Source organism: Stenotrophomonas sp. Ste86 (genome assembly GCF_024519465.1).
GTDB lineage: Bacteria > Pseudomonadota > Gammaproteobacteria > Xanthomonadales > Xanthomonadaceae > Stenotrophomonas.
This window is the reverse complement of sequence record NZ_JALJRW010000012.1, coordinates 56,603-114,273: the sequence shown is the minus strand read 5'-3', so window position 1 is coordinate 114,273 and position 57,671 is coordinate 56,603. Positions and strand designations below refer to the sequence as shown.

Annotated in this window: 49 protein-coding genes (1 of these 49 cut by a window edge); 23 read left to right on the top strand and 26 right to left on the bottom strand. The window is 64.1% G+C overall.

The window, feature by feature from the left end; genetic code table 11:
• On the top strand, positions 1 to 1,191 hold the 3' portion of the coding sequence (locus tag NR101_RS12445) for an EAL domain-containing protein (protein ID WP_256775115.1). The gene continues 411 nt to the left of window position 1, outside the view; the window shows 1,191 of its 1,602 coding nt (coding positions 412-1,602); its start codon lies beyond the left edge, outside the window; its stop codon occupies positions 1,189 to 1,191.
• Between the two features lie 21 nt (positions 1,192 to 1,212).
• On the opposite strand, the gene NR101_RS12440 is transcribed toward NR101_RS12445, so the two are convergent.
• The 3 genes from NR101_RS12440 to NR101_RS12430 form a co-directional block, all read right to left on the bottom strand.
• Positions 1,213 to 2,169 (bottom strand): polysaccharide deacetylase family protein, encoded by a 957-nt coding sequence (locus tag NR101_RS12440; protein WP_256775179.1) that lies wholly within the window; start codon positions 2,167 to 2,169, stop codon positions 1,213 to 1,215.
• Between the two features lie 122 nt (positions 2,170 to 2,291).
• Entirely contained in the window at positions 2,292 to 3,494 is a 1,203-nt protein-coding gene (locus NR101_RS12435) for an MFS transporter (protein WP_256775178.1), read from the bottom strand.
• Between the two features lie 11 nt (positions 3,495 to 3,505).
• Positions 3,506 to 4,699 (bottom strand): serine hydrolase domain-containing protein, encoded by a 1,194-nt coding sequence (locus NR101_RS12430; protein ID WP_256775114.1) that lies wholly within the window; start codon positions 4,697 to 4,699, stop codon positions 3,506 to 3,508.
• 229 nt (positions 4,700 to 4,928) lie between these two features.
• Between NR101_RS12430 and NR101_RS12425 the strand changes: the two genes are divergently transcribed.
• Positions 4,929 to 5,831 carry a LysR family transcriptional regulator gene (locus NR101_RS12425; protein WP_256775113.1) on the top strand — a complete coding sequence of 301 codons (903 nt, stop codon included), beginning with the start codon at positions 4,929 to 4,931 and terminating at the stop codon, positions 5,829 to 5,831.
• Between the two features lie 173 nt (positions 5,832 to 6,004).
• Positions 6,005 to 7,615 carry an ABC-F family ATP-binding cassette domain-containing protein gene (locus NR101_RS12420; RefSeq protein ID WP_256775112.1) on the top strand — a complete coding sequence of 537 codons (1,611 nt, stop codon included), beginning with the start codon at positions 6,005 to 6,007 and terminating at the stop codon, positions 7,613 to 7,615.
• A gap of 21 nt (positions 7,616 to 7,636) precedes the next feature.
• Here the strand turns inward: NR101_RS12420 and NR101_RS12415 are convergent, their stop codons facing one another.
• A complete protein-coding gene (locus NR101_RS12415) occupies positions 7,637 to 8,968 on the bottom strand; it encodes a GTP-binding protein (protein WP_256775111.1) in 1,332 nt (443 codons plus the stop codon).
• Between the two features lie 69 nt (positions 8,969 to 9,037).
• Between NR101_RS12415 and NR101_RS12410 the strand changes: the two genes are divergently transcribed.
• Positions 9,038 to 9,409, top strand: a complete 372-nt coding sequence (locus tag NR101_RS12410) for a MerC domain-containing protein (protein WP_256775110.1) — start codon at positions 9,038 to 9,040, stop codon at positions 9,407 to 9,409.
• A gap of 49 nt (positions 9,410 to 9,458) precedes the next feature.
• On the opposite strand, the gene NR101_RS12405 is transcribed toward NR101_RS12410, so the two are convergent.
• Positions 9,459 to 9,734: a metal/formaldehyde-sensitive transcriptional repressor gene (locus NR101_RS12405; RefSeq protein ID WP_256775109.1), complete on the bottom strand. Its 276-nt coding sequence runs from the start codon at positions 9,732 to 9,734 to the stop codon at positions 9,459 to 9,461.
• Between the two features lie 50 nt (positions 9,735 to 9,784).
• Here NR101_RS12405 and dmeF point away from each other — a divergent pair, with 50 nt between their 5' ends.
• A complete protein-coding gene (gene dmeF / locus NR101_RS12400) occupies positions 9,785 to 10,885 on the top strand; it encodes a CDF family Co(II)/Ni(II) efflux transporter DmeF (RefSeq protein WP_256775108.1) in 1,101 nt (366 codons plus the stop codon).
• On the opposite strand, the gene NR101_RS12395 is transcribed toward dmeF, so the two are convergent.
• Positions 10,857 to 11,204 carry a hypothetical protein gene (locus tag NR101_RS12395; protein WP_256775107.1) on the bottom strand — a complete coding sequence of 116 codons (348 nt, stop codon included), beginning with the start codon at positions 11,202 to 11,204 and terminating at the stop codon, positions 10,857 to 10,859. The genes dmeF and NR101_RS12395 overlap by 29 nt on opposite strands.
• A 106-nt stretch (positions 11,205 to 11,310) precedes the next feature.
• On the opposite strand from NR101_RS12395, the gene NR101_RS12390 reads away from it, so the two are divergent.
• Positions 11,311 to 11,733, top strand: a complete 423-nt coding sequence (locus NR101_RS12390; RefSeq protein ID WP_256775106.1) for a hypothetical protein — start codon at positions 11,311 to 11,313, stop codon at positions 11,731 to 11,733.
• A 269-nt stretch (positions 11,734 to 12,002) separates the two neighbouring features.
• On the opposite strand, the gene NR101_RS12385 is transcribed toward NR101_RS12390, so the two are convergent.
• Complete coding sequence (locus NR101_RS12385) at positions 12,003 to 12,485, bottom strand: transposase (RefSeq protein ID WP_256775105.1); 483 nt, start codon at positions 12,483 to 12,485, stop codon at positions 12,003 to 12,005.
• A 145-nt stretch (positions 12,486 to 12,630) separates the two neighbouring features.
• Positions 12,631 to 13,386, bottom strand: coding sequence for a hypothetical protein (locus tag NR101_RS12380; protein WP_256775104.1), 756 nt, complete (start codon positions 13,384 to 13,386; stop codon positions 12,631 to 12,633).
• Positions 13,387 to 13,665: 279 nt separating this feature from the next.
• Here NR101_RS12380 and NR101_RS12375 point away from each other — a divergent pair, with 279 nt between their 5' ends.
• Complete coding sequence (locus NR101_RS12375) at positions 13,666 to 14,568, top strand: MnmC family methyltransferase (protein ID WP_256775103.1); 903 nt, start codon at positions 13,666 to 13,668, stop codon at positions 14,566 to 14,568.
• A 19-nt stretch (positions 14,569 to 14,587) separates the two neighbouring features.
• Here the strand turns inward: NR101_RS12375 and NR101_RS12370 are convergent, their stop codons facing one another.
• The 3 genes from NR101_RS12370 to NR101_RS12360 form a co-directional block, all read right to left on the bottom strand.
• Positions 14,588 to 14,761: a hypothetical protein gene (locus tag NR101_RS12370; protein ID WP_256775102.1), complete on the bottom strand. Its 174-nt coding sequence runs from the start codon at positions 14,759 to 14,761 to the stop codon at positions 14,588 to 14,590.
• A gap of 20 nt (positions 14,762 to 14,781) precedes the next feature.
• On the bottom strand, positions 14,782 to 15,594 hold the full coding sequence (locus NR101_RS12365) for an alpha/beta hydrolase (protein ID WP_256775101.1): 813 nt from the start codon (positions 15,592 to 15,594) through the stop codon (positions 14,782 to 14,784).
• A 499-nt stretch (positions 15,595 to 16,093) separates the two neighbouring features.
• Positions 16,094 to 17,197, bottom strand: a complete 1,104-nt coding sequence (locus tag NR101_RS12360) for a hypothetical protein (protein WP_256775100.1) — start codon at positions 17,195 to 17,197, stop codon at positions 16,094 to 16,096.
• A gap of 316 nt (positions 17,198 to 17,513) precedes the next feature.
• Here NR101_RS12360 and NR101_RS12355 point away from each other — a divergent pair, with 316 nt between their 5' ends.
• Positions 17,514 to 18,443, top strand: a complete 930-nt coding sequence (locus tag NR101_RS12355; protein ID WP_256775099.1) for a hypothetical protein — start codon at positions 17,514 to 17,516, stop codon at positions 18,441 to 18,443.
• Positions 18,444 to 18,546: 103 nt separating this feature from the next.
• Here NR101_RS12355 and NR101_RS12350 read toward each other — a convergent pair whose 3' ends face one another.
• The 7 genes from NR101_RS12350 to NR101_RS12320 all read right to left on the bottom strand — a co-directional run bounded on the left by NR101_RS12350 (position 18,547) and on the right by NR101_RS12320 (position 27,444).
• Complete coding sequence (locus NR101_RS12350) at positions 18,547 to 19,692, bottom strand: YncE family protein (protein WP_256775098.1); 1,146 nt, start codon at positions 19,690 to 19,692, stop codon at positions 18,547 to 18,549.
• 178 nt (positions 19,693 to 19,870) lie between these two features.
• Positions 19,871 to 20,764 (bottom strand): XVIPCD domain-containing protein, encoded by an 894-nt coding sequence (locus tag NR101_RS12345; RefSeq protein WP_256775097.1) that lies wholly within the window; start codon positions 20,762 to 20,764, stop codon positions 19,871 to 19,873.
• A gap of 139 nt (positions 20,765 to 20,903) precedes the next feature.
• A complete protein-coding gene (locus NR101_RS12340; protein WP_256775096.1) occupies positions 20,904 to 21,092 on the bottom strand; it encodes a hypothetical protein in 189 nt (62 codons plus the stop codon).
• Between the two features lie 589 nt (positions 21,093 to 21,681).
• Complete coding sequence (locus NR101_RS12335; RefSeq protein ID WP_256775095.1) at positions 21,682 to 25,356, bottom strand: zeta toxin family protein; 3,675 nt, start codon at positions 25,354 to 25,356, stop codon at positions 21,682 to 21,684.
• A 12-nt stretch (positions 25,357 to 25,368) separates the two neighbouring features.
• Positions 25,369 to 25,701 carry a hypothetical protein gene (locus tag NR101_RS12330; protein WP_256775094.1) on the bottom strand — a complete coding sequence of 111 codons (333 nt, stop codon included), beginning with the start codon at positions 25,699 to 25,701 and terminating at the stop codon, positions 25,369 to 25,371.
• Positions 25,702 to 26,612: 911 nt separating this feature from the next.
• Positions 26,613 to 26,945, bottom strand: coding sequence for a hypothetical protein (locus tag NR101_RS12325; RefSeq protein WP_256775093.1), 333 nt, complete (start codon positions 26,943 to 26,945; stop codon positions 26,613 to 26,615).
• Positions 26,946 to 27,144: 199 nt separating this feature from the next.
• Positions 27,145 to 27,444, bottom strand: a complete 300-nt coding sequence (locus NR101_RS12320; protein WP_256775092.1) for a SymE family type I addiction module toxin — start codon at positions 27,442 to 27,444, stop codon at positions 27,145 to 27,147.
• Between the two features lie 670 nt (positions 27,445 to 28,114).
• Between NR101_RS12320 and NR101_RS12315 the strand changes: the two genes are divergently transcribed.
• The 6 genes from NR101_RS12315 to dcm all read left to right on the top strand — a co-directional run bounded on the left by NR101_RS12315 (position 28,115) and on the right by dcm (position 36,814).
• Positions 28,115 to 30,703, top strand: coding sequence for a Z1 domain-containing protein (locus NR101_RS12315; RefSeq protein WP_256775091.1), 2,589 nt, complete (start codon positions 28,115 to 28,117; stop codon positions 30,701 to 30,703).
• Positions 30,684 to 31,700, top strand: a complete 1,017-nt coding sequence (locus NR101_RS12310) for a PD-(D/E)XK motif protein (protein ID WP_256775090.1) — start codon at positions 30,684 to 30,686, stop codon at positions 31,698 to 31,700. Before NR101_RS12315 ends, NR101_RS12310 begins: the two co-directional genes overlap by 20 nt.
• Positions 31,697 to 33,544, top strand: coding sequence for a hypothetical protein (locus tag NR101_RS12305; protein WP_256775089.1), 1,848 nt, complete (start codon positions 31,697 to 31,699; stop codon positions 33,542 to 33,544). Before NR101_RS12310 ends, NR101_RS12305 begins: the two co-directional genes overlap by 4 nt.
• Positions 33,541 to 34,452, top strand: a complete 912-nt coding sequence (locus NR101_RS12300) for a hypothetical protein (protein ID WP_256775088.1) — start codon at positions 33,541 to 33,543, stop codon at positions 34,450 to 34,452. Before NR101_RS12305 ends, NR101_RS12300 begins: the two co-directional genes overlap by 4 nt.
• 74 nt (positions 34,453 to 34,526) lie before the next feature.
• The gene (locus tag NR101_RS12295) at positions 34,527 to 35,216 is read left to right on the top strand and encodes a hypothetical protein (RefSeq protein WP_256775087.1); all 690 of its coding nucleotides are present in this window, start codon (positions 34,527 to 34,529) and stop codon (positions 35,214 to 35,216) included.
• A 53-nt stretch (positions 35,217 to 35,269) separates the two neighbouring features.
• Entirely contained in the window at positions 35,270 to 36,814 is a 1,545-nt protein-coding gene (gene dcm / locus NR101_RS12290; RefSeq protein WP_256775086.1) for a DNA (cytosine-5-)-methyltransferase, read from the top strand.
• Here dcm and NR101_RS12285 read toward each other — a convergent pair.
• From NR101_RS12285 to aceE, 4 genes are all read right to left on the bottom strand, one after another.
• Positions 36,793 to 37,251 carry a very short patch repair endonuclease gene (locus NR101_RS12285; protein ID WP_256775085.1) on the bottom strand — a complete coding sequence of 153 codons (459 nt, stop codon included), beginning with the start codon at positions 37,249 to 37,251 and terminating at the stop codon, positions 36,793 to 36,795. The two genes, dcm and NR101_RS12285, sit on opposite strands and share 22 nt — an antisense overlap.
• 544 nt (positions 37,252 to 37,795) lie before the next feature.
• Positions 37,796 to 40,888 carry a DEAD/DEAH box helicase gene (locus NR101_RS12280; RefSeq protein WP_256775084.1) on the bottom strand — a complete coding sequence of 1,031 codons (3,093 nt, stop codon included), beginning with the start codon at positions 40,886 to 40,888 and terminating at the stop codon, positions 37,796 to 37,798.
• On the bottom strand, positions 40,878 to 41,675 hold the full coding sequence (locus NR101_RS12275) for a virulence associated protein (protein WP_256775083.1): 798 nt from the start codon (positions 41,673 to 41,675) through the stop codon (positions 40,878 to 40,880). The genes NR101_RS12280 and NR101_RS12275 overlap by 11 nt, the downstream gene beginning before the upstream one ends.
• 77 nt (positions 41,676 to 41,752) lie before the next feature.
• Complete coding sequence (aceE, locus tag NR101_RS12270; RefSeq protein WP_256775082.1) at positions 41,753 to 44,440, bottom strand: pyruvate dehydrogenase (acetyl-transferring), homodimeric type; 2,688 nt, start codon at positions 44,438 to 44,440, stop codon at positions 41,753 to 41,755.
• A 949-nt stretch (positions 44,441 to 45,389) separates the two neighbouring features.
• On the opposite strand from aceE, the gene NR101_RS12265 reads away from it, so the two are divergent.
• The 3 genes from NR101_RS12265 (at position 45,390) to NR101_RS12255 (ending at position 47,291) form a co-directional block, all read left to right on the top strand.
• Positions 45,390 to 45,893 (top strand): PadR family transcriptional regulator, encoded by a 504-nt coding sequence (locus tag NR101_RS12265; protein WP_256775081.1) that lies wholly within the window; start codon positions 45,390 to 45,392, stop codon positions 45,891 to 45,893.
• A 104-nt stretch (positions 45,894 to 45,997) separates the two neighbouring features.
• Positions 45,998 to 46,795 (top strand): siderophore-interacting protein, encoded by a 798-nt coding sequence (locus NR101_RS12260; protein ID WP_256775080.1) that lies wholly within the window; start codon positions 45,998 to 46,000, stop codon positions 46,793 to 46,795.
• A gap of 58 nt (positions 46,796 to 46,853) precedes the next feature.
• Positions 46,854 to 47,291 carry a hypothetical protein gene (locus tag NR101_RS12255; RefSeq protein WP_256775079.1) on the top strand — a complete coding sequence of 146 codons (438 nt, stop codon included), beginning with the start codon at positions 46,854 to 46,856 and terminating at the stop codon, positions 47,289 to 47,291.
• A 269-nt stretch (positions 47,292 to 47,560) separates the two neighbouring features.
• Here NR101_RS12255 and NR101_RS12250 read toward each other — a convergent pair whose 3' ends face one another.
• The 3 genes from NR101_RS12250 to NR101_RS12240 all read right to left on the bottom strand — a co-directional run bounded on the left by NR101_RS12250 (position 47,561) and on the right by NR101_RS12240 (position 50,291).
• Positions 47,561 to 48,382 (bottom strand): hypothetical protein, encoded by an 822-nt coding sequence (locus NR101_RS12250; protein WP_256775078.1) that lies wholly within the window; start codon positions 48,380 to 48,382, stop codon positions 47,561 to 47,563.
• Between the two features lie 516 nt (positions 48,383 to 48,898).
• The gene (locus tag NR101_RS12245; protein ID WP_256775077.1) at positions 48,899 to 49,612 is read right to left on the bottom strand and encodes a YceI family protein; all 714 of its coding nucleotides are present in this window, start codon (positions 49,610 to 49,612) and stop codon (positions 48,899 to 48,901) included.
• A gap of 88 nt (positions 49,613 to 49,700) precedes the next feature.
• Entirely contained in the window at positions 49,701 to 50,291 is a 591-nt protein-coding gene (locus NR101_RS12240) for a malonic semialdehyde reductase (protein ID WP_256775076.1), read from the bottom strand.
• Between the two features lie 128 nt (positions 50,292 to 50,419).
• On the opposite strand from NR101_RS12240, the gene NR101_RS12235 reads away from it, so the two are divergent.
• The 6 genes from NR101_RS12235 (at position 50,420) to NR101_RS12210 (ending at position 54,394) form a co-directional block, all read left to right on the top strand.
• The gene (locus NR101_RS12235; protein WP_256775075.1) at positions 50,420 to 51,391 is read left to right on the top strand and encodes a mitochondrial fission ELM1 family protein; all 972 of its coding nucleotides are present in this window, start codon (positions 50,420 to 50,422) and stop codon (positions 51,389 to 51,391) included.
• A gap of 76 nt (positions 51,392 to 51,467) precedes the next feature.
• Entirely contained in the window at positions 51,468 to 51,689 is a 222-nt protein-coding gene (locus tag NR101_RS12230; protein WP_256775074.1) for a hypothetical protein, read from the top strand.
• Positions 51,690 to 51,740: 51 nt separating this feature from the next.
• On the top strand, positions 51,741 to 52,604 hold the full coding sequence (locus NR101_RS12225; protein WP_256775073.1) for a DUF2145 domain-containing protein: 864 nt from the start codon (positions 51,741 to 51,743) through the stop codon (positions 52,602 to 52,604).
• Between the two features lie 64 nt (positions 52,605 to 52,668).
• Positions 52,669 to 53,196, top strand: coding sequence for a hypothetical protein (locus NR101_RS12220; RefSeq protein ID WP_256775072.1), 528 nt, complete (start codon positions 52,669 to 52,671; stop codon positions 53,194 to 53,196).
• A 43-nt stretch (positions 53,197 to 53,239) separates the two neighbouring features.
• A complete protein-coding gene (locus tag NR101_RS12215; protein WP_256775071.1) occupies positions 53,240 to 53,764 on the top strand; it encodes a hypothetical protein in 525 nt (174 codons plus the stop codon).
• 144 nt (positions 53,765 to 53,908) lie between these two features.
• Complete coding sequence (locus NR101_RS12210) at positions 53,909 to 54,394, top strand: queuosine precursor transporter (RefSeq protein WP_256775177.1); 486 nt, start codon at positions 53,909 to 53,911, stop codon at positions 54,392 to 54,394.
• Between the two features lie 174 nt (positions 54,395 to 54,568).
• On the opposite strand, the gene glnE is transcribed toward NR101_RS12210, so the two are convergent.
• Complete coding sequence (glnE, locus tag NR101_RS12205) at positions 54,569 to 57,391, bottom strand: bifunctional [glutamate--ammonia ligase]-adenylyl-L-tyrosine phosphorylase/[glutamate--ammonia-ligase] adenylyltransferase (RefSeq protein WP_256775070.1); 2,823 nt, start codon at positions 57,389 to 57,391, stop codon at positions 54,569 to 54,571.
• Positions 57,392 to 57,671: the final 280 nt, after the last annotated feature.

Here is a 57,671-nt window from a genome sequence, read left to right as displayed (position 1 = left end):
GCCGGCGACGGCACCGCCCTGCTTTCGGTGTATCTGGGCCGGTACGACCTCCTGGTGGACCCGGCGCGTTTCGTGGATGTCATCACCGATCCCAACGTGCGCCTGGCCGTGGCCAGTCCGGATGGGCGCCTGATGGCGCAGCAGGACATCCTCGACCAGCAACTGCTGCAGCGCCTGCTGCGCGACCCGCACAGCGGGATGGACAGCCACACCCTGTACGCCACCGCGCAGGACCAGGAATGGCTGGCCGTCGCCACCGCGCCGCGCACCGACCTGATGGCCAGCTTCCGCAGGCAGTTCCGGCAATTCATCCCACTGGGAGTGCTGGGCGCGCTGGCGGCGGTGGCGCTGGTGGTCTGGCTGTCGCGGCGGCGGCTGTCGATGAAGGCCGAGCTGGCCACGGCCGTGCGCAAGCGCGAGTTTTTCATGCACTACCAGCCGATCATCGAACTCGACACGGGCATCTGCGTCGGTGCCGAGGCGTTGGTGCGCTGGTCGCGCCCGGACGGCAGCCAGGTGCGCCCGGACCTGTTCATCCCGCTGGCCGAAGAGCACGGCCTGATCGAGGCGCTGACCGACCAGGTCATCGAACTGGTCATCGCCGACATGCGCGCGCTGCTGGTCCAGGACCGCAGCGTGCACATCGCCATCAACCTGTCCGCCGGCGATGTCAGCAGCGGGCGGGCGCTCAAGGTACTGTCGGCCCGTCTGGCCGGCACCGGCATCCACCCGCAGCAGATCTGGCTGGAAGCCACCGAGCGTGGCTTCATCGACGTGCAGCGCGCGCGCAATACCCTGGCGCTGGCCCGCCGCGCCGGGCATTGCGTGGCCATCGATGATTTCGGGGTGGGCTATTCCAGCCTGCAGTACCTGCAGCAATTGCCGCTGGATGCGTTGAAGATCGACAAGTCGTTCATCGACGCCATCGGTACCGACAGCGCTACCAGCCCGGTCACCTCGCACATCATCGACATGGCCAAGACGCTGGGCCTGTTCACCGTGGCCGAGGGCATCGAAACCCCCGCCCAGCTGGCCTACCTGCAGGCGCGCCAGGTGGAGTTCGGACAGGGCTGGCTGTTCTCACGGCCGTTGCCCCCGGAGGCGTTCGTCGCCTTCCATCACCAGCGCCTACAGCAGTACGGCAAGGCCCGCGAAGACATGCAGAACCCCAACGCGGTGGTGGAGGACTGAGCCCTGTCCGGTGCATCGGGCTCATTCGTCGGCAATGCCTGCCAGTTCCAGCACCCAACGCGGCACCTTCGGTTCGCCGGCATAGAAACTGCGCGGCTTGCCGTCGGCCATCGCCCAGCGGTGGATCCAGCTGATCCCCCCGGCGCCGTTGTAGCCATCGGCGTGCGCATAGGCCGGGTCGTCCAACGCCTGTTGCAGCGAGATGAAGGTGTAGCCACGCCGCTTGGTCGCTGCGATCAACTCGCCGATGCTGTCCGCATTCAACGCATTGGCGTGCATCAACCACACCTGTGCCGGCAGGCGACCCAGCAACCGCTGCGACTGATCCTCGTAATAGGCCAGCTTGTTGAGCATGTAGGGCACATAGCCACGCCGCAGCTGGCGCAGGCGCGTATCGCGCAGCACCGGATCGGTTTCGGTATCGCGTACGTGGTCGTAGGCGAACGCCCAGATCCACTCGCTGTTGTCGACCGTGACCGGCGCGATGCGATAGCCATGCTGGTCCAGGAACGCAGCCAGCGCCGCCCGCTGCTGCGGGGTCTGGCCCGCGCGCAGGTACGGATGACGGAACCACCGTGGCGCCTGGCCGCGCTCGGCCAGCAACGGGCGCAGGGTCTTTTCGCCGTCGAGGATGTCCTGCTCGTAGGCATCCAGCCCGATCGCATGCAGATCGACATGGCCACGGGTGTGGTTGCCCAGCTCGAACCCGGCATCGCGCCAGTCGCGCAGCATCTGCACGCGCGTCGGCTGCACCGTTCCGTCCTGCTCCAGCTTGATCTCGTTGACGAAGCCCACCACCGGCACCCGTGCTGCGCTCAGCGCGGCCAGCAGCTGCGCATACCGCTGCGCCAGTTCCGGGTCGTTACGTTCATCCAGCCGCTGCCAGGGCAGGTCGTCGATGGTCAGCGCGATGCGTTGCGCCGGCGATGCCTGCACCGCGCCGGCCACGGCCAGCACGCCCATTCCCATCCATCGCAATACGGTACGGCGCACGCCATGCTCCAGCCTATGATCCCGGCACCAGCATAACGCCCCCATCCCCGCCCCACTGTTCAACGCAAGGCCGGTAGAGCCGGGCCCTGCCCGGCTGCGCGTCCACCTCAGTGCTCGGCGGCGGCCCACGCACGCGGTCGCCGCAGCACCACCGCCAGGGTCATCGCCAGCAACGTCAACAGCACGGCCGGCAGCCAGCGTTCGCCCAGGGTTTCCAGCATCACTCCGCCCACCACGCCCCCGATGGCGATGGCCAGGTTCCAACCGGTCACCACGAACGACTGCGCGATATCACCGGCAACCCCGGCACGCCGCGCTACGGCGGTCTGGAACTGGGTCGCCACGCCACCGAAGGCGATGCCCCACACCACCGTGCCCAGCACCAGCACCGACGGCGAGGTCGGCCACAGCGCGAACGCCGTTGCGGCCAGCACGAAGGCCACCGTACTGGCGATCACCAGCACGCGCAGCCAGCGGTCCACCCATATCCCGGTGATCCAGATGCCCAGCAGCGCGGCCACGCCGAACACCAGCAGCAGGCGGTCCAGCCACGGCGCCGCACCGGCCAGCGCAGCGAACGGCTCGATGTAGGTGTACAGCACGTTGTGCGCCAGGATGAACAGGAACATCGTCAGCAGCGCCGCGCGCATTCCCGGCAGCCGCCACACATCGCCCAGGCGCTGCCGTGCGCCTGCGCCCGGTGCCGACAACGCCGGCAACGCCAGCCGTGCCCACAGCAGCAGGCCCACGCTGAGCAGCGACATCAACCCGAACGCCCAGCGCCAGCCGATGGTCTGCCCGAGCAGCGTGCCGGCGGGAATGCCCAGCGACAGCGCCAACGGCGTGCCCACCATCGCCACCGCGATGGCGCGGCCCTGCAGGCGCGGCACCACCATGCGGCTGGCATAGCCGGCCACCAACGACCACAGCAGGCCCGCGCTGATCCCGGCGATGAAGCGCGCCACCAGCATCACCGCGTAGTGATGGGTGAAAGCGGTGATCGTATTGACCACCACGAAGCCGGCGATCGCCGTCAGCAACAACGGCCGCCGTGGCAGGCGCTGGGTCAGCGCGGTCATCGGCAACGCCGCCACCAGCGAGCCGATCGCATAGATGGTCACCAACTGCCCGACCAGCGCGCGGCTCACGCCCAGGTCGGTGCTCATCGGCGACAACAGACCGGCCGGCAATGCCTCGGTCAGGATGGTCACAAAGCCCGCGCAGGCCAAGGCCAGCAATCCTGCCAGCGGCAGGCGCTCCGACGCGGCCGGCTCCACAGCCAGCGCCGCGGCGCCGGCGTCCCCGCTCATGCCCGCGCCGCTCATGCCGACGCCTCCACCGCGGCGTATACCGCATCGCGCAGTTGCTCGACGAACGCGCCGTGCATGCCTTCGTACAGGGTATTGGTCAGGGCGACCACGCTCAGCCCGCGCGCCGGATCCACGAACCAGCTGTGTCCGTATGCGCCACCCCAGCGCCAGCTGCCGGGTGCCTGTGGCGTGGCCGTCGGGCCGGCATCGTCCAGCACCGCAAAGCCGAGTCCAAAGCCCCAGCCCGGCGCATCCGGCGGGCCCTGTTCGCCCACCTGCGCGCGCGCCATCGCCGCCACGGCCGTGGCCGGCAACCAGTCGCGGCGCGATTCCCCACGCAGCGCTTCGAGCAGGCGCATGACATCGTCGGCCGTACCGACCATGCCGCCGCCCGCCGAGGCGAACGCCGCCGGATCGCTTGCACGGGCCAGGCTGTAACAGATGCCGACGGTGCCCTCGAACGGCGCCACCACCTCGCCCTCGGCCAGCCGGTGCGGCTGCGGCGTGTCGGTGACATAAGGCGTGGCCAACCGCGCCGGGCTGTCGGCATGGAAGCCGGTGTCCTGCATCCCCAACGGCAGGCTCACCTGCTCGCGCACCACCTGCGCCAGCGGCACGCCGGTGGCCGCCTCCAGCAGCGCGCCAGCCACGTCCACGCCCAACGAGTAACGCCACGCCGTACCCGGCGCGAACAGCAGCGGCACCTGTGCGATCCGCCGCAGGTTTTCGCGCAGGCTGATCGGGCTGTCATCCATGCCGTCGCTGACGCCCGCCCGTGCATGCGGGCCGTCGGCGTCGGCATCCAGGAAGCGATAACCCAACCCGGCGCTGTGGCTGAGCAGGTGGCGCAGGGTGATGTCCGGGCGGCGGCCGTCGGCCAGCGCCGGGCGGAAGTCGGGCAGCCACTCGGTGATCGGTGCGTCCAGCGACAGCAGGCCCTGCGCCACCAGCCGCATCGCCGCAGCGGTCACCATCGGCTTGCTGACCGAGGCCAGCCGGAACAGCGCATCACGCGACATCGGCCGTTGCTGCTCGCGATCGGCCCAGCCGCTGGCGCTGGCGTGGACGAGCTGGCCGTGCTGGCGCACCAGCACCATCGCGCCCACGATCTGTTGGCGGGCATGGGCGGCAGACAGCACGGCATCGACCGACGCCAGGCGCGGATCGGCAACGGCAACGGCAGGGAGGTCCAGGACGGAGGACATGGGGGACGGTCCAGCAGGAGGGGAGCGCCATCGTCGGCCTTCACTGCCCAGGCAAACACCCAGGCGGCGCTCCATACATTCCGGACGCAGCATTCCGCAATCATGGAAATCCCCGTACCACCAAGAGATCCGGCCGCAGCGCGCCCCGATGCACCACTGCGTCCCACCGGCACGGCCGCCAAGCCCCCCGGTGCCGCTAGAGTGGCGTCTTTCCCCCCTTGGTACGGCCATGTCCGCGCTGGAAAACCTGGGCAACCTGCAGACCTTCGTGCACGTGGCCGACACCCGCAGCTTTGTCGAGACCGGGCGCCTGCTCGGTGTGTCCGCCTCGGCCACGGGCAAGACCGTCACCCGGCTGGAGCAGGCGCTGGGCGTCCGCCTGTTCCACCGCAGCACGCGCAGCGTGACCCTCACCGCCGAAGGCGAGCGCTTCCTGCTGCGCTGCCGGCGCATCCTCGAAGAGCTCGACGCCGGCCGGACCGAACTGGCCCAGCAGGCGGCCGCTCCTTGCGGCACGCTGCGATTGAGCCTGCCGCTGGTCGGTGACCTGTCGCTGCCGATCCTGTCCGATTTCATGGCCGCCTATCCGGGCATCCGCCTGGAGCTGGATTTCGACGACCGCATGGTCGATGTGATCGAAGAGGGGTTCGACGCCGTGCTGCGGGTCGGCGAGCCTTCCGACTCGCGGCTCAGCGCGCGGCGGCTCGGCGTTTTCCCGCGTTATCTGGTCGCCTCGCCGGATTACCTGGCGCGTCGCGGCGTCCCGCAGACGCCGTCAGACCTGCTGCAGCACGACTGCCTGCACTACCGCTTTCCCACCAGCGGCAAACTGGAACCGTGGCCGCTGCCGCGTGAACCCGGTGCGCCCGCGCTGGAGCTGCCGGTAGCGATGGTCTCCAACACCATCGAGGCCAGGCTGGCCTTTGCCCTGGCCGGCCGCGGCATCGGCTACATCCCCGAGCATTCGGTGCGCGACGCGCTGGCCGACGGGCGACTGCTCCGAGTGCTGCCCGAACAGATCCACGCCTGCGGCACCTTCCACCTGCTGTGGCCATCGGGACGCCACGTGCTGCCGAAGCTACGGGTGTTCATCGATTTCGTCAGTGCCCGGCTCACCGGCGTGAGCTGCTGAACAGCGGATATTCATCGCCTGCGCGGCGCGCAACTCTATACTGGCCGCGCGACAGCCAGTCGCCTGTGTAATGAGGTATGCCCGCATGCGCCATTGATGCCCCGCCGTCTGCTGACGGCCACTGACCTTCCCGCCGCGCGCGTGAGGGATTCAACGGCATCCATGGAGGTCGCATGACCGCATTCGCTCTCACGCTCGACAGCGTGACGTACACCCTGCCCGACGGCCGGGTCCTGTTTTCCGATATCAGCACGCACCTCGACACCACCCCGACCGGCCTGGTCGGGCGCAACGGTGTCGGCAAAAGCGTGCTCGCCAGTCTGTTGGCCGGGCAGCGCGCGCCCACCAGCGGGCAGATCCAGCGCACCGGCAAGGTCCATCTGCTGACCCAGCACAGCGGCGCGCCTGCCGGCAGCATCGCCGAGCTGGCCGGCGTCGCGCCGTTGCTTGCGGCGCTGACCCGGATCGAAGCGGGCAGCATCGCGCCGGCCGACTTCGCCAGCGTCGGCGAACGCTGGAACATCCGCGAGCAACTGCAGGCGCAGTGGCGGCAACTCGGGCTGCCTGCACTGGATCCGGATCGGCCGGCGGCCACGCTCAGCGGCGGCCAGGCCATGCAGGTGGCGCTGGCCGGTGCGCTGCTGTCCGACGCGGACGGCCTGATCCTGGACGAGCCCAGCAACCACCTCGACAGCGCCCACCGCACGCGCCTGCTCGATGCCCTCGCCGGCTGGCGCGGTGGCCTGATCGTGATCAGCCACGACCGCACCGTGCTGCAGGCCATGCAGCGCATCGTCGAACTCACCCCAGGCGGGCTGCACAGCTACGGCGGCAACTACGCTCTGTATGCCGAACAGAAGCAGCATGCGCGCGCTGCTGCCGAAGACCTGCTGGCCCTGCGCAAGCGCGAACGCCGCCAGCAGCAGGGCGAGCTGCGCCAACAGCGCGAGCGCCTGGAGCATCGCCAGTCGCGCGCGCAACGCGAGGCACGCAGCGCCAACCAGGCGCCGATCCTGCTCGGCGGGATGAAGAGCCGCAGCGAGAACAGCGCCGGGCGCTGGCAGGCCCGGCAGTTGGAGCGCGGCGCCGACATGGACGCCCGCGTGCGCGAGGCTGCCGCACAGGTGGAGGACGTCGTGGAGATCGCGTTGCTGGCACCCACGCTTCCCGAGCCCGGTCCGCAGCGTGTCGCCGAACTGATCGATGTGCAGTTGCCGTGGGCGGCGTCCCCATGGCAACGCATTACCGCGTGCGTGCAGCGCGGCCAGCGCATCGGCGTGCGTGGGCCTAACGGGAGCGGCAAGTCGACGCTGCTGCGGCTGCTTGCCGGGCAAATCCGGGCGCTGGCGGGCGAGTGCAGGGTGGCTGCCCGCGTAGCGCTGCTCGACCAGTCGCTTTCCGGGTTGCCAATGCAGGCCACGGCCCTGTCATTGCTGCAGGACGCGCATCCCGACGCCAGCGAAGCCACCCTGCGCACCCAGCTGGCCCTGCTGGGCCTGGATGCCACGCGCAGCTTGCGCCCGCTGTGCACACTCAGCGGTGGCGAGCGCCTGAAAGCCGCACTCGCCGCCGTACTGTACGCGCGCACGCCGCCGCAGTTGCTGCTGCTGGATGAGCCGGGCAACCACCTCGACCTGCCCTCGCTGGCCGCATTGGAGCAGATGCTCAACCAGTACAAGGGCACGCTGATGATCGTGTCCCACGACGCGGCGCTCCTGCAGGCCGTCGGCGTGACCCATCACCTGGACGCAGCCGACGGAGGTTGGGAGATCACGGCGTGTTAGGCGACGCATGGCTGCATCGCCTCATCCCCGCGACCACGCCGGGAAGGCATCGGGCAGCAGCTGCCACAGCATCGGGCCGGCGTGCATCTCCGCGTCGGTCAGCAGGCAGGCATCGAATTGCGCACGCAGCGCGCGCTCATCCATTTCCACCCCGATCACCGCCAGCTCCTGGCGGCGATCGCCCCACCAGGGGTGCCACATCCGCCGCATCGCCTGGTACTCACCGGCATCACCTACTTCGTCCACGCCCGGCATCGGTGCGGTCCAGCAGGACGCCTGCTGACGCACCCAACCGACATCGGTGTATGGCACCTGCGGCGGCGGCAGCAACGGTGTGCTGTCTTCCATCCCGGCCGCCACCCGCTCGCGGGCGGCGTACCAGAAGCCGGCCGCCTCGGTCCGCGTGGCCGCGCCCACGCTGGACAGCTCGCCCACCCGGTCCATGCGGTTGGCCAGCCAGAAGAACCCCTTGCTGCGGATCACCCCACCCAGCCCCTGTTCCAACAGCCGCGCGAACCGCTGCGGGTGGAGCGGCCTCCGGGCCCGATAGACGAAGCTGCTGATGCCGTATTGCTCGGTCTCCGGCGTGTGCACACCACGCAGCGCCTGCATCCAGCCCGGGGCCAGCTGCGCCTTGACGAAATCGAAGCGGCGCGTGTCCAGCACCTCATGCAGCGGCACGTTGCCCTGCTCGGAAAGTACCAGCCGCGCCTCGCGATTCATCGCGCGCAGCACCGCCAGCGTCGACTGCAGCGCGTCATCGTCGACCACATCGCACTTGCTGACCACGATCACATCGGCGAACTCGGTCTGTTCGGCGAGCAGGTTCACCACCCCACGCGCATCGTCCTGTCCGGCCTGCTGCCCGCGATCGACCAGCCGATCGGTCGAACTGAAGTCATCCAGGAAATTCGCCCCGTCCACCACCGTCACCATCGTATCCAGGCGTGCGATGTCATTGAGGCAGAACCCGTCCGCGTCGCGTACCGAGAACGTCGCCGCCACCGGCATCGGCTCGGCGATCCCGGTGGACTCGATCAGCAGGTAGTCATAGCGCCCCTCGGCGGCCAGCCGCTTCACCTCCTGCAGAAGATCGTCGCGCAGCGTGCAGCAGATGCAGCCATTGCTGAACTCCACCAGCGTCTCCTCGGTGCGGCTCAGCGTGGCGCCGCCATCGCGCACCAGCTGTGCGTCGATGTTGATCTCGCTCATGTCATTGACGATCACCGCCACGCGGCGCCCCTCGCGGTTGTGCAGCAGTTGGTTGAGCAGGGTGGTCTTGCCGGCGCCAAGGAAGCCGGACAACACGGTCACCGGCAGGCGGGCGTCGAGAGGAGCAGCAATGGCGGTCATGGCGGGACAGGTTCGGGCGGGGATTGAAATGTTACTATATAACATTCACAGATCCGGTCCCCCACCCACATGAAACGTGCTTCCACCCTGCTCGATGCCGGTGCCATCGCCTTGTCCAGCCTGTGCCTGCTGCATTGCCTGGCCCTGCCGGTGCTGGCCGCTGCCCTGCCGCTGTTTGGCGTCTGGGCCCAGGCCGAATGGGTCCACGTGCTGTTCGTGGCCATCGCCGCGCCGCTGACCGGCTTCGCCCTGTGGCGCGCCGACCGCCAGCAGCGCCTGCCTGCTGCGGCCCTGGCCAGCGCTGCATTGGGGTTGCTGCTATTGCTGGCCGGCGCCGCCGAGTGGCCCAGCCACGACACCGAAACGCCAATGACCGTCGCCGGCAGCCTGCTGCTTGCCGCCACCCATGTGTGGAATGCCTGGCGTCGGCACAGGCACTGAGGGGCTCAGGCCACGGACCCTGCCGTAGCCACGCAGGCGACCGTTGCGCCTACTTCCCGTAGGCGCGCAATAGCTTCACCAGCACCTGCGCCTCGGCCGCGCGCTCGGCCGGATCACTGGGGCTGACCACGTGCGCCTGCAGATGTTCGTCCAACAGCGCCATCAGCAGGCCGTGCGCGGCACCCCGCACCGCCGAAGCCTGCATCAGCACATCGGTGCAGTCGGCCTCGGTCGATTGCAGGGAGGTTTCCAGTGCGGCCACCTGGCCGGCCATACGCCGGACCCGGGCCAGCAGCGCGTTTCGTTGGTGTTGGACGTGCGACATGGGACAGGAGAATATACCCTATGGGGGTATATTCCCATCGGGCCCGCCCCATGTCCCTCCTCGCCGCCGCCGCCGACGCCCGCCGCCACAGCCACCGTTTCGACGACGGCAACCCGCTGGCCGAGCGCAACACCCGGCGCGCCCTGTGGCTGACCGCAGCGATGATGGTGGTGGAGATCCTCGGCGGCTGGTGGTTCAACTCCATGGCGGTGCTGGCCGACGGCTGGCACATGAGCTCGCACGCACTTGCCTTGGGAATGGCCGTGTTCGCCTATGCCTGTGCCCGGCGCTACGCGCACGACGGCCGCTTTGCGTTCGGCACGTGGAAGATCGAAATCCTCGGTGGCTACACCAGCGCGATCGCGCTGCTGGGCGTCGCGTTGCTGATGGCGGTGCAATCGGCGCAGCGGCTGTTCTCGCCCAGTGCCATCCACTACGACCAGGCCATCGCCATCGCCGTGGTGGGATTGGGCGTCAACCTGCTGTGCGCGTGGTGGTTGCATGACAGCCACGGGCACGATCACGGGCACCACCATGGGCACCAGCACGGTCACGGACATTGGCACGGTCAAGGCGGTGCGCGGGACCACGACTCAACCCACGCCGATCAGCATCGTCAGCACCATGACGCTGACGATGCACACGCCCACGGCCTCGTCGCGCAGGATCTGAACCTTCGCTCGGCCTACCTCCACGTGATCGCCGACGCAGCCACCTCGGTGCTCGCCATCGCTGCGCTGGTGGGTGGCAAGTTCTGGGGCGCGGCCTGGCTGGACCCGGTGATGGGCCTGGTCGGCGCGGTACTGGTCACCGTGTGGGCGGCGGGCCTGCTGCGCGACACCGGCCGGGTGCTGCTGGATGCGCAGATGGACGCCCCGGTCGTGGCCGAAGTGCGTGAGGTGATCGAGCAAGGCCCGTGGGCAGCGCACCTTGCGGACCTGCACGTTTGGCAGGTCGGTCGCGGCAAGTACGCGGTCGTGGCCAGCGTGGTGAGCGACACCGAGGTGACGGCCGATACGCTTCGTGAAGCCTTGTCCCTCCACGAGGAGCTGGTGCACATCACGGTGGAGGTACATCGGGTGGAAACGGTAATGGGTGATCCTTTACCTACCGCTTACCCTCTCACCGATGGAACACCATCGCCACGATGAACAACGCCAGCGGCGCGGCACTGAGCACGGTGCCGACGACACCCAGCCAAGGCCAGCGTTCCTGCCGAACCCGCGAGCCGACGGTAGCGATCAGCCCGATGGCGGCAGCACCCAGCACGCCGATCGCCGTCGCCCCGCTCGTGCCCACGCCGACCGTGGGGCTATCGGTCGCCAGCCGCACGAGATAGCCGGCCAGGCCACCCAACGGGAGCCCAAGGAAGCTGCATACGCCCAGCCAAGGCCAGCGTTGCACCATCGTTGCCCGTGGCGACGACACAACGTGCGGCGGCGCGGTATCCAATGGTGTGTTGTCCTGCATGTCAGCCTCCCCGGTTCACCCAACCGTACACCATCGCCCGCCGTGCACGGTCCCTCCCGCTCGCTACGCCACAATGCGGCAATACCCGCTACCAGGAGGACCCGCCATGCGCGTCGTCACCCGCCTGCTACTGCTGTCACCCCTGTTGCTCAGCGCCTGCCGGAACGCCGACACCGGCGCCGGCACGTTCTCCTCCGATCCCATGCTGGGGTGCTATGCCACCCATCCACGCAAGCCGGCGGAGTTCCGCATCGAGCAGCAGCAGGGCCAGTACTACGTGGCGTTCAACCGCGACGAGCAGTGGCAACGCGACGATACCGTCCTGCAGGTGTCCTCGCGAGCGGACATCGCCCGCTTCTTCAAGGATGACGCCGATCAGATCGACAAGGCGCTGGTGCGCCCGAACGGCGGGTTCGGCATCTTCCACTTCAATCCAGTTGCCACCCTCAAGGGCAAGGACAAGGACAGCGACTACATGGCACTGGTGCTGATCGGCGCCGGGCCAGTGTTCAAAGTGCGCTGCGGCTGAGTCCAGCCGGCGAGCCGCGGATGTGCAATTGACGACGTCGCACTAGCCTCTCCTCCGGCAGTGCGGGGGGACGCTGTGCGTTCCTTCCGGTGCCCATGACCCACCGGAAAGTGACGCAGTAACGCCGGCGGGCAACTCCCCGTGCCTGCCGCCATCGCCCTTCTCCCGAACTGCCGGCCGTGCGACGCACGCGCGCGGCAACGCCAGTACCCATCCTCTGCAGTACCCCACCCGCAGACGCGCGCAGACGGGCAGCGCGGGACCGTACTTCAACACGGCCCGTCCCCACGGGCGATGCGATGGATGGAGCTGTACGGCCACTCGGCCGCTTCGCGCACATGGCCGTGCCTGACCGGATTCTGGTGCACGTAGGCCACGTGCCGGTCGAAGTCCTCCGTATCCAGAATGCGGTGCTCGCGGAAACCGCTGTGCCATAGCGGACGTGCCGTGCGGTCGCGGCGCAGCACCGCGCGCGGGGGCATGCCCGGGAGCTGCCGATCGAAGATCGCCTGGATCTGGGTCCAGCGCCGATGACCGTCGTCGTCACCCTCCGGCAGCGTCCACACCCCGTGCAGGTGGTCGGGCAGCACCACGATCGCGTTGATCCGGAACGGGCGGGCCAGCTGCGCCACCCGGAACGCGAGGCGCAGGCCCTGGGCCTGCTCGATCAGCAGGCGGCTCTGCCGATCACGCAGGTGCGCACTGAAGAAGTACGCGTTGCCGGGCTGCCAGGGGCGGTGATCGTAGGGCATGGGCGCAGTCTGCGATTGCCAGCCTCTGACCACGATCGGTCCGCGCCTGAAGCGCGTATCGGACTGCTACGCGCCCCTGCATCGGCGTTGGCTCACCACCGCGTCGGGAGAGCGGAACAGCGCGCGCAGGGTGCCTCCACACCGCTCAGCGGTACTGCGCCTCGCAGGTCCTTGTGACCTGGGACGAAATGTATCCCTTGAGGCCGATATCCTCGCGTGCATCCAACCGCGCGGCAGCCTTCGACGCCTCCGGCAGCAACCGTACAAGCGCCTGGCTTACCGGCACCGACCAGGTCTGCGGCGCGGCTCCCGGATCGGCCGACGATTCCCCCTCGGTCCACGGCAACATCATCAGCTTCTGCGAGCGCGAACTGAGTACCCGTGTCGGTGCATTCCCATACTCGATGACCACGTGCATCACCGGAGAATCGTCGGTCCAGATCCCACCGGTGTAGTAGTCCTCCAGCACCTCGCGCAGCCGGGCGCCCCCCAGCAGGCGGTGCATCTGGTCTTGTATCTGACTGGTCGTGCAGGCCGGCACCCGGGTCGAGGCCGACGTCGCTGCATACCTCAACACATCCCGCGGCCGCACCCGGCGCGCCACCTCCTCCACGGCGCGCTCGCGCGTCCACGCAGGCGCCGACAGTGCCCACAGCAACTCCCCCACGCGCTGCGCCGGGACGCTGTCGGTGGTCACCGGACCGTTGCCGCCCATGTCCAGCTGCGAGCGCCGCACGAAGGTACGGCGGCCCTCCCCCGGGCGAAGCCGATGGACTTCTTCGGCGCGCTCCCATCCGGAGTAGGTGTAACGGATCTCGATCCCACGCACATCCTGCAGCGCGGTCCCCTGCGGCGGCGGATGCGAGCCGTTGCAGGCGGTCAGCGCCAGCAGGGCCGTCATGGCCAACAGGCTGCGCCAGCGGCTGCCGAGCCCGGTCAGCGCATCCAGGGCCAGCCTGATTCTGATGGCGCGGTGGCGCGGTGGCGCGGCAAGGCGCCGACGCAGCGGCGGATGGTTCCCATGGTCCGGTGCATCTCACATTCCTGGAAAACGATGCAACCGCCTGCCCTGCCCCGACCGCGGAAACGGCCAGGAACCGGCAAGGCGCCAGAACGCACTATAGCGGTGCCCGATGACAGCCGACCGCCGTCAGGCGGCATTGCCGCGTGGTCAGGTACGATGCCCACCCCTGACTACCCTGTCACCCGGCCGCCTCACGGCGGGGTGTTCCCGACTCCCGTGCCCCATTACACCGGTCCCCTGCTGACCCTTCCGCTCGCCCAAGCCCTCGCCCGCGCCCGTGATGCCGGCGCCGGCGAGTGGACCGGCTCGCTCGATCTTGGCCGCTCCACCGGCACCGCCACCCTGGCTGCCGACCACTGGTTGTGGAAGGGCGCGCGCTACGACTACCCCGGCAAGACCCGCGACCGCACCCTGTACTACTGGGATGGCGAGGAATTCCTGGCGGTGTCCCGGTTCGGTTCGGCACTGATCAAGTTGGTGCCCACCGACTGGGACGCCCCCACCTTCGAGATCGATGGCATCAAGATGCTGCCAAGCGCGCAGGTGTCGCCGTTCGAGGATGCGCGGCGCAAGGTGGCGTTGATCGCGCCATCGGGCAAGACCGTGCTCGATACCTGCGGCGGGCTCGGCTACTTCGCCGCCTGCTGCCTGGAAGGCGGCGTAGCGCGCATCCAGTCGTTCGAAAAAAATCCGGACGTGCTGTGGCTGCGCACGCTCAACCCGTGGTCGCCAGACCCGGACGCCGCCAGCAGTGGGGGCCGGCTGTCACTGACCCAGGGCGATGTTTCGCTGGCGATCGAGGCGCTGGAGACCCGCTCGGTCGATGCCATCCTGCATGATCCGCCGCGCTTCGGCATTGCCGGTGAACTGTACTCGCAGGTGTTCTATGACCAGCTGGCGCGGGTGATCCGCGACGGCGGGCGCATGTTCCATTACACCGGCGCACCCAACAAGCTCACCAGCGGTCGCGATGTGCCGCGGGAAGTGGCCAAGCGGTTGGAGAAAGCGGGTTTCAAGGCGGAGCTGGCGCTGGACGGGGTGCTGGCGGTCAAGCGGTAAGGGCGTTGGCCACCCGACCTCAATCACCGCGCGGCAGCTTCTTCGCCCACATGTTGTCGACCAGGTTCGGATAGGCCCGGCCATTTTCCTCGGCGCGTTGCCGCGCGGCGTCTTTCTGCGCCGGCGACAACGGCGAGGATTTCCCGCCGCTGGGATTGGGCTTCTTCCACGGCGGGGTTCGGGTCTGGCGCATGGCCGGATGCTAACGCAGCTTCACTTCGCCAGGAAGGCGACCAGCGCCGCATTGAACTGCTCCGGGTGGCTGGCATTGCAGCCATGCGGCGCATCCTTGAGCACCACCGCCTCGCTACCGGCAATGGCCGCGTGGGTGCGCTTGCCAGACCCTTCATACGGCACCGTGCCGTCGCTGTCACCGTGCAGCACCAGGGTGGGCACCGTTACCTTCTTGAGGTCGTCGCGGAAATCGGTGGTACCGAAGGCCTTCATGCAGCCCAGCGCGGCGGTCTGGTCCGACTGCTTGCACAGCTCGATGGCCTCCTGCCGCTGCTTCTCGCTGACCTTCAGCACGCCCTTGGCGCTGAAGAAGTCCTTGGTGAAACCGTCAAAGAAACTGTCGCGGTCGCGCTCCAGGCCTTGGCGCATCTCATCGACCTTGGCCTGGGTGAGCGGGCCTTCGGGGTTGTCCGGGGTCTGCAGCATGTACGGCGGCACCGCCGAGGCAAACACCACGCTGTGCAGGCGCTGCTCACCATGGCGGGCGATGTAGCGCGCCACTTCGCCGCCGCCCATCGAGAACCCGACCAGCGTGGCGTCCTTCAGGTCGAGGTCGTTGAGCACCCCGGCCAGGTCATCGGCCAGCGTGTCGTACTCGTAGCCGTCGGCCGGCTTGTCCGATCGCCCGAAGCCGCGACGGTCGTAGGCCACCACGCGGTAACCGGCATCCTTCAGCACCGGGATCTGCGCCTTCCAGGATTCAGCCGACAACGGCCAGCCGTGGATGAGCACCACCGGGCGGCCGGTACCGCCGGTATCTTCAACGTGCAGACGAACGGGGGAAGCAGCCATGGGGAATCCTTCGAGCGATGGGAAAGGAGTGATCGATCCTAGGCAAGTGCGATGGCCCATCCTGTGAAAAATGCGGCGGCGGCGATGACATCGCCTGCACAGGTCTGAGCGCTTCATCTGACCCTTACGTTGCCTGCACGGTCTCAATCTGTGAGACGGACATTGCCCATAGTGCAATCCGCACCAACGCCACAATGAGCCGGCTCGGATGGACCTTCGCCCGCTATACCCTCGCGCCAACGCCCCCGTCGTACTGGCGATTCCCCGCATCACCTGCGGCGGACTTGCGCGTACGTTGCTGTTGCATGGCGTGGGCGTGCATCCGGCATCGCGGGCCGCGTTGAGGGAGGCGCTGCGAGCTGCAGGGCAGCGCGGGCGATGTGCTGGCTGCCTGGCAGGCAGAGTGGCAAGCTGCTGCGCATCCACCGTGCCAGCCTGACGAGCCGCGCCAGCGCGCCTCACCGCGTTCGCCCCAGCCCTCGCCTTGAGTGACTTCCGATCAGTGCGACGACACTGAAGCCTGCAGCGCAACTCGCCGGGAACCCAGCGTCGCGTAGGTGAAGGCCAGTTCATTACCGAGCGATGGCGGCACGACCTCCGGCTGCGAAACCGGAGTGGACTGCCGGTACCAGCGACCGCCCACGCGCACGAACTGCGCGCTCTCCAAGCCCTGCCGGCCACGCCGCGTGCGCGCGTGCATCACTTCCTGGATCGGCCCGGCCACCGTCTCGCGCATCACCAGCTTGCGCTGTCCCCACATCCGCAGCGCGGGCAGACACAGCAGCAGCACCCAGAGCATCATCACCACCAGGCCGATGCCCAGCCAGGCGCTGAAACCACGGCTGACGCCCGGCAGGAAAGCCAGCACGACCAAGGCGAGCACCATCGCACCGCCCCACCATGCGGCGGCCTGCAACAGCGCGCGCGGGCGTGCCATCAAGCGCTTCCAGTCACGCGAGACCATGGGTGCGGCCTCGACGGCCTGCGCGTGCAGGGTCGGATATTCCACCTGCAGCAGGTGTCCAGGGCGGACCGCGTTGAAGACCAGGCGAATGGGCGTGCCAGCGACGGGGCCGACGATCTGGTGAGCGACAAAACCCAGCAACTCTTCGCTGCCCGGCGACTCCTCCACCACAGAACAGGATCGGCCATCGACCAGATAGGCACGGCCTTGACCGCCAGAGGCGGGCAGGATCTGCGCCGCATCCAGGCGTCCCTCCACCACGATGACCTGGCCCGATGCCAGCACGTCACGCAGCGATGCCATGCGAAGACGCCGATGGACGACGGCGATGATGATCGCGATCACCCCGATGGCGGCGGCCACGAACGTGGGAATCAGCGTCGGTGCTGCGCCGCTGGTATGCATACCCAACCAGGCTGCGAATGCGGTGATGACCAGCGCCACGCCGATGGCGAAGCGCAGCAGCGCGGTACCGGCATCGCGCTGGAAACGCAGATCGTCCTCCAGCCGGGTACGCAGGTCAGCCGGTAGGGGCTGGGCGTTGGAAAAGGGAGGGTTGGACATCCTGGTCTCGATCCTGAGAGGCAACCGGTCATGGCCGCACGAGTTGATTATGGCCGAGAGGACGCTCGGCGGCACCAACGCAGGGAAGCAATCGCCTCTTCACTAGGTCGGACGGCCCCCTTCATGCCTCGGAAGCGTGAAGCACTGGAGTGCCGCAGGCAGCAGGAGAAGGCAGCCACGATGATTAATAGTTAGATCAAACGAACAGGGTGAAATTCTTGAGGGTGGCATTTACTTAGCTCGACACGCTGTCAGGAATCTCCCGATAGCGAATCAGAGAATTCTGACTCCGCTGATGGGATATATACAGGAGAATCGTTGGTCGGCAGATCGAGTATCCACTGCCAAGACCGGCTCTCTGAGCCCCCTTTCCAGATTGGAGCAATTCGACGTGCTGCCACTCGTACCCAAGCTTACCTGCCTGGCCGATGCTGCTACACGGCGAGATCATTCATTGGGACTCATCGACGATGAGCGTGCCTACGTTGCAACCCTGCTTGCCCGTACTCGCGACCTCTGGTCGCTGCTTGGCGGGTCAAGCCAATACGTTGCCTTCCAACCCAGCACCGTGGCCGAGCGAAAGTATGGAATCGATGGCATTTTGCTGATCCACGCATTCGATTGCTTCAAGGTCGTTGCGTTTGAAGCGAAGCGACCCGGATTTGGCTTACCACGCAACTGGGACGCCACGCTCTACCCTCCTCACCCACACCTATCCCGCTTCAACCGACAGCTGGAGTCCCAAAAGGCCATCCAGCTGGACGGCTGGGTGACCGGCGGACTCTTCATCAACGAACTCCCTCCTGGTGAGCCAGGAATTGCGACGGCAGATAAGCTGGGATCCACATTCATCGAGTGGAGAATCCTCCATCCATATTCTGCGAATGTTGTTGCCACTTTTCCCCACAAGTGGAAGACCAGCGATCTGGCTGCCCTGATGCTTACACCTGGCGTCCAGGCTCTTGGCCTTGAGGACCTGCTCACACGGGTGGTCAACTGTGAGGACGGCACTCCCATGGATCGGGGAAGGCTCCTGCAGTCGGCTAGAACATTCAATGCCGCTGCAAAGGCTGCCCGCGCGCGAATCGAAAGCCCGCAGCGTGACGAGCCTGAGCCGGAGCGGAATGGCGAAGAGGACGAGAGCGACTCCATCCCCGCGCTGTTGCGTGCACTCTGCCGCAATACCGGTGCTGGGTTTGCGCTGATGCTGGACGTGCGTGATTCGACAGACCTTCTGCGCTCGCGCTGGAGAGAGAAGCAGCTTGATGCCGCGCTGAGTCCACCCAGCAAAACAGAGCGGCCCACCGGCGAGCGCTTCTAGTGAAACGGACCCATGGGAGTGGAATGACGGGGAATTCGGTCACCCCAGCACTTGCCATGCCCGACTGCGTTCCCACAGCCGGGCATGTTGATGATGGCAGCCGTTACAGCGCAATCCGCGCCACAGACTCCTCACTGCCCTTGGCGTCCTTCTCGCCATTCTTCACCGACACGTACAGCACGTTGTTCTTGGCATCCAACGCCAGGCTGTTCGGGTGGGTCGGCACGGCGTAGGTCGCCACCGGCTTGTACGTATCGCTGTTGTAGGCGGTGACGGTGCCGCCGTCGCGGTTGGTCACGTACAGGCGCTTGCGCGGTGCATCCAGCAGGATGCCCAGCGGACCGGCGTCGGTGGCGATGCTGGCCAGTTCCTTGCCGGTGCCGCGGTCGATCACCAGCACGCGCTGGCCTGGGTGCGACGAGGTGAAACCGGAGCTGCTGGCCTGGTACTTGCGGATCATCTCCGAGCCCTGGTCGGTGACGAACAGGCGCTTGCCGGCCGGGTCCAGCGCGATGTTCATCGGCTGCTCGGCACCCACCTTGAAGCGCGTCTCCACCTTGCCGCTGTCGGTGCCGACGGTGACCACTTCGGCCAGCAGGTTGGAGGTGTACACGCGCTTGCCCTTGGCATCCAGCGCCAGGCCCGGCGCCTTGGCGTTGCCCAGGCCGGGGATGGTGCTGATCACCTTCAGCGTCTGCGTGTCGACCACGAACAGCACGCTGCCGTCGCCGGAGTGACCGGTGACGTACAGGCGGTGGTTGGGCGCATCGACCACCAGCTCACGCAGGTCGTGGGTATAGGACGCCTTGCCATCCTTGCCCACCACCTTCTCCATCAGCTGCACGGTGCCAATGGCCTTGTTCGCGGCGGTGTCGACCACGGTGACCGAGGTGTCCACGGTGTTGCCGACATACAGGCGGTCGCCGGCGTCATCGAGCACCACGCCAAAGCCCTTGCGCTCCAGCGGAATGCGGGCTTCAACGGCGAGGGTTTCCGGGTTCAGGCGCAGCACCTGCGCCGGGCCGGCGGCATCGCCGAAGCCGCCCGAGGAGGCGACGAACACGGCGTTTTGCTTCGGGCTGAAGGCCAGCTCGTACAGTCCTTGGGCGATGGGCTTGCGCTGGACGGCGGCGGCAGTAGCGGCCGAGGTGGGCGCGGCGGTGTCAGCGGCGAACGCGGACGGCGCGCCGAGGGTCAGGCTGACGGCGAGGGCCAGGGCGGCCGAACGGAAAACGGAACGAGGGTGCATGCGAGCTTCCTTGGATGGGCACGGGGGTGTCCTGGCTCGCGGGGCCGTTGTACAACGGCCGGCCCGTGCAGCGGTTCGTGCAGGGCAGGCTGGCTATGGCTCGGGCATGGTAGCAGGCTGAAGACGTCACGTCCGGCAGGGCCGCGTCATGGCGGCACCTGCAGCGCGCGCCGTTATGTCACTTCGCCCGCTTCAACGACTCATCCACCGCCGTCTTGGCCGCTACCTCGGTCGGCATGCTCGCCCGCAGGTGCGCGGGGTCATCACGGTCGCCCTGGACGATGAAGATGTTCTCGGCCGCTGCGTTGTCCTCGGTGCGCCTGCTCAGCAGCACGTGGTCCACGCGGGAGAGGTTGTTCTGCTTGGCCAGGGCCAGCAGGCTGGCGCTGATGCGCTCGCTGGTGGCGTCGAAGGTGCGGCCGTTGGCGGCGTCCAGCTCGGCTACCTTGCTGTTGAGCTGGGTCAGCAGGCGGTGGTCCGGGTGGGCGGGATCGGCCGGTGTCGCCGGCGGCGGCGCGGGACGGCGCGCGGCCTTCTGCCGTTCCATCTCGGCCAGGCGGCGTTGCCACACATCGCGCTCGGGCAGCGGGTTGTGGTGCTCGGTATTCAGTGCGCTGCCCGGGACCGGTGCTGCAATGCACTGCACTTCCGGCTGGTTGAACAGCACCGCGAACTCGCTGTCGTGGTCGGTATCGGCGCCGGTCTGCCGGTGGATGCCGGCGTGGCCGAGTGCGGCCCAAGCAAAATCCACGCAGCTGCTGGTGAACACCGGCCCGTTGATGTTGAAACCGTGCGCGGCCGGATGCGCGCCGAACGCGCGGATCCTGTCGAACTGTTCCCGGGTGATCTCCAGGGTGCGGGCGTAGTAGGGATCCTTGTAGGTATCCGCATCGGTGTAGGACACCACGCCCGAGGCCGCATCCGGGGCCGGGCCGAAGCCGTAGCTGTCCCGCTGCGCGCCGTGCGCGGTCTGCAGGTACATGTGCCCCATGAGCGCGGTGCCGCCGCCCTCGAGCGGTGTGCCCGGCGCGGCCAGGTAAATGGTCACCGTGTAGTGTTCGTTGTGCTCCATGCTCACTCAGCCCTGTCTGAAACCGACCCTTGCCCCGCGCCGTTCGATTGTCGAATGGCGGTCCTTGGTGGGGATGATCGCATAGGCGGGTGAAGGGGCAGCAAGTCTGCGTTCTGCCTCGAAGGCTGGGCCGAAGGACTCAATGCACCTCGCTGTCTCCTTGACGCGCTCGCCGGACCTGGCGCTCCCATTCCCGCGCGGGGTTCAGGCCCAGCGCCATGCAGCAGATTTCAAAGGAGGCCCGCCAGATGGGGCGACACAGCTCGGAGGAGCGGTGGAAGGCGTCGAAGATCTCGGCGAGGGTGAAGTGGGCGTTCTCCATGGTCATGGCGTGCACCGCGCATGCAGCGGGATGGAGGACTGCGCTACGGCCATACCGACTGTTGGGGTAGCCGGATTCAGAGGTTCGTGCATGTTGGCCACTCCTGACGGGAGGTGCTTTCGCCCGTGGGGGCGAAAGGGTGTCGGGAGGTTCGAAACCGCATATGATCGGCGGGCTTATTCCCCCCTTCCGGGGGTGTTTTATTAGCCGCCCTCCCGACGTATTGCACGTCGTTCTCGTCATATGTCGTGGAGTTTCGAAGCTCCACCTCCACCATGAATCGAGTAGGCAGGCCGAGTGAAGTGGAACTTATCTTTCACAGGGCCAGTTGCCAAAGGCAACAGCTATCAGGCTACTCCGGCGTGCGGCCATTCCACAGTTCTTGCGTGAACGACCCTGCGGTTTTACGAGGCGGGTTGCTGCCCTGCCCCGCCCGCCATGATCGCTGCATCCCGGTTGGTGTGAAATGAACCTTCCGGTGAGGTGACGCAATCAGCGCCTGGAGCGCAACTTGGCTCCGAACGGGTTCGCTCACACACGCGCTAACGAGCGCGCCCTGGGTCTCGCACACCCTTGAACGCTGTAGTGGCCGCACCTAGCCACCCATGCTTGCAGCCGTCATCTGCATTTCGTGCTGCACGCGTTGGTCTTCGTCCTGCTGCTGCAGCGCCTGCTGTTGCGCACGCGTCTGGCGCTCCTCTGCCACCGCATCGAACTGCTGCATGGACTCTTCCAAGGGCGTGGTAACGGCTTGTTGGGTCGACATCCCTGCACGCAGCTGCGCCGGATCGCCCATCTCGCCCTGGACGACGAACACGTTCTGCCCGGACCGGGCATCGGCCGTCGCTTGGCTCAACACCACGTGGTCGACGCGGTCCAGCCCGTTGTCCTTCGCCAGTACGAGCAGGCTGCCGGTCAGGCGCTCGCTCATCGCATCGGGTGTGCGGCCGTGCTGGGCGTCCAACTCGGCTACTCCCTCGCGGATCTGCTCGTAGAGTCGGTTGTCCGGGTGGTCCGGGTGCGCGGGTGACAGCTTCGCTGGCGCGGCGTGCTGTTGCTCAGGCAAGCGCGCAACGTCGAGTGGCTCGGCCGGGGGAATATCTGCAAGTTCCTCGCGCTCTGTTTCGCTGGAGATCGGCTGCCCTGCCTGCTCTGCCTGCCGCAGCAGGGCATCTTGGGCGTAGCTCTCTTCGCGATTGGACACAGGCGGCTGGGCGGTCTGCTCCAGCTCGGCTTCAGTCGATGGTTGGGTGAAGTGGTGTAGTGGAATCGCTTCTTCCGCAAGCGACTGCATCTGCTCGCGGGAATCCTCGTTTGCCGGCTGCCAGTCACTCGCAAGCTGGTCAGCGATGGGCTGCGGCTCAGTGATCTGAGGTGGGAGCTGATGGGTGTTGGCAATGGTGACCGCCTCCGGCTCAGATCCGCGCTGCGGCTCGTGCGCAGCTGGCACGGCAGCGCCTGGCTCCACATGGGCGGGCTGGAGGTTCATTGCGTCGGGAGCACTGGAGCCAGTAGGAGACATGGGCGGCGCTTCAGCTGTCTCCGGATGATTGGTCTGCGCCTGCGGCACTTGTCTGACCACCTCGTCTGCCGTGTCGACGGCTTGGCGCAGATCGGATTCCTCGGTTTCTCTCGACGCCTGCGCCCGCTCCGCCTCGGTGCGGCGTGCTTCGTCGTGGCGATCCATCTCAGAAGGCTGCGCACGATCGGGCTCCTTGGGGAGCGGTGCACTGATTGGCGGTATCGGGGCGGCGGCCATTGCCGGAGGAACGGTCGCCTCTACAGGTCCCGACTCCCGCTGCTGCGCCTCCGGCGCCAACGCCTCTTCAATGCGCTGATCAGCTATGCCCAGCGCAGCGGCGGCGGCGACTTGTTGCGCCTCGCCGATGGAGAGTCCCTCACGGTTCGCCTCGCGCAGTGCCTGTTCGTGGGCATCGCGCTCTTGGGCCGATAGTGCGGTGATGCGTAGCTCTGGGGAGTCCGGAACCGGTGGGCGGTCGACCCGCTGGGCCAACTCGCTATGGGCGTGTCTAATCTCGTCAGGGCTGGTAGTAGCAACTTTGTGCGCTATGCCGTCAGGGCCGGTCTGGTAATGGACGATGCCACTGTCGGCGCCGAACAGGCCCATCTCGCCACGCTCCAGCTCCTGCAGCGTCGCTCCGGTAACGCCATGGGAATCGCGTGAGCGCTGGGTCGCCAACTCGATAGCGGGCACCCAATCTTCCGGCACGCGCACACCGTACGTCTGGTATCGGTGGAGAAGCTCGTTCCGCTCCATCTCGGCAGGAGATGGTGCTGGCCGTGTTTGAAGCTCGGCAAGTGTTTCGTTTGCACGCTCCAACCAAGGCTGACGAAGCTGCCGAGTGAGTTCAAGCTCAAGAGCCAGATTGCCGCTCGCAACAACCCCCTCGTGAAGCCATTGCCCCGCCGCATTTCGGCGGTGGAGAATTCTGTCAGACCCGAGCACTGCATCCGGTTCTGCCTTGGCGTACTCCACTGCGGGCGGGATCGCATCGATGAAGTCCTGGGACCGCAGCACCGCATGCGTCTGCAGATAAGCGGCCGCCACCGCCTCGCGCCCGTCTGCAATGTTGCTCTCGATGCGGCGTATCGCCTCTTGGTCCAACTCCCGAGAGCGCGAGGGCGTCGCCATCTCAGAGGCATAGATGCTCCGGTCGTTGGCCCCCTCAACTCCGGTCTTTACCTGGCGAACCCATTGCTCACTCTGGGCATCCCGCTGCCAGTTCTGATTATCCAAGCCGCGTTGATCGCCGGGCCTCGCTGGGATATTGAAGGGGTCCTGAGGCGCCGACACCTTGCCGAGTGCTTGCTCTACGGCGGCAGCGCTCGCATATGCACCCAGCTCCCGCGCCTTCTCATAGTTCGCGCTTACATCGTGCTTGACCGGATTGTTCACGCCATCCTGCGTACGGTCCAAGGATGCCTCCCGCACCCAGTTACGGCCGTTGAACTCCCAATCTACGCCCGCTTTGTCGCGCTGATGGTAGACCGCATTGCTGTCATGCAGCGTTGCCGCTTTCTCGAAGGCTTTGGAAAAGAGGTAAGCATCTGCAGCCACAAGTGCGAGTGGGCCTGCCCCGGTACTTCCTACCAAGCTGGCTGCCAGCGCGCCGCCGGTCCACCCGCCGACACCGCGCGCGGCAAAATGCTTCAGTTCCGAACCAGCCGCAGCTGCGTTCTGTTCCTGCAACAGCTCGCCGACACGTTGGCCAGTCTCGTGCGCGTCGTAGGCGCTGGCCAAAAGTCCGAGACCCGCCATGCCTGCTGCTGCGCCTGCGCGCCTTAAGCCAGGGATTTCCGGATCAATGACAGGTGCACGGGCTGGAGGCGCGCCGGGACGGACAAGTTCGTCGATGGTGGCGCTGCCCTCCGCGCGGAGCGCTGCAAACTGCACGCTATTTGCGTCTGCCTGCTCTCGGAGCAGTCTGCCCCGCGTACCGGCATCCATGCCCGGGATGTCCTTTGCATGCTCCGGCAGGTCACGGTGCCACTCCGCCTGTCGAGCCCACTCACCACGTAGACGTTGTGATACCTCAGGATCACGGAGCCGTGCATTGCGCTCCTCGTCGAGTGCTTGACCGGGCTGACGCGGGTCGATGCGGCTGTCGTAGAGCTCTTTACCCTCGCGGTTAAAGATTCGAATGACAACATCACTACCGGCGTGGATCGTGTCCAAGCTCGCCGGTATCTTGTTGTAGATAGCGTCACGCGCGCCTTTTGGAACATGCCGACCGTATCCTTCAGCGTCCAGCCTGTCGGTGAACCGTCGATCAACCCCCAGCTCGCTTTCCAGCAAGGGGGTAGCTACGACTCGAACTTCGACTTGGTAGCCCTTGCTCTGCAGGTCCTTGATCAGCGATTCGGATGCCCATTGGCCGTTGCTCAGGGTGGTGTCAAAGATCAGGTTCTTTCTTTCAGAGACGCTAGCTTCCAACAACTCATCAGCCCAAGCGCCCGCATCTGCATGCGTCCGACCGGACCAAGTGAGCGGGTTTTCGCGGCGGAAATTGTCAACATTTGGATGGAAGTCGCGAAGTTCATCAGGATCTACCGTGATGACATCGCGGCCCAGCTCAGCGCTTGCTGCCCTTGACAGTCCACCTTTGCCCGACCCAGGCTGCCCGCCCAATATGACAGCCACAGGCTTTTCGTGGGAAGCAAGTGAGTCAAGATTGTACTGAGGAAAGATCTGCTCCCGAAGTATCCGAGCATGCTCCTCTTTCGTTAATGCATCATTCGCAGAAGCCATCCTGGCATATCCTTATGCGCCTTCGAAATACTGCAAAAATCCCTCATCACTAATCCAAACGTGCTTCAGTCGCACCTGCGACATCAAGCTGAATTTTACTTCTGCCGCTGCAATCAAAGTGGGGTCGCCACTGGCCTTTGCTTGCTCGAGTTCACGCCTTGCCTCGGACATAAAAGTGCCCAACCGCCCTTGTAGCGCCTCTGTGGCACGTTCCAGCCGAGGTATGATCGAAGGCGGTTCTGCCGCGACTACGTTCAGAACCTCCTGAAGACGATCTATATGATCCGGGTACTCCCTTAGCTTCTCAAGCAGCTTCGCAGGAACGGGAGGATTAAAAACTGTCATGATGGGGATCCCTCTTTATCGCAGCCGCTGCCTCGTCATTCATCATACGTTAGCCTAAACTCTGTCGCGCTCGTCATTTGAGTACAAGATCGATCCGCTAAACGGGATGTGGTGGTTCAGCACTTCCATATTCTTGCACTTCAATTTCACTGAGATGCCCGTACTTCACCGACGCCTTCCAAGACGGAGTGCACGAAGCTCCCGCCTGCTACCGCAGCATCATCTTCTTCAGCCCCGTCCGCCGCTTGGAAAGCACGCCGCATCCTCCGCCATGCCACCTTCTCCATGCGACGCGATCGACCCACCCGCCGCGCTGCATCGGCCCCGCAATAGTGTGCCGCCCAGACTACTAGGATAGGTATAGGAAAACCCTTACACCCACTGGTGCTTCCTTCATGGCGCCACGGCGGGCACCCCGGGCCACCGTCAACTTGGAATCTGTCGGGGCTCCGAGCACACCTCCTCGACTACGCTGAGGAAATCCGGTAGCGGGAATTTCATCCTTGCATCGAATTCCACAATTTTCGCAAGGTAGAAGAACTCAACCTCGAGTACGCCATCGCGCTCTCCCTATCAATACGACAGAGGATCTGAGACCGGAATGAAATCTCCGCCGCGAGCGACTCGAAGTTGTTCAAACTGACGAAGTCGACCGAGAAATTAGTCATGACTCACCCGTTTGCTTGTATCAAGGAATATGGTGAACGTCTCGTCAGCCTCGTATCGGGCTACTGGCCGATCGAACTCCGGCATTGTGCGTCATCAACGCCAAGACTTGTTCTCAAGGCGTCCTTGTTCGCCTCAGCACCCACTCTAACACCTGTCGAGGGCGCGCCTCGGTAGATATCGTAAACGGGAAGGACGGCGGCGGCGCAGCGCCCTCCTTCCCTATAGGGAGTTCTCCTCGACCCTCACCCCACACCAAACGGACAGCATCCCCACCCCTGCTGCCGCCGTGCCATCTCCTCCAAATCCCGGTCACCGCTCGAAACCCCCGGCGCCTCCTCCAACGGCGCCTCGCCCACCGCCGGCGCATCCAGCGCCACCGACGCCGCTGCGCGTCTCACCGCTTCAAGCTTTCGGCCCACAGCGACCGCCTCTGCATCGGACTGCGTGGCCACGTACTCCCGCATCAACTGCCGCAGCACCTGTGCGGCGGGTCGTTGTTGGCGCTCGGCCGCTTCCTGGAAGCTGGCGCGCAAGCCGGCCTCCATCTGTAGCTGCATGAAGACACTCTTACTCATGAGTTGCTCCCACTGCTGGGTAGTGAAACACAATGCACAGCCACACCGCACCAGACGTGCAGCGATGTGCTCGCGTTTGCCTGTCATCGCGCGGTGCTGCCGAACCCCCGCACGCACCGGCGCCATCTGGCCATGGGCCCTGCACGGGCTGGCGGGCCATGGCCGTACAGCGGCCCACCGCGCGGGTGGGCGCTGCCGCTCAGCGGGATTGCCGCTGCAACTTCCTGGGGATCTTTGGGGGCACCACCACCGGCCGCTCCACCACCGTAAGGGTGATGCTGCCGTGCGTGGCCTCCACCTTCAGGCGAGCGCCCACGTCGAAGCCGAGCTTGTCCAGCCAGCGGCCGCGCAGCTTGAGGTAGGGAACAATCTCGGTGGGACCGCACTCTTCGCGATCCGGGTACGTCAGCGCGCCTACCCGGTAGCTGCGTGCGGGGCGGGCGTAGGGTTTGCGCTTGGGGCGCGCGTCATCGGGTTCGTCTTCCCACGGCGTCAACATGTTGGACCTCCTGCAGGGCTTGCCCTTGCCGGGATGGCAAGGGCGTCGGGAGGTTAGAAACCGTCTAGCAGGAACCGGCGGGCGTATTTCCACGAGGGTGTTGTATTAGCCACCCTCCCGACAAAGAGACGTCCAACATTTTCCTGCTAGAGGAGTTTCTACGCTCCGATGAACACCATGCGCGTTGGTGCTGAGGATGGGAAATTGCTTGTTGCTGTTGATCTGGCTGAGGTTGGTTGACTAAGCCTTTGGTGCGTCGCAAATGACCTAGTGGCGCCTCAGAAGCGGCTGCAGGGGTGCTATCAGCGACGCCAGCGCTCGCGCTAATGCTCTCCTGCATAGACGCCTTGGGGCATCCAAGCAACTAACGTGCCACTTGCGTCACCATGGATCGAGTCAGGGTCACCTTGAAAGGACACGCGACAGCTCTACCCACCAGAGGCCCAAGTGCGCATATCTCTTCAGGATCATTGCCCTTCGCAGATGTTCCTAGGGTCCTGGAAGTTTCTCACCCGTCCAGCCTCGGTTGCGTAGATAGCCACAGTCGATGACAATCGGAATAGCGAGTCACAGCCCACTAAACGCTGCAGACTTTTCTGAAGGGCATGGATGCTGCAGGGGGCACATCCAGCCCAGCATTCTGTTGCCCCCGACAGCGCAGGATGCCGTCTTGAAGACCCAGGTTGACGCTTTTTCGGACATGATTCGGGCAAAGCTCCCGAGCTACGATACTTTGGATAATGCCGTACAGGCCCTTCGCCAAACTCTCGAAGTGGTCATGGGGGTCTTTCCAGCGGATGTTGAGGCGAATTTCCAGGCAGCGACAGAAGCCGTTCGGGCATCGTTCCAGAAAGTTGAAGTTCTGCGAAAGAACTCACTGATCAAGCCTAAACCGGCTTGGTATACCGGTCCGTCAGAACAAGACAGGCATTGGCCAGCTCTGTTGGGTTACCTCCGGGAGGTCAAGAACTGGAAGGACGCATCCGAGTCACTTGACGAGTCATCGTCGGAGATCGTATCGCTGCTCGCCAATCCTGCGGACGACTCATTCCAATGCCGGGGCCTGGTGGTCGGCTATGTCCAATCAGGCAAGACGGCAAACATGACCGCGGTCATCGCAAAGGCCGTTGATGCTGGCTACAACTTGATAATTTTGCTCGGTGGCGTGACGAACAAGCTTCGTGCGCAAACCCAGAGGCGCATCGAAAGCGATGTAGTTGAAAGACACAGAACGCTGTGGCAGATGTACACAACGACTGAGGACGCCGGCGACTTCATCAAACCTGCCAATGACCAGTTTGTCATGCCGCACAAGGGCGGCGCCCAGTTGGTGGTGATGAAGAAAGAATCGACGCGGCTCGACAAGCTGCTCGAGACTGTCACTAGAACGCCGCCACCAATCATGCGGAAGCTCAAGGCGCTGATCATTGACGATGAGTGCGATCAGGCATCCGTCAATGCCGGCGCCGACGACGAAGAAATGACGCGCATCAACGAGGCAATTCGGCGGTTGATTGCTGCCTTGCCGTGCGTCTCTTACGTTGGTTACACAGCAACGCCATTCGCCAACGTGTTCATCAATCCGTTCCCGGACAGAGCAGACAAGCTGGACGACCTGTACCCCGAGGACTTCATCACTGCGCTTCCGCGCCCCAAAGGGTATTTCGGCACACTTGAGGTGTTTGGCAGCTCCGACACTTCAGCCGATGATGATGAAGTAGATTTTGGACGGGACATGTTCCGCTCGATTCCCCCTGAGGAGCTAGGAAAACTGACGCCGAAGGGAAAGGGCGCCCACAAGTCCTTCATGCCGGATGTAACGCTTCAGCTACAGAAGGCCATCGCCTGGTTCCTGATCTCATGCGCCATTCGCAGGACGCGCGGGCAACAGAATGACCACATGACGATGCTGGTACATACGTCTGCGTATGTGGCACAGCATGAGAACATGGACAAGGCGATTCGAGCGTGGATTTCGAAGAATAGCGATGAAATCAGGTCCGTCAGCGGCGCTGCCGGGCAGCTCTTGAGAGACGTTTTTGCTGAAGAGATTGTCAGAAGCCCCCTCTCTGCGGACGCACCGACGGACTACCTCGAATCGTCACTTAAAGACGCCCTTGGCGAGGTTTTAGATGCGCTAGAACTCGTGGTGGAGAACGGGGAGAGCTTGGAACGTCTCGATTTTACGAACGGTGCCAGAACCTACATTGTAGTCGGCGGCTCTGTCCTTGCTCGCGGTCTCACACTCGAAGGCCTTTGCGTATCCTTCTTCCTGAGAACCTCTCAGCAATACGACACACTCCTTCAGATGGGCCGCTGGTTTGGCTTCCGAAAGGGTTACGAGGACTTGCCGAGACTTTGGACGACAACGGATCTCATATCCAACTTCCGGGCCCTAGCTCAGGTTGAGGAAGAGATCCGAAAAGAGATCTCTGTCTACAGGACGGCCGAAGTAAGCCCCCTGGATTTCGCTGTGAAAGTTCGCTCAATCCCTGGGTTGGCCATCACCTCTGCAGCCAAGATGAGGCATGTAATCAGGACCAGCATCAGCTTCGATGGGAAGCATGAACAGACCACCCGATTCAATCATAAGGATAGCGACGTAGTCCTGAAAAACTGGCAGGCCGCCTCGTCTCTGGTTGATCACCTTGTAAGCGAAGGCTATCAGAGGGTAAAGCCTCGCGTCTTTGCAAAGGTGCCCATGGCGGTAGTCCGCAAGTTCCTGGTGAGCTACAGCATGTGCGATAAGCAGCTCAACCTGAACAAAGAGCTGCTACTAGGCTACCTGGATGCATCGGCTGGGCGGATGCCCGCATGGAACGTCGCCATCATGAGCGCGGATGGTAAAGCGGAACCCGTCTCGCTTGGCAAGATCGGCGACATCGTACCGTTCATTCGTTCTCGTCTGCGCGAGCCATCGGACTATGCCGACATCAAGGCGCTGATGTCCAAGCACGACGTGTTGGAAGACGTTGCTGGAGCCAAAGCGAAGGGTTCGTCGAGCTGGGATGAATTGAAGCTGTTGCGCGCTGACGTCCCGCTGCTGCTTGTGTATCCGATCGATCAGCTATCCGCACCCATGAAGGCTACGGATCGCCGTGTGCCACTCGATGCAAGGGGACCTCTCATCGGCCTCGGCTTTGTATTTCCGGGCAACAGAGACAAATCCGGCAGCTACTACAGCGTGGAGCTAAGCGTCCCTACGCCTGATCAGCTGGAGGACGATGCCTCCAACGAGCATGAAGACGCCGATGCCTAAGACTCCTCATGAGCACTGGCTGGGTCTTCGCGAACGTAGTCGCGGAGATACACGAGCTGAAGTTTCAACAGTCGCCGGCGACGCGGATACGGGTTTCGGCCCTGTCCGCTTCGCCCTTACAGAGATGGCAAGCCCCCGGCTTCTTGTCCCCATAGCATCTTCTACCGCCAACCTGCAGGTGAGTACGCTGAGCGGGCCTAGCGTCGAGGTCCGCATCTCCCGCCTCTCCCTGGACGGTGCTGCTTCCGTGTATTTGGATATCAGTCTGCGTGAGCCTCGGCTACATCAGCTTTTCGGTGAGCTTTGTACAGAGATGGTGTCACGTATCGCTGCGGGCACTTCGCCTGTCGATTCAGTGAAGAGCACTATCGAGGACTACCGCGCGCTGCTGGCGGAAAGCCAAGACCAGAGCATTAGCAGGAATAGTCTAGTCGGACTCCTTGGCGAGCTGATGATGCTACTCGAAGGTGCCAAGAGAAGCTCGACCGCTGTTGAGTCGTGGACCGGACCTACGGGGCAACGCCATGACTTCCGCGGAAGGCATGGCGCCCTCGAAGTCAAATCAACAGGCTACAAGCAGCGAACGACCATTCGTATTCATGGCATTGAGCAGCTCTGTCCTCCGTCAGATGCCCCACTTTGGCTGGCTCATGTCGTGCTGGAGAGCTCTCAGGCAGGCAACATTCACGTAGCAGCGCTATACAACGAACTCGTAGCGGTTGGTGTTCCCTCAACCATGCTTCTCACTCGCCTGGCCTCGCTTGGCTGCAATGATCCGTTGGCGCCAGAATGGAACGCGGCCAAGTTCTCCTTTGAGGGTATGAGCCTTTACTCGGTGAACGACCGCTTTCCACGCCTCATGCTTCCGTCCACCGCAGATGGCTCGACCCCGCCTGGCATCAGCGAGATCGAGTACACCGTTGATCTGTCGGCGGCAGTAGAACAGATGCTGCCGGTCGCTCACCACGATGACGTCTTGAGGGCCGTCTTTGAATGAATTTGAATCTTTATAGCGAGCCGTTCTCGAAGAATGGGAACCTTGCGGGCGAGGGTTTCAAGCGTCTGCTCGGGCGTCCAAACCTCGATCTTTTACAAACTCTTGTTCGTGAGAGTCTTCAGAACGTCATTGACGCAACCCTGCCCGGCTTTGCACCGGAGGCGAGGATCAGGCTCCGGCGACTTCGCATCGAAGAGCGAGCTGCCCTGACCGGGGTGGTCCTCGCGACTCTCCCACAAGGGCTTGCGTCCCGCGACGCGCTGCAAAACTCCACTGAGAAGGAGGAGCTTTGGGTTTTGGAGATCGCGGACTTTGGCACTGTGGGCCTGTCCGGGCCAACCGAAGCCGATGTCCCTCCAGCGCCCGATGAGCGAGCGAACTTCGTCAACTTTCTCAAGAATGTTGGTGCAGCGCGTGATAGCCATCAGGGTGGAGGTACGTACGGTTACGGCAAAAGCTCGCTGTATGGAATGAGCACCTGCTCTCTAGTCCTTGTCGATAGCCAGACGTTTGAGCTTGGCCGGCCGGTAAGGCGCTTCATGGCGTGTCATCTGGGTGATGCATTCGACGTTGATTCTTCAACTCCAGGGCCCAGGCGATTCACGGGACGTCATTGGTGGGGCATGTCTGGTGAAGGTGACAGTATTGCTCCTGCTACAGATGAGAACGCCATCGCGCTCAGCAAGTCGCTTGGCATCTTCCCTAGGGCCGAGACAGACAGCGGTACATCAATTGTCATCCTTGATCCAGAGTTGGACTTCTCTTCGCTTGAGAAGCTCGGGCCGGAACTCGTTACCTGTGTACTGCTGAATTTTTGGCCAAGAATGGCACAGACGACGAATGCGGATCGACGCCTGCATGTGACGATCGAGATCGACGGCGAAACGATCGAGATGCCTAGCCCTGAAGCATTCCCTCCACTTGATCTGTTCTGCAGGGCATTGGCGGATGTGCGTACTGGAAGCGCCAACCTTCACAAGATCAAGTCGCAGCGTCCAGCCAAGGACCTTGGCCGCCTTGCGTTCGCGCCCGGTTTATCCGCGCCTCGCCATCCGCTTTGTGCACCGGGCAGCTCCGATGTCTTGGTGAACTCATCCCACATCGCGGTGATGCGGCCGGTGGAGCTTGTGGTCAAGTACATCCGAGGGAGTGCCTATCCAGATCCCACCTTGGAATGGGCGGGTGTCTTTGTCTGCTCCAAAGACCCAGAGGTGGAAGAGGCATTTGCTCAAGCTGAACCTCCTACTCACGACGACTGGGTTCCAAATAACCTTCCGAAAGGGAGGCAACAGACAATGGTGCGCGTGGGAATGCGGGATTTGCGTATTCACGCGGATAACTTTGTCCCTGTCAGATCACTTGAACGCTCTGCCGATGCAGGTGGACCAAGCCTTGCTGCGACCTCTGGACAGATGGGAAAGTTCCTTGGTCCCGTCAGCTCGCGTGGCGCAGGGAAACCGACCGCGCCTGGGCGCATCGCCGCTTCAGTGAAGAAGGGCGTTCGCGTTACAGCACTCGAAATGATTGGCCTTTCGATCGCAGCTGATGGCAGCCGCGTTGCCAACTTCCATGCCGATCTTTTTAACGATGGAAGCAAGGGGCCCATCTCAGTGTTGATTGAACCCAAGCTGGTCGTTGACGGCGGTGGAATCGATGCGGTCGGCGTGCCAGACCACTTGATTCCCACGGTTCAATGCGTCGCGTTACCCTCCCATGGATTGATGACCGCTGACAATGCGCTTGCAGTGGGCCTTCTGGAGGGTCAGATCACCGCATCGATCAGACTTGTCGAAGGTGCCGCTATTACGGCTGGGGCTCGCATCCTGGAAGGAGTTGAGTCATGAGCCGAATCGCTTACCCTTTCCTTCGCATACCTGATGAAGCCATCGAATTTACCGGATGGCATATTGGGGACGTGGGCTTGCCGCTGTTCCCGGCAACGGAGATTCTGGAGGACTGGGACTACGCCAGGGACCTGACCTTGAGCGGCAGCGTCACTGTCGACTGGGAGGCTGCATCAGCGGGCATTGGTTTTGGAGACGGGGACTGGTTGGCGCTCGCGCAGTTGAGTATCGGTACTGGTCAAGGTCACCTTCCTCGATTGGTTCGGAATATTGCCAGCCATCGGCTCTCGAAGGATTCGACGTCGGCCTTGTTCGAGGTTCTCGTTCCAGGACAGTCCCTCTCGGCACAGTTGATAGCCCGTCTGGACATCATTCTGCTGAAATCCTCTGCCTCGGCGTCGGAACTCTCTCCAGTCGCAAAGGGCTCCCGGCTGTGGCGCGAGGAATTGGACGTCATCATCGAGGACGGTGGCAATGCGAGATTCCCTGTTTCGTCCATCAGCTTTCAAGCGGCGTTCGCAGACAAGCCCCATCAGTTCGCACCATGGTATGTGGACTGGCGCCCGGAAGATCTCTTCGGTGACTTCTCGTCAAAGGTGGTGCTGTACGTGAACTCCGATGATGAACTCTTCCTTGAGCGATTCACGCAGGGTGAGCGCCTCACCGTCCAGGCGGTTCTGGGTGGCGTAGCTGCTCAGATGTGCTCCACCGTTCTTCTGCACAACACCGATGAGCTTGATTTTGATCTGTTCGAGGAAGGATCCGTCGGCGGGGTCCTGCGGCACTGGCTTCACCAGGCGTTCCCTGACGAAAACGGAGTCGCCTCACTGGTCCGGCTGCTCCACAACAACCCAGGGGCGTTTAATGCCGCAATGATTGCGGTGGCGGATATGGGAGACAGATCTTGACGAGCGTTGATCTACTACCGCGACTGTCCCGGGTTGGAGTTAACAGCGTTTTGAGGGACTTGAGCCCAGAGTTCGTGTCCGAAGACGCCTTAGCCTACTTGAACGAACATGCGTCTTTCACAAGCTATGCTGCAAGCGGCGGTGTCCGTGCTCAGCGTGCGTCGCCTACGATCGCCGACTTGATACGCGCTGTGGCTATCGAATGTGGATTTCCTTCTTCATCGGGCCTAACGGTCAGAGCGAAGTTTGATCGCGATGCAGCTATTGCGCTCGCTGCTGTGCAGGAGCTATCCGGCGCGGAGGGGCTGAGAGATGACGTCTGGGCATACCTGACCACGGCACTCCTCCCTGATGTGGCTCGCTGGCGTTTTCCCAGTGCTACTGAGGATCGCTTCCACGGAGGCGCTCGTAACACGCTCCAGCGCCTTCACATGCGCTCGCGGGCGCTCGACCTTGGTGAGGACGCGGGCGTAGACCGATGGAGGCTGCTGAGAGCACTCACCGAGGACGCGCATGTCGCCATCTTTGAACGTCCATCAATAGGGGGCAACCCCATTCTTGCGCAAGCGATTGCACGCCAGTGGATCTTGTCGAGTAGTGCCGTGGGCAAGGCGGCGATGGAAGGCGTGATGCGGCACGCGATCAAGATTCTGCGCCTGGGGTATCAGGTTTTCGAGCTGAGTATTTTGGATGAAGATGAGCTGACTGCTGCGGTTGGATTGGTGTTTTCGGAAGCAGCTGGCCTATCCTCCCCTGCCAGCTAGTTTTGGTTGAATTGCGGCCCCGAGCGTGCGATCCTGGCGCCGCTCCAGGGCGCATGGGCGCCCTGCTCATTCTTGTGAAGTCAGGCATGCACATCCCAGTAGTCGACATCTTCGCTGGCCCAGGTGGCTTGGGCGAAGGATTTTCTGCCTACACGGCACCTCGAAACGCCAGGCATCAACCGTTCAAGATCGCCATCTCGGCAGAGATGGAAGTGAATGCGGCCAAAACTCTCCGTCTGCGCGCCTTCTACAGGCAGTTCGCTCCGGGGAAGGCGCCTACTAGCTACTACGACTACGTTGCCGGTCGAGCCGCAGCGCCGTGGACGGATGCGACTGAGAGTCAGTGGGCGGCTGCCGGCCACGAAGCACGACAGCTGAAACTGGGCGAGCCGGCCGATGACAAGGAGCTGCATGCCCGTATCCGCGAGGTTGCGGCAGAGGGCGATCCTTGGGTCCTTATAGGCGGACCTCCCTGCCAAGCCTACTCCCTGGTAGGGCGCGCCCGAAATCGCGGCGTTGTGGGCTACAAGGCGGAGGAGGACCCCAGGCACTTCCTGTACAAGCACTACCTGAAAATTCTGAGGAACTACTCGCCTGCTGCGTTCGTAATGGAGAACGTAAAGGGCATACTGTCGTCGAAGGTGGGCGGGGAGCTCATGTTCCCGCGCATTCTGGAAGATCTCCGTGCTCCAGGCGGACGGAATGGGCCGAAGTACAAAATACTGCCGCTCGTTGAGGAGCAAAATGGACTATTTGATGATGAGGACGGGCGCCGTTACATCCTGAGGGCCGAAGAGCTCGGGGTTCCTCAAGCGCGTCACCGTGTTGTCCTTTTCGGTGTTCGTGAGGATGTCGAGATCGGTTCGGTACGCCAGATTCGGCGCGCTGCGGGCCAGTACGGCGTCGGGGATGTTCTGGCCGGCATGCCAAAGCTCCGAAGCGGGATCACCAATGTCGAGTTCGATGATTGGCCTGCCGCCGCACGTGAAGTGCTACGGCATGCGGCCGAGCTTTCGGACGATGCGAAGGTCAGTCGGGAGCTCAAGGACCAGGCGAAGCTTGTGGCGAGCTCAGATGCCGGTCCGGGCGGGAGGTCCATGCCCAAAGCAGCGTCGGCAGACAGTGTGCCTGAACATCTGAAGTCTTGGCTTCTGGACCAGCGACTTGGGCACATCCTCAATCATGAGGTCCGCCCACACATGTGGATGGACTTGGTCCGTTATGGCTATGCGTCCGCATTTACCAAGATCCATGGTCGCGCCCCTCGAGGATCTTCAGAGTTCCCCGAGGCGATGCATCCCAATCATGAGAATTGGACCAGCGGCAAATTTGTCGATCGATTTAAAGTCCAGGCGTGGGAACACCCCAGCTCCACTGTAACCAGCCATCTTTCGAAGGATGGGCACTATTTTATCCACCCTGATCCTGCGCAATTAAGGAGCCTATCTGTTCGGGAAGCGGCGCGTCTTCAGACCTTCCCCGACAACTATTTCTTCGAGGGATCTCGGGGCGCTCAGTTCCGTCAAGTAGGCAATGCAGTGCCGCCGTGGATGGCAAGACAGATTGCTGATGTTGTCTATTCGGCACTGGGATCTTGATCAGAGGAGAATTCGTGGAACGATCTATCTGACAGCACGAAGTCGTGAAGCGCAGCCAGCGTCGTCTCACTTGAGCGGCGCAGGGCACACTCCCATACCACCGCGACTCGCCATCCCCTCATCAACAATGCTCGTTGTGACGCCTCGTCGCGGGTACGATTTTTTTCAAGCTTGCTGATCCAGAACTCACGCCTCGTACCAGGTGTTGTTGCGTATCGGCAGTCGCGGTGGCGATGCCAGAAACAACCATGGACAAAGACGACTACGTTGTGACGCGTGAACACAAGGTCCGGCGACCCTACAAGTTTCTTGTCATGAAGCCGATAGCGAAGTCCGCAAGCGTGTAGGTACTTCCTGACAATAAGCTCGGGCTTGGTGTTCTTCCCTTTTATACCCGACATCATGAGAGCGCGCTTCTCTCTGGACACGATGTCCATGGCCTTCTCCTCTTAGTCATAGATCACCCGACGCACCGCCCTAACTAGCAGCCGGGTTGAGAGTGCGCGCTGATCTAGGAACATGAGACCGAAACGCCCGTGTCAGAAGTGTGTACGACGGAGACATCGTGATGATCCGCGATGGCCAGATCAGGCTCTCCAAGAGGGTCGTGGCGACGCGTAGTACAGATAAAGATCCGTCCGCGCAACTAACTCATCACCCGCCATTCCGGCTTCGTGTTCTTGGATCCGAGACTAGACATGATGTTTGACCGCGTAGCACCATCTACGGCATAGGGATACCTAGTCTCACCATTTCGACGCGCAGCAAACCAAGCTAGCGCGGGTTGGGCTCCAGAAAACTGGAAAGGAAATTGAGCACCTTCGATCCCGAGGCCGCTGGAGCAGCCAAGCCCTACGATCTCCTGCGTTCGTCAGGCGTCCAAAAACCGTCCACTTGGTACAGTCCATAGCCAAATTCTGCTCTTAGCGAAAGGCAATCCGATGATCAGGCGAGACGCGCTTGAGACCAGGCAATTGCATCTCAAGTCCTGTTAATACTTACGCTTCTAAAGTAAGAGGGATAATCCTCAATGGCCTCTCGAATATTGGAACTGTTAACGAGCGCACGATTAAATGTATCTAGGGGATACCCCTTCTCGCGAAGCACAGAGGAAATAGACAGCGAAACGACTCTATCGGAATATCCAGCCTCATAGATTGAGATAGAGAGCATGTCCGGAAGTCCGTACTTTAAGCGCTTTTGAAATACGTCCAGTGCTCGGAGCGCATCCTCTTCAGCGCCCATTTTATCGAGAAGCGTCCTCACCGCGCCTGTGACTAATACACACTCATATGAGAGCGCGCCCTCGATGAAAGCCATCACTGCTGGCTTGGTAATTTTTCTCTTCTGTGTTCCCCATGGCCTGGTCGCCTGGGCACCTATCGCGATCAGATCTTCATAGCTCGCCCCTTCTACCCATTTCTCTGCTAGATGAAGCATCACGTTGTCTGGCTTAGCAATTTTTAGCAACTTGCTGTTGCATGTACTCTTAAACAGCGGCCAAAGTAGCCTTAGAAACTGCTCATCGGACCTGCATTCCCGTAAAGATTCGATCCCAGCCTCGACCCATTCCCGAACGAATATTGCATCAACTGTACCGAGCAAGGTGCGCGACAACATCAATTGATCTTCAGCACCACCGACATTACGCTCAATATCCAAGGCGACAGCCTCAAAAAGTTCAATCAGTGAACTCTTCTCGCTATCGTTGGCAGTGAAATAGGCCAAAGTCTTCGATGCCAGTTGACTCGCACGATCGACAAGTGATGCGCTGTCCTCTGCAAGTCCGTTCGCCATCAAGTAACTTTGCAAGGACGCAAGAAGCGCCCGCCTACCCTCCAACTCTTGCGAAACGACCCGAACATCGAGCCCGGCGCGCTTGTGTTTGGCCGCAAAATCTTCGACCCAAGCATTCGCCCCGTCCTGCTCGAGCAAAGCGGAGAAGTATGCGGAAGACGTCACATCGATCATGGCATAAGTTGCGCGAATACCCTCCACGATTGTACGCAGAGAACTCCCAAGCTCTTCTGATTTAGCGGGATCTATCAGGTCGAATGATCGCTTAAGTTTCCACGGCTCCTCAGAGCGGTTGTCATAAACCTGAGTATCAGGGAAGACGATAGTGCCCTCCGTGTGCATGCCTGATCGCCCAGCTCTTCCCATAAGATTCTGGAAGTCTCTCGTCCGCATCCTTGCCTCGCCTTGGAAGATCGAAGAGACGATCAGGTAGCGAATTGGCAAATTTACGCCTTGCGCCAGCGTAGACGTGCAAACCACCATCTTCACAAGGCCGCGCCTAACTGCGTGTTCGGAAGCCAGCCTGAGTCCTTCTGGAACTCCCGAGTGGTGTAGAAGCATTCCTAAGTGAGCTGACCTAGCCTCAATGGAATCTGCCCCAAAATGCTTGGATGCCAGAAGGCTGATTGCCGCGATCTCGTTAGGATCGGAAAAACTGCCTGGGTCGGGAAGCGAAAACCCTCTTGCATATACTTCGAGAAGGCGCTCGGCAATCTTTTCTGCTGAATCTTTCTTCCCACAGAAGATGGCGACTGCTCCGCTCGCGACGAGTCGTAACGCAAGGTAGAGCGCAACGTCACTACCCCCGTCCTTGTCAGGAAAGAGCTTTATCTTTCGCTCTCTTGCTCTAACTTTCAGTACGGAGCTACGAATTACTCCAGGAACATCAAAAGGCTTGGCCTCGTCTCGTCCCACGTCGAAGAATTCAAGCCCTCCTTGCTCCTCAAGCCACGTAGCAAATGCGATCACTCTGTCGGTTGGCGAAATGCCCGCCCCGTCTACGATTACGGCATCTGGACCGATGAGCCAAGCGGCAAGACTGTGAGCATTCTTGATCACGGCGGACACAAGGACCACTTGGGCCTGCTTTGAGACTAGAGATTTGATTTCCGTAACAAGCAGCTCATACGTCACTCCACGCGCGCCCGAATCGAATTGGTGACCCTCGTCATATACAACAAGACCCGCATCAGGCATCGCCTCCGGGGAATTCCTGAGCATGTAGAGGTACTTTTCAGGCGTCACGACCAAGATGCTAGATGCGACCTTCATCTGCAAGCTCTCGACAAAGTCGATTTGCGGCGCATCAGTAGCTTCATTAATCGCAACATCGATGTCCGCGAATGATTCTCGCATCGCCGCCGCAATTTCTCGACACAGCGCACGGAAAGGCGCGATGATGACGACAGAACTGGTGCGCTTGGCAATAAATGCTGATCGAATAATCAGCTCGATTGCCTTAGTCTTTCCCGCACTCGTGGGCATCTGCACGACACCAGACTTACCCGAGAACATGCCTGCTTGACCGATCTTGATCTGCGAGGGCCAAAGCTCCTTTGGCGCAAGAGGACTTTCGAGATAGGACTGCCATGAAGCTCGACCGCTTCCGGCAAGAAGAGGCAACTGACGCCAAGTCGAATTGTGTACACGAATTCTCACGCAAGCGCACAACAGGTCAACCAGCAACAGGTCGTAGTCGTCGACTATTGCGTACGAGCGGGCTCTCAGATTGCTTAGGGAGGATTCCACGTGTTGATCGCCACGCCCTCTAAGAAAGAACGCTGTGATGCCTGAGTGGACTTCAACTAATTCCTGCTCAAGAAGATCGTGCGTGAGCTCCGGCGCATGCAGAACACTTTGCCACTCTCCTCGCAGCACCCATATAAGAAGCCTCATTACAGGTCGAGCCGAAGGCAAATCTTGGATGCGCTTAATGAGGACGAGGCTGCTTCCTGGCCGCTGAGCAATCAGATAGGATGCCGACGCAAGGACGGATATGTCCAAGAATAGATCGCCATGCAGCTTTGCTTCCAAATATGAGTCAAAGAACTTGGCAGCAAATTCCAAGGCGTCCATTCTGGCCGCTTCTACTGAGAAGACACCAGCATTAACGGAAGCGGCTGCATCCCCCAAGGCGCCAATTGCAAGCACGAGGAGTGGATCGGGCATGAACTCAGATTGAAAGAGTTTTGCCTCATCCGGCATTCCAATATCCTGCAATTTACCGAGGATCCGCGTATTGGCAAGCAACCCCTCACTCATCGCTTCAGGCTTCATTCGCAGCCGCCCTATAGAGGTGATGAACAAGGTCCATCAAGTTCTCACCCTTGACCACTAGCAGCGAAATATCCTGCTTATTGTTGTGATGCATCACGCTAGATAGCGATATTCCAACTTGGTCATACGCCGTCCCGGTCACGACTAGCGCGGCACCCGACTTATACCGATAGGGATTATCCGTTGGATTCTGAAACCTAGATACAGCATCAGCTTCGTCAAACCTACTTCTATCTATTAACCTTCTTTTCAGCGCGTTCAGCGTCGTACCACGCCGCAAATAGAAGTCTTTCGATGAGTCATCAATCGCCACTTGTAGTTTCCCGGCGTATTCAACCCCCGTCAGCTGCGCTTTAACTTCGAATGCAAGGAGGGCATCTTCCGGGTCAGGAGCTACCCCCTGATGCCTGAATCCCAATATATCAATGCCTTTTACGGACTCATTTCTTGATGCCTTCTCCGCATACTTTCCTCGGGGAACCCAATATCCAAGCATCTCAACATAATCAGATATTAGAAGCTCAGCGAAATCACCAGCGCGAATGGAGGGGCCCGGCTTCATGCTCTCGTCGGGGAATACGAGATTGATGAGGTAATCAGCTCTCGAGAGCCCCGTGCCCGCCCTCAATCTGTCCACATCTTCATCAAGGCAGTAGTTCTGACGAAAGCTCCGTGCCCAAGAACTCAGCTGCTCGGCGCTCGGGGCTGCCAGTTCCCATACCTCGATTTCATGCCCCTCGGAGGTAAATAGGGTCAACCCAGTTGTGCCAAGGCATTCCAAGTGCATTGATTCACTTCCTTGTGTCTTCCAAAAAGATAGAGCGTCCAATGGACGCTCTATCTAAGCCCTTACAGCAGCCAAAATCAAACCCCGACAGGATTAGCCTTCTCAGGATCAATCTTGTACTGCTTGATCGCCCGAGCCACATCCTTACCCGTCATCTTCCCTTCCTTGGCCAGCGCCGCGATCGCGGCATGCGCGATGTAGTACCGGTCAACCTCGAAGAAGCGACGCAGGTTCGCACGGGTATCCGAGCGGCCGAAACCATCGGTGCCCAGCACGGTGAAGCCCATCGGCACGAACGCGCGGATCTGGTCCGCGTAGGCGCGCACGTAGTCGGTGGCGGCGATCGCCGGGCCCTGGCGGCCTTCCAGAAGCTCGGTCACGTAGGCCTTGCGCTGCTCGCCTTCCGGGTGGAAGCGGTTGTAACGCTCTGCATCGAATCCATCGCGACGCAGTTCGTTGAAGCTCGGGCAGCTCCAGATGTCGGCGGTGACGCCGAAGTCCTTCTCCAGCAGCTCGGCCGCGGCAATGGCTTCGCGCAGGATGGTGCCCGAACCCAGCAGCTGCACGCGCAGCTCGTTCTTCTTCGGCTTGCCGGCGTCGGTGAGCAGGTACATGCCCTTGACGATGCCTTCGGCCGCACCTTCCGGCATTTCCGGGTGGGTGTAGTTTTCGTTCATCAGGGTGATGTAGTAGTACTCATCAATCTGATCTTCCATCATGGCCTTGGTGCCGTGCTGCAGGATGACCGTCACTTCGAAGCCGAAGGTGGGGTCATAGCTGCGCACGTTGGGAATGCCACCGGCGGCCAGATGGCTGTGGCCATCTTCGTGCTGCAGGCCTTCACCGTTCAGCGTGGTGCGGCCAGCGGTGCCGCCGAGCAGGAAGCCACGGGTACGCATGTCCGCTGCCTGCCAGGCGATATCGCCCACGCGCTGGAAGCCGAACATGGAGTAGTAGATGTAGAACGGCAGCATCGGCACGTTGCTGACCGAGTAGCTGGTACCGGCGGCCATCCACGAGGCGATGGCGCCCGGCTCGCTGATGCCCTGCTGCAGCACCTGGCCGCTCTGGTCTTCGCGGTAGAACATGAGCTGGTCGGCGTCGACCGGCTTGTACTTCTGGCCGAAGGGCGCGTAGATGCCGATCTGGCGGAACAGGCCTTCCATGCCGAAGGTACGGGCTTCGTCGGCCACGATCGGCACGATGTGCGGGCCCAGTTCCTTGTCGCGCAGGGTGATGTTGAGGCTCTGCACGAAGGCCATGGTGGTGGAGTAGCTGCGCTCGCCGCTGCTCTTGAGCAGGCGCTCGTAGCTTTCCAGCTTGGGTGCGTTGAAGCTCTTGGTGGCCTTGCGACGGCGCTGCGGCAGGTAACCACCCAGGGCGGCGCGGCGTTCCTGCAGGTACTTCACTTCCGGCGAATCCGGGCCCGGGTGGTAGAACGGCACCTGGCCGTCGGCCAGCTGGGCGTCGGTCACCGGGATGTTGAAGCGGTCGCGGAAGTGGCGGACGGCGTCGTCGTCCAGCTTCTTGGTCTGGTGGGTCGGGTTCAGTGCTTCGCCCGCGCTGCCCATGCCGTAGCCCTTGACCGTCTTGGCCAGGATCACAGTGGGCATGCCCTTGGTGTTCACGGCTTCGTGGTAGGCGGCATACACCTTGTGCGGGTCGTGGCCACCACGGTTGAGGCGCCAGATGTCGTCGTCGGACAGGCCGGCGACCATGGCTGCGGTTTCCGGGTACTTGCCGAAGAAATGCTCGCGCGTGTACGCGCCGCCGAAGGCCTTGCAGTTCTGGTACTCGCCGTCGACGGTTTCCATCATCAGCTTGCGCAGGACGCCGTTGGTGTCCTTGGCCAGCAGGGCATCCCAGTAACCGCCCCACAGCAGCTTGATGACATTCCAGCCGCCGCCACGGAACACGCCTTCCAGTTCCTGGATGATCTTGCCGTTGCCGCGCACCGGGCCGTCGAGGCGCTGCAGGTTGCAGTTGACCACGAAGATCAGGTTGTCCAGTCCTTCACGGCCGGCCAGGGCGATGGCGCCGAGGGTTTCCGGCTCGTCGCTCTCGCCGTCGCCGATGAAGCACCACACCTTGCGGTCGGACTTTTCGATCAGGCCACGGTTTTCCAGGTAACGCAGGAACTGCGCCTGGTAGATGGCGGCGAGCGGGCCCAGGCCCATCGACACGGTGGGGGTCTGCCAGTAATCGGGCATCAGCCACGGATGCGGGTAGCTGGACAGGCCGCCACCGTCGACTTCCATGCGGAACTTGTCCAGCTGCTGCTCGTCGATGCGGCCTTCCAGGAAGGAGCGCGCATAGATGCCCGGGGCGCTGTGGCCCTGGATGAAGAGCAGATCGCCGGGATGGTTGTCGCTGGGGGCGCGCCAGAAGTGGTTGAAGCCCACGTCATACAGCGTGGCGCCGGAGGCGAAGGAGGCGATGTGGCCGCCCAGGTCGCCGGGCTTGCGGTTGGCGCGCACGACGGTGGCCATCGCGTTCCAGCGGATGATGGAACGAATGCGCCATTCCAGTTCGGCGTTGCCCGGGCTCTTGGCCTCCAGGGTCGGCGCGATGGTGTTCACGTACTCGGTGGTGGGAGAGAACGGCAGGTACGCGCCCGAACGACGGGTCAGCTCCACCATGCCTTCCAACAGTTGATGCGCGCGCTCAGGGCCCTCGACATCAATTACGGCCTTCAGCGACTCGATCCATTCCTGGGTTTCCACAGGATTCGGGTCGTTGTTCAGCACCTCGTTCAACCAGTTCATTTGCGCTCCCATGACCGCACGCACGCGCGCGACTGTTTTAGATTTCTAGCCGCAAAGTGTAGCGCACCAAGGGGTTTGCTTACTTCGCTACGGGTGCGTATGGAGGGGGATGGGGCTGTCTTTGGGACAGTGGGGGGACAGGTTGGTGGGTGTGGGGCGGTGGTTCCACGCGGGGTTTTGGCTGGGTTTGTGCGATGGGTGGGGTGTTGAAGGGGGACAGTGCGGGCGTGTGGGGCGTTTGTGGGGTGAGTGATTGGCGTGGTGGGATTGGTGTGGAACATGGTGGTTGTGGGGGAGTGTGGTGGGGACTGTTCCATGCCGGGTACGCAGCGTCGCGGTGGCGGAGGTGGGTTGGCCTTCGGAAGGGCCGCGCTGCGCGCGGCCAGCCGGGCATGGCCCGGCTCTACCGGGTTGGTCGCGTGGTCGTGGGTGGGTCGCGTGATCGTGGGGACAATGCGCGGTTACGGGTGGGTCGCGGATCGCGGGGGCAACGCGCGGTAACGGGTGGGTCGCGTGATCGCGGGGGGAACGCGCGGTAACGGGTGGGTCGCGTGATCGCGGGGGGAACGCGCGGTTACGGGTGGGTCGCGTGATCGCGGGGGAACGCGCGGTTACGGGTGGGTCGCGTGATCGCGGGGGGAAACGCGCGGTTTACGGGTGAGGCGCGGAGTCGTGGGTGGGTCGCGTGATTTCTGACGGGTCTCGCCGTTACGCGTGCGTCGCGCGATCACGGGTTTACGCCGCAGTGAGGATCGGGTGCTTGGTGGCGTGGGCGCTAGCCGGTGACGAGTGGATCGCGTGATGGAGGCGCACGGGTTGGGTTGGGCAGTTAGCCGGGCCATTCCACCTGGGTCTATGGACCTGAACGCATCCCTGCCGTGTTGTCTCCGAGGGTGGATGTGGTCATGATTTCGATATATCGTTCCGTCACTTCATTCGATATATCGAAATGACTGCTCCGCGTGACCTCGACCGCCCTGCCCGTCCGTTGACCGCCCGGCCCCTCAGCCGCGGCGATCTGCGGCTGCTGGTGTTGGCGCTGCTGGGTGAGCAGCCGCGGCATGGCTATGAGCTGATCCAGCTGATCAGCGACATGTTCGTGCGGGTGTACACGCCCAGTGCGGGCTCGATCTACCCGGTGCTGGCGCAGTTCGAGGCGGCCGGTTGGGTGGGCGCGGTCGAGGACGGTGGGCGCAAGCGCTACCAGCTCAGTGCGCTGGGCCTGGCCGAGCTGGCCGCGCAGCGCGAGGAGGTGGACGCGGCGCTGCAGCGGGTGCGGGCCAGCGCGCGCACGATCACCAAGGCCAATTTGCCGCCGAGCGTGCGCGATGGCCTGCGTGAGTTGAAGCATGCGCTGGCCCTGTGCCACGGCCGCTGGAACGAGGACAACGCGGCCAGCGTGGCGCAGGCGCTGCGCGAGGCGGCCGCGGTGATCCGTGGGCAAGGACGCTGAGATGCCCTCCCCCGTTTTTTCAATGCATTCGACCCAGCCAGCCCCGGCCAGCCAGGTCTTCCCCCTACGCCGCACTGCGGCGCATTTGCTGACAGGTGTTCCCCATGGCTTTGCATGAAAACAAGCTGGTACGTCATACCGTGAAGTTCCGCCCCCTGCAGGTGCTGCGCACCGAGGAGATCAGCCCGTGCATGCGTCGGGTGATCGTGGGCGGGCCGGCACTGGAAGGCTTTGTGTCGCTGTCGCCGGACGACCACGTGAAGCTGTTCTTCCCCAATGCGGAGGGGCAGTTCGTGGTGCCGACGATGACCGCCGACGGCCCGCGCTACCCGGACGGGCAGACGCCCTCGCCGTCGCGCGATTACACCCCGCGCTGGTGGGACCTGGACACCGGTGAGCTGGCGCTGGATTTCGTCCTGCACGGGCATGGCGTGGCCTCGAGCTGGGCGGCCAACGCGCAGCCGGGCGACGCGATTGCCGTGGGCGGCCCGCGCGGCTCGCACGTGACGGCGCCAGACTTCGATACCTATGTGCTGATCGGCGATGAGACCGCGCTGCCGGCGATTGGCCGCTGGCTGGAGACGCTGCCGGACGGCGCGCAGGCTGATGTGTATATCGAAATCCCCGAGTCGGCCGACCGTCAGGAGCTGCCCGAGGACGATCGGATCCGGGTGTCGTGGCTGGAGCGCAACGGCTTCGACGCGGTGAGCAGCACCCTGCTGGAGGATGTGCTGACCGATTTCGAGGAACCGGAGGGCGATACGTTCTACTGGATCGCCACCGAGTCGCGCCGGGCGCGGATGATGCGCAAGTACATCGAGGGGCATCTGGGCGTGCCCAAGGACTGGATCCGCTCGACCGGCTACTGGAAGGCCCACGCCGACGAGCACGACGGCGACTGAGCCCGCGACGGGCACCGGCTGCGGATGCGACAATCGCGTTTTGGGCCGGTGCTTTTCCATGCAAGCAGTTTCTTCTTCGGCACTGACCGACCTGATCGACCGCGCCGAGCGCGCCGACCCCGCATTGGATACGGCCTTGAACGCGGTGGCGCCTTCGGTGGGCGGCAATGTCGCACCGCTGCGCACGGCGTTGGTGCCGCTGGCACAGGCGCAGCTGGCGCTGCTGCAGGCCAACGCGGATATCGCCCTGGTGGCCGATGAGCTGCGCCGTTACCAGAAGTTTGCCGCGCCGGGTAAGCCGAGCCTGCAGATCGTGCAGCTGCGCAAGCAGCAGGCGGCGGTAAAACAGGCGGCGCTGATCGCGCGGCAGGGCTTTGCGCAGGCCACGCATGCGTTTCTGCGTGACAGCGGGTTGACCGCGCCGACGCGGCGGCTGCCGACGGACTTTGCTACCGGGTGGTTGGGCAAGGTGGCAGCGACGGTTGCCGCAGGCTGACCCGTAGAGCCGACCGTTGGTCGGCTGCCGTTGACGTTGCGGTTGACGTTGCGGCTCACGCAGCCGGTGCGGAGAGCAGCCGACCAACGGTCGGCTCTACGCGACGTCCGACCCCGTAGAGCCGACCGTTGGTCGGCTGCCGTTGACGTTGCGGCTGACGTTGCGGTTCACGCAGCCGGTTTCGGAGAGCAGCCGACCAACGGTCGGCTCTACGCGACGTCCGACCCCCGTAGAGCCGACCGTTGGTCGGCTGCCGTTGACGTTGCGGTTCACGCAGCCGGTTCGGAGTGCAGCCTACCAACGGTCGGCTCTACGGGGGTGCGGCGCCAGCCGTATCGCCGGGCCAGCCCGATTTCCAGCAGCACCAGCGCCATGACGATCAACAGCGGCAGCAGCAAGCCGAGGTAGATACCGGGCATCAGGCTGGTGAGCTGCGCCTTGAGCAGGCGGATCGCGCCCTGGGTGTGCAGCAGTTCGTTCATGCGCATGCCGAGCGCTTCGCGGAAGACCTTTTTGTCCACGCCGCTGTAGCCGGCCGCTTCACTGGAGAGGCTGTCTTCCACCCACTGCGACATCAACGCGCTGCGCACATGGCCGACACCGCGGCGGGTCCAGCGCTGGATCGTGCCCTCGCCCTGCAGGTAGCCGGCCCCGGGGAGCGGGTGGTCGGCCAGGTACTCGTCCACCACCTGGCGGGTTGCCTCGTGCACGGTGGCATCGCTGCGCATGAGCGTGGCCAATGCGGGATCGTCGAGGGACTGTTCGAAATCGACCAGCCAGCTGGCAACCAGCGTCTGCAGGTGCGGCTGGAAGTGGTCGATCTGCTTGTACAGCGCGCGCTGCGCGCCTGCGGTAAAGCCCAGTTGCAGGCCGGTGAAACCGAACAGTAGTGGCAGCACCACCACGTAGGTGGCCACGGTCCAGTGGTGCCAGCGGTTACGGCGCGCCAGCCAGCCGCGGCGGTACATGGCCAGCCAGGTGGCGATGCCGAGCAGCAGGCCGATCAGCGCACCGAGCACGGTGCCGCCGATCAGGTCGAGCAGGCTGAGGCCGGTCCAGAATTCCATCATCCAATACTGTGCGTCTTGCACGGGGTGCTCCTTTGCGCGGGGGCGCGCGAAGCGAGGAAGTGTACGAGATGCAGATACGCGAGGTAGAGCCACGCCATGCGTGGCTGACGTGAGGCAGACGGTGTGCACCCGGTAGAGCCACGCCATGCGTGGCTGGCGCAAGGCAGACGGTGTGCATCCGGTAGAGCCACGCCATGCGTGGCTGACGTGAGGCAAACGGTGTGCACCCGGTAGAGCCACGCCATGCGTGGCTGACGCGAGGCAAACGGTGTGCCCCCGGTAGAGCCACGCCATGCGTGGCTGCCGTGAGGCGGACGGTGCGCGCGGAGAGCAGCCACGGATGACGTGGCTCTACCGGGCGGGTATGGTCCTCGAACACGGGGTTGGGGCCCGGGTCGTCGAGTACGGGGCCGGGCGCGGCGGCCAGGGCACGCGCATGACGCCGACGCCGACGCCGACGACACGTTGGACCCGTTGCGCACAAACAAAAAACCCGCCTTTCGGCGGGCTTTCTGCTGTTTCTACATCAGCGACCGATTACGCAGCCGGCTTTTCGCCGGTGGCTTCGGTGGTGATGCGGATGTTCACTTCGTCGCTGACGTTCGGGGCATACGCGCCGACGCCGAAATCGCTGCGCTTGATGGTGGTGGTGGCATCGAAGCCGGCGGCCGGGACCTTGGCCATCGGGTGCTCGCCGCCGCCGTTGATGGTGACATCCAGGGTCACCGGCTTGGTGACGTCCTTGATGGTCAGATCGCCCGTGACGGTGAGCTTGTTGGTGCCGTTGGCTTCAACCTTGGTGCTCTTGAAGGTGGCGGCCGGGAACTTGGCGGCGTCGAAGAAATCGGCGCTCTTGAGGTGCTCGTCGAACTTGGCAGTGAAGCTGTTGAGGCCGCTCAGCGGCAGCTTCACTTCCACGGTGGACTTGGTCACGTCGGCCGCGTCGTACACCAGGGTGCCTTCGGCGGCGCCGAAGTGGGCGGTCGGGTGCGAGAAGCCGAAGTGGCTCCACTGGACCAGCACGTCGGTGTGCGACGGGTCGAGCTTGTAGGTGCCCGAGGCGATCTGGATGGCAGCGGCAGCCGGGGCAGCCGCGGCGGCATCGGCAGCCGGGGTGGTGGTGGTGGCGGCAGCGGCCGGGGCAGCAGCGGCATCGGCGGCCGGGGCGGCGGCGTCGTCGGCCGGCTTGGAGCAGGCGGCGATGGCCAGGGTCAGGGCCAGCGGCAACAGCAGTTTGCGGGTCATGGTCATGTCAGGTCTCTCTCGAAAGCGAAGGGAAAAGAAGAAGGTGAGGCAAACAGCCCGTCCGCGCGGACGGGCCAGGGTCCGGCGGGAACGCTTATTCGATGCGGGCCGCTTCGTCGAAGCTCAGGCGAGGCAGCCGCGGGAACAGGCCCGAAGGGTCACCGTACCCCAGATTGACGAGGAAATTCGACTTGATCGCGGTGCCCTTGAAGAAGGCTTCGTCGACCTTGGCATTGTCAAAGCCGGACATCGGGCCGGCATCCAGGCCCAGCGCGCGGGCGGCCAGGATCAGGTAGGCGCCCTGCAGGCTGCCGTTGCGGAACGCCGACTCGGTGCGACCTTCGCGCGGGCCGTCGAACCAGGACTTGGCGTCGGCATGCGGGAACAGGTAGGGCAGCTTTTCGTGGAAGTCTTCGTCGAAGGCGACGATCACCGTGACCGGGGCGGCCAGGGTCTTGTCATGGTTGCCTTCGGACAACGCCGGGGCCAGCTTGGCCTTGGCGTCGGGGGAGGTCACGAATACGAAGCGCGCCGGGCTGCCATTGGCGGCGGTGGGGCCCCACTTCAGCAGTTCGTACAGCGCCTTGAGCTGGCTTTCTTCCACCGGCTTGTCGAGGAAGGCGTTCTGGGTGCGGGCGGTACGGAACAACTGGTCGAGCGCAGCATCGTTGAGTACGTTGGACATGAAGCCTCCTGTTGAAAGGGGAACCGTGGCGGCATCGCCACCGGTGACGGGCAACGGCGCGATCGGCGAAGGCTGGCAGTGTAGAGTGTCGCGACAGTTGCAACACCCAGCCTGACTGAAACGAATTAATGCCATACGTGAAACGATGGAGTCCGCCCTGGACGATCACTGACGGCCGTGCCGGCAATGTGCGGCAGGCCGTGGCGCTGGCGTCTGCGTTGAAACTGGGGGCGCATCACCCGCTGGTCCTGGCCCCGCGCGCGCCGTGGCGCTGGCTGGCGCCGCGCGCATTGCCGGGCGCCGCACACGGCTATGGCGATGCCTTTGCGGCACTGGCCGCCGCCCCGCCGGAGCTGGCCATCGGCTGTGGCCGCCAGGCGGCCGGGGCGCTGCGCGAGCTGCACCGACGCGGCAGCAAGGTGGTGCAGATCCTGGACCCGCGCATCGGCGCGCGCCATTGGGACCTGCTGGTGGTGCCCGAGCACGACACCCTGCGCGGCGAGAACGTGCTGACCCTGCTGGGCAGCCTCAACCCGGTCAACGACGACTGGCTGGCCTGCGGGCGTGCCGCATTTGCCGCGTTCGGTGCCCTGCCCGGCCCGCGCACCGCGCTGCTGGTGGGCGGCCCTACCCCGCACGCGCCGTGGCACGAGCCGGACATGGTGCAGGTGTTCCAGCAGGTGGCCGCGCAACTGCGTGCCGAAAGCGGCAGCCTGCTGGCGACCACCTCGCGGCGCACGCCACCGGCGTTGGTGGGCGCGCTGCGCAGTGCGTTCGCCGATCTGCCGCACGTGATCTGGGGCGATGGCGGCGACGGGGTCAATCCGTATGCCGGGTTGCTCGGCTGGGCCAACCGGGTGGTGGTGTCGCCCGATTCGGTGAACCTGCTGTCGGAGGCCTGCGCTACGCGAATGCCCGTGGCAGTGGCCTTGGCCGCGCAGGCGCAGGGTCGGCTGGCGCAGTTTCAGCAGGCCCTGCGCGAACGCGGGCGACTGCAGCCGCGTTGGCTGGAGTGGCAGACCGCAGGGCGGATCGAGCCGCTGCGCGACACCGCGCGCGTGGCCGAACAGGTGCGCGTGCGCTTGGGCATTGCCGGATGACGGCGGCTAGGGACGCACTTTCCACCACGCCAGGATGACGGTAGATTCGGCGGCCCTCAAGGAATGGAGAACACCGATGCGCTTCTGGATGTTGTCGGCATCGGCCCTGCTGCTGACCGCCTGTTCGAGCATGGACACCGTGCACGACCCGCTGTCGTGGCATTGCCAGCAGCAGGTGGATGCCGCGCGCGAACAGCCCGCACTGCGCGACCGCAAAGGCGATCGCCGGCCACTGCCGATTGTCCCGATCAGCGACGACTGTGAACGGGAAATGCGCCGCGGCGAGCGGGCACGCTGATCGCGGCGCTATGATGCGCCGGCGGCACGGTGCCGCTGGAGAACACACGCCATGGATGATGCCCCTCGCCCGCTGATCAAACGCCTGCGTCGCCTCGTGCTGTGCGGTGTATTGCTGGGTGCGGTGGCGAGCGCGCAGGCCGAGCCGCAGTGCGTGGAGCGCTATCCGACACCGGCCGCCCTGGCCTCGATGTTCGACGTGGCGCTGGCCACCACCGAGACGCTGGATGCGCTGGAGGATGTGGACGTCGTGCTGATCGCGCGTGGCGGCCAGGACCTGAGCAAGTACGGCCTGCGCCACAGCCATGTGGCCTTCCTGCTGCGCGAAGAGGATGGCCAGTGGCGCGCGGTGCACCTGCTCAATCCGTGCAAGACCGATGCATCCCATCTGTTCCGCGAGGGCGTGGGCACCTTCATCGGCGAAACGTCCGCGCATACCGATCTGCGCATCGGCGTGCCGACGCCTGCGCTGCGCGCTGCACTCAAGGCGATGCTGACCAAGCCGGCGATCCAGGCGCGCGCCCTGCACGAGGCGCGCTACAGCGTGGTGGCCTACCCCTTCAGCACCGACTACCAGAACTCCAACCAGTGGGTGCTCGAAGTGCTGGCCGCGGCCATGGCCCAACTCGAAGACAACACCTTGATCGTCAACCGCACCCAGGTGCAGGCGTGGCTGAAGGACCACCAGTACCGGCCCAGCACGCTGCACATCGGCGTGGGCAAGCGCCTGGGCGCGCGGTTCTTCGTGCCCAATGCCGCCGTTACCGACCACCCGGCCAGCGAGCGCATCTCCGGCAACTATTCGGTGGTGACGGTGGAGTCGGTGTTCGACTTCGTGCAGCAGCAGAAGGGCCTGCAGATGGAGTTGCCGATCGCGCACGTGCCGGTGGACGGCATTACCGCGCCCAAGCCGTGAGACCGCTGCACCGGAGACGGTGCAGGCATACTGCCCCCCATATCGACGTACGCAGGAGTTGCCCATGACACGGATTTCCCGACTGGCCGTTTCACCCTTGCTGGCTGTTGCGCTGTGCGCCTCCAGCCTGCCCGCCTCGGCAGAGGAACTGAGCCAGCAGCACCCGGTGGCCAGCAGCGTCATCGTCACCTCGGTGATGAGCGTGGTGGTGGTGACCGCGCCGATCTGGCTGGTTTCGGCCGGCTTGAGCAAGGCCAGCGACGGTTCGGCCCGACGCAGCCGCGCGCGTGCCGAGGCGAAAAAAGCCGGGCCGCTGCCGCCGCTGACCGTGGAGAAGGTGGAACGCACCGCCGAAGGCGGCGTGCAACTGGCACTGCAGAACCCGCAGGCGCCGGACGATCTGGCGGTGCTGGCCTGGCCGGCGCGCGCCGATAACCCGGTGGATGCGGTGAAGGTGGGCGACGTGCTGGCCTTTACGCCCTCCCAGGGTGGCGCCGGCTGGACCGTGGCCACGACCGATGGCGCGGCGCTGGCGTTCCTGCCCACCGATGCGACCGTGGCCCAGAACAGCGAACCGAGCGCGCAGTGGTAGGCGGTGTCCGGCAATCGGGTTGCAGGGCGAAAGGCGCGGCTGCATGAAACGTATTGGACCCGTTGCGCGCGCGTCGCTGCTGGCGCTGGCGTTGATGGCCACCGCCCTGCCCGCCACGGCGCAGAACCTGAGCCACGCCTCGCCGGTGACCAGCAGTGTGTTGACCACTTCGGTGGTCAGCCTGGCGGTGATTACCGCGCCGGTGTGGCTGAGTGCGCTGGGGGTGAGCGAGCTGCATGACGCCTCCATGCCGCACAACCGCATGGCCCGGGCCGAAGCGAAGAAGGCCGGCCCGCTGCCGCCGCTGACCGTGGCGCGCGTGGCGCACCAAACCGACGGCAGCTACCGGGTGGACCTGAAGAACCCGCAGGCGCCGGAGGAACTGGCGGTGGTGGAATGGCCGGCACGCGCCGACAACCCGGCCGCAGGCGTGAAGACCGGCGACGTGCTGGAATTCATCCCGACCCCGGCCGGTGCCGGCTGGACGGTGGCCAACGCCCATGGCACGGCACTGGCGTTCCTGCCGACCACCGGCGCGGCGGCCTCCAGCATGAGCGAACGCTTCTAGATGAACCGGCCTGGGCTGGCCCCGGCCCGCCCAAGCCCGGATAATCCGCCGCTTCCCTGACTTCCCTGGTGCGCCGTGTCTGAGCGTCCTGCCATTGCCTTTGCCCCGTTGACCGTGCCGTCGCTGCTGCTGGCGGTGCTGGCCATGGGCGTGGTGGTGCTGGGCAGCAACGTGCTGGTGCAGTACCCGATCAACGATTGGCTGACCTGGGGCGCCTTCAGCTATCCGGTGGCGTTCCTGGTGAGCAACCTGATCAACCGCCGCTTCGGGCCGCAGGCCGCGCGCAAGGTGGCCTGGGCCGGTTTCGCGTTGGCGGTGCTGCTGTCGATCTGGATCGCCACGCCGCGCATTGCGGTGGCCTCGTGCCTGGCCTTCATCGCCGCCCAGCTGCTGGACATCACCGTGTTCGACCGGCTGCGCCGCGGGCACTGGTGGCGTGCGCCGATGGTGGCCACGACCTGCAGCGCGACGCTGGATACGACGATCTTCTGGAGCATCGCGTTTGCCGGCTCCAGCCTGCCGTGGGTGAGCTGGGCCGCGGGCGATCTGGCGGTGAAGCTGGCCATCGGGGTGTTCCTGCTGGCCCCGTTCCGCGCGTTGCTGTGGAAGATGGCGCCGCGTACGGCGTAGCGCCAGCCGATGGGTGGCTTCGCGGTGCCGGATAGGTCACGGCGCCACATGGGTGTCTTCGCGGTGCCGATAGGTCACGCCGCCGCACGGGTGCCTTCGAGGTGCCTCGAGGTAGAGCCACCCCATGGGTGGCTTCGCGGTGCGGGGCGAAAAGCAGCCACCCATGGGGTGGCTCTACCCTGCGGATGCGGCCTGGAACGGTAGGCCGGCCGCGTCGCAGGCGGCGCTGATCACCGCGCGGGCTTCTTCCAGTGCCGGGGTTGGCGCGGCCAGGCGCGGGCGGCGGTCGAGGGTGCAGGCCAGGCCGACGTCCAGCAACGCGGCGTGCGCGTCGTGCAGGCCGCTGCGGGTGCCGCCGGGTAGCCAGGCGATGTCGGCCAGGGCGTCGATCAGGCTGGGGGTGTCGCGCGGTTGCACCGTATGCGGGTGCGTGGCGGCACGGTCGAGGACGCCGGTCTGCAGCAGGAATTCGAGGTCGACGATGCCGCCTGCGCCCTGCTTGAGGTCCAGCCGTGCGGCATCGCTGCGGTCCAGTTCGGTGCGCATGCGTGCGCGCATCTTGAGCACGTCGGCGTAGAGCACGGCGTTGTCGCGCGGGCGCGCCAGGGTATCGGCGCGGACGCGTTCGAAATCGGCCAGCAGCGAGGCGTCACCGGCAATGCCGCGCGCGCGCACCAGCGCCTGGTGTTCCCAGGTCCAGGCGCGCTCGCGCTGGTATTCGGTATAGCTGGCCAGCGAGGACACCAGCGCGCCCTTGCCGCCATCGGGACGCAGGCGCACGTCGATGTCGTACAGGCGGCCGGCGGCGGTGACCGCGCCGAGCAGGGCCATCACCTTCTGCGCCAGGCGTGCGTACCAGCGGCCGGGATCCAGCGGGCGCGCGCCGTCGCTGCTGTCCTGGTCGGCCGGGTGGTCGTACAGGAACACCAGATCCAGGTCCGAACCGAAGCCCAGTTCCAGCCCGCCGAGGCTGCCGTAGCCGATGATCGCAAAGCGCCCGCCGGGGATGACGCCGTGCGCGCGCTGCAGGTCCGCCTGCACCAGGGCCAATGCGGTGACCACCACGGCCTGCGCCAGTTCGGCCAGCTGACGGGTGGTATCCACCGCGCGCTGGCGGCCATCCAGCGTGGCCAGGGCCATGCGGAAGCTGAGCGCCAGGCGGGTTTCGTTGAGCATGCGCAGCGCCGCTTCGGGGTCGTCGATGGCCAGGGCGGCATCGCACTCGGCCTGCATGCCGGTGGCATCGGGCATCGGCCCGGAGACGCGCACGTCGAGCAGTTCGTCCAGCAGCAAGGGGTACGCGGCCAGTCGTTCGGCCAGCAGCGCGCTGCGCGCGAGCACGTCGACCAGGCGGGCCAGCGCGCTGGGTTGTTCGTCCAGCAGCGCCAGATAGCTGGTGCGGCGCAGGACCGCCTGCAGCAGGCCGAGCACGCGCTTGAGTGCGGCATCGGGATGCGGTGAGCGGGTGGCGGCGTGCAGCAGTGCTGGCAGCACGCGATCGAGCCGCGCGCGCGCGTTGTCCGACAGCGACTTCACCCCGAGTGACTGGGCGAAATCGCGCAGCGACTGGTCGGCACTGTGCGGGTCGTGGAAGCCGGCGTCGGCCAGCACCTCGGCACTGCCGTTGTCGGGCAGGCCGCGCCAATAGTTGGCCAGCGCATCCGGAGCGGCCTGGCCCTTGCGCGGGGCCAGCAACGCGGCGAACTCGGTGCTGACGCGGTGGCGCTGCACATCGAGCGCGGCGAGCAGCGCATCCCAGTCGGCATACCCCAACCCGGTGGCGATGCGCAGGCGGTCGATCGGGTCGGTGGGCAGGGCGTGGGTCTGCGCGTCGCGCAGCATCTGCAGGCGGTTTTCCAGCCGCCGCAGGTGGGCATAGGCGTGGAGCAGGTCGTCACCATCCTGCGCGGCCATCTGCCCGCAGGCCACCAGCGCCGGCAGTGCATGCAGCAGGCGACGCTCGCGCAGGCTGGCTTCGCGGCCGCCGCGGATGAGCTGCAGGGCCTGCGACAGGAACTCGATCTCTCGGATGCCACCGGGGCCGCGCTTGATGTCATCGAACATGTCGCGGCGCGAGACCTCGGCGGTGATCGCCGCTTTCATCTCGCGCAGGCCATCAAGTGCGGTGAAGTCGAGGTAGCGGCGGTACACGAACGGGCGCAGGGTCTGCAGCCACGCTTCACCGGCGGCGATGTCGCCGGCCACCGCGCGCGCCTTGAGCCAGGCGTAGCGCTCCCAATCGCGGCCTTCGCGCTGGAAATACTGGTCCATGCCGGCGAACGACAGCGCCACCCGGCCGGCATTGCCGAACGGGCGCAGGCGCAGGTCGACGCGGTGGCTGAAGCCGTCCACGGTGGTTTCATCCAGCAGCTTGGCCAGGCGCTGGCCGAGCCGGGCGAAATATTCCTCGGCGGCGAGCGGGCGGGCGCCGTCGGACTCGCCGCCCTGCGGGTAGGCGTAGACCAGGTCGACGTCGGAGCTGAAGTTGAGTTCGCCACCACCGAGCTTGCCCAGCCCGAACACCACCAGCTGCTGCGCGCTGCCATCGCCGGCGCGGACCACACCGTGACGACCGGCGAATTCCTGTTCGAGCGCGGCCAGGCCGATGCCCAGGCAGTCTTCGGCCAGGGCGGTGGCGCCGGCCAGCGTGGCCGGCACGTCGTCCAATCCGGCCAGATCGCGCCAGATCAGCCGGGTGGAGGCGGCGGTGCGATAGCGACGCAGGCGCTGCTGCCACTCGCTGGGTTGCTGCGGATCCAGCGTGGGCAGTGGCAGCGGCGGGCAGCCCGGCAGGGTCAGCTGCGACAGCAGTGCCGGCTGGCGGCACAGGGTGTCGATGGCGAAATCGCTGGTGATGGCCAGCAGACGCACCTGATCGAGCACGTCTGCCGAAGGAGGCCAATGGCCGCCCTCGTTGAGCGACAGGGCCAGGCGCGCCACGGCGCGGTCAACCAGGGGGACGAGGGTGGCGGGGACGGCGTCGGCGGTAATCGGCATGCGGGGATTATGCAGGGCATGCGTGGCGCACCGGGCAACAAAGCAGGTTCACCGGTTGGGCGTTCATGCCCGCGCGCGTCGACGCATCAGACCGGGCGGCGCCCCGATTCTCCGGAGGTGAGACATAAAAAAGCCCGCTTGCAGCGAACTGCCAGCGGGCTCTGCTCCCTCCCCCACGTCGGGATGCAGGTCGATCTTCTAGGGTCGGCGAAGAAGTTGCACGCTGCACTGCAAAACAATACTTGCGGGTACAGAAGTCCTTGCAAAACTGAACAGGGAC

Coding starts and splice junctions, on each gene's coding strand:
- NR101_RS12435 (WP_256775178.1), bottom strand. CDS start 3,494: ATGAGCGGGGACGCCGGCGCCGCGGCGCTGGCTGTGGAGCCGGCCGCG.
- NR101_RS12430 (WP_256775114.1), bottom strand. CDS start 4,699: ATGTCCTCCGTCCTGGACCTCCCTGCCGTTGCCGTTGCCGATCCGCGC.
- NR101_RS12425 (WP_256775113.1), top strand. CDS start 4,929: ATGTCCGCGCTGGAAAACCTGGGCAACCTGCAGACCTTCGTGCACGTG.
- NR101_RS12420 (WP_256775112.1), top strand. CDS start 6,005: ATGACCGCATTCGCTCTCACGCTCGACAGCGTGACGTACACCCTGCCC.
- NR101_RS12415 (WP_256775111.1), bottom strand. CDS start 8,968: ATGACCGCCATTGCTGCTCCTCTCGACGCCCGCCTGCCGGTGACCGTG.
- NR101_RS12410 (WP_256775110.1), top strand. CDS start 9,038: ATGAAACGTGCTTCCACCCTGCTCGATGCCGGTGCCATCGCCTTGTCC.
- NR101_RS12405 (WP_256775109.1), bottom strand. CDS start 9,734: ATGTCGCACGTCCAACACCAACGAAACGCGCTGCTGGCCCGGGTCCGG.
- dmeF (WP_256775108.1), top strand. CDS start 9,785: ATGTCCCTCCTCGCCGCCGCCGCCGACGCCCGCCGCCACAGCCACCGT.
- NR101_RS12395 (WP_256775107.1), bottom strand. CDS start 11,204: ATGCAGGACAACACACCATTGGATACCGCGCCGCCGCACGTTGTGTCG.
- NR101_RS12390 (WP_256775106.1), top strand. CDS start 11,311: ATGCGCGTCGTCACCCGCCTGCTACTGCTGTCACCCCTGTTGCTCAGC.
- NR101_RS12385 (WP_256775105.1), bottom strand. CDS start 12,485: ATGCCCTACGATCACCGCCCCTGGCAGCCCGGCAACGCGTACTTCTTC.
- NR101_RS12380 (WP_256775104.1), bottom strand. CDS start 13,386: ATGACGGCCCTGCTGGCGCTGACCGCCTGCAACGGCTCGCATCCGCCG.
- NR101_RS12375 (WP_256775103.1), top strand. CDS start 13,666: ATGCCCACCCCTGACTACCCTGTCACCCGGCCGCCTCACGGCGGGGTG.
- NR101_RS12370 (WP_256775102.1), bottom strand. CDS start 14,761: ATGCGCCAGACCCGAACCCCGCCGTGGAAGAAGCCCAATCCCAGCGGC.
- NR101_RS12365 (WP_256775101.1), bottom strand. CDS start 15,594: ATGGCTGCTTCCCCCGTTCGTCTGCACGTTGAAGATACCGGCGGTACC.
- NR101_RS12350 (WP_256775098.1), bottom strand. CDS start 19,692: ATGCACCCTCGTTCCGTTTTCCGTTCGGCCGCCCTGGCCCTCGCCGTC.
- NR101_RS12345 (WP_256775097.1), bottom strand. CDS start 20,764: ATGGAGCACAACGAACACTACACGGTGACCATTTACCTGGCCGCGCCG.
- NR101_RS12340 (WP_256775096.1), bottom strand. CDS start 21,092: ATGACCATGGAGAACGCCCACTTCACCCTCGCCGAGATCTTCGACGCC.
- NR101_RS12335 (WP_256775095.1), bottom strand. CDS start 25,356: ATGGCTTCTGCGAATGATGCATTAACGAAAGAGGAGCATGCTCGGATA.
- NR101_RS12330 (WP_256775094.1), bottom strand. CDS start 25,701: ATGACAGTTTTTAATCCTCCCGTTCCTGCGAAGCTGCTTGAGAAGCTA.
- NR101_RS12325 (WP_256775093.1), bottom strand. CDS start 26,945: ATGAGTAAGAGTGTCTTCATGCAGCTACAGATGGAGGCCGGCTTGCGC.
- NR101_RS12320 (WP_256775092.1), bottom strand. CDS start 27,444: ATGTTGACGCCGTGGGAAGACGAACCCGATGACGCGCGCCCCAAGCGC.
- NR101_RS12310 (WP_256775090.1), top strand. CDS start 30,684: ATGAAGACGCCGATGCCTAAGACTCCTCATGAGCACTGGCTGGGTCTT.
- NR101_RS12305 (WP_256775089.1), top strand. CDS start 31,697: ATGAATTTGAATCTTTATAGCGAGCCGTTCTCGAAGAATGGGAACCTT.
- NR101_RS12300 (WP_256775088.1), top strand. CDS start 33,541: ATGAGCCGAATCGCTTACCCTTTCCTTCGCATACCTGATGAAGCCATC.
- dcm (WP_256775086.1), top strand. CDS start 35,270: ATGGGCGCCCTGCTCATTCTTGTGAAGTCAGGCATGCACATCCCAGTA.
- NR101_RS12285 (WP_256775085.1), bottom strand. CDS start 37,251: ATGGACATCGTGTCCAGAGAGAAGCGCGCTCTCATGATGTCGGGTATA.
- NR101_RS12280 (WP_256775084.1), bottom strand. CDS start 40,888: ATGAAGCCTGAAGCGATGAGTGAGGGGTTGCTTGCCAATACGCGGATC.
- NR101_RS12275 (WP_256775083.1), bottom strand. CDS start 41,675: ATGCACTTGGAATGCCTTGGCACAACTGGGTTGACCCTATTTACCTCC.
- aceE (WP_256775082.1), bottom strand. CDS start 44,440: ATGAACTGGTTGAACGAGGTGCTGAACAACGACCCGAATCCTGTGGAA.
- NR101_RS12265 (WP_256775081.1), top strand. CDS start 45,390: ATGACTGCTCCGCGTGACCTCGACCGCCCTGCCCGTCCGTTGACCGCC.
- NR101_RS12260 (WP_256775080.1), top strand. CDS start 45,998: ATGGCTTTGCATGAAAACAAGCTGGTACGTCATACCGTGAAGTTCCGC.
- NR101_RS12255 (WP_256775079.1), top strand. CDS start 46,854: ATGCAAGCAGTTTCTTCTTCGGCACTGACCGACCTGATCGACCGCGCC.
- NR101_RS12245 (WP_256775077.1), bottom strand. CDS start 49,612: ATGACCATGACCCGCAAACTGCTGTTGCCGCTGGCCCTGACCCTGGCC.
- NR101_RS12240 (WP_256775076.1), bottom strand. CDS start 50,291: ATGTCCAACGTACTCAACGATGCTGCGCTCGACCAGTTGTTCCGTACC.
- NR101_RS12235 (WP_256775075.1), top strand. CDS start 50,420: ATGCCATACGTGAAACGATGGAGTCCGCCCTGGACGATCACTGACGGC.
- NR101_RS12230 (WP_256775074.1), top strand. CDS start 51,468: ATGCGCTTCTGGATGTTGTCGGCATCGGCCCTGCTGCTGACCGCCTGT.
- NR101_RS12225 (WP_256775073.1), top strand. CDS start 51,741: ATGGATGATGCCCCTCGCCCGCTGATCAAACGCCTGCGTCGCCTCGTG.
- NR101_RS12220 (WP_256775072.1), top strand. CDS start 52,669: ATGACACGGATTTCCCGACTGGCCGTTTCACCCTTGCTGGCTGTTGCG.
- NR101_RS12215 (WP_256775071.1), top strand. CDS start 53,240: ATGAAACGTATTGGACCCGTTGCGCGCGCGTCGCTGCTGGCGCTGGCG.
- NR101_RS12210 (WP_256775177.1), top strand. CDS start 53,909: ATGGGCGTGGTGGTGCTGGGCAGCAACGTGCTGGTGCAGTACCCGATC.
- glnE (WP_256775070.1), bottom strand. CDS start 57,391: ATGCCGATTACCGCCGACGCCGTCCCCGCCACCCTCGTCCCCCTGGTT.